This window comes from Polynucleobacter sp. AP-Feld-500C-C5, assembly GCF_018882265.1.
Classification (GTDB): domain Bacteria; phylum Pseudomonadota; class Gammaproteobacteria; order Burkholderiales; family Burkholderiaceae; genus Polynucleobacter.
In genome coordinates this window covers 1-57,671 of the sequence record NZ_JACVOW010000026.1, presented here as the reverse complement: position 1 = coordinate 57,671, position 57,671 = coordinate 1, and the positions used below count along the sequence as shown (strand labels likewise).

Below are 57,671 nucleotides of genomic sequence, written 5' to 3'. Positions count from 1 at the left end.
TTTGGGAGCAATTACGGGCACTGTAGCGGCTCAGGTGATCGCTATGGCGATGATCTCTTTGCCGGTGATGATGCGTTACGGATACAACATGCGCTACGCTACGGGTGTTTTAGCGGCTTCTGGAACGATTACCCAACTTGTTCCCCCGTCGCTAGTTCTGATTGTTTTAGCCGATCAACTCAAAACCCAAAGCGGTAGTGCAGATGTGGGCAGTATGTATCTAGGTGCATGGGGGCCTTCGCTTTTACAAATTGCCTTATTTGCTCTTTACACTTTTTTCTTGGCACGCATTCGTCCAGGTGATTTGCCACCCGCCCCTGAGGGTGAGTTGACGCTTAAGGGCTGGTCTCTCTGGAAAAAATGCCTCTTGGGCATCATTCCCTCAGCAGTACTCATCTTCTTAGTGCTTGGCACCATCATGACTGGGATTGCTACTCCTACAGAATCAGGCGCCATGGGTGCGATGGGTGCATTGTTACTCGCCTGGATACGACGCGCAAATATTCCCAATCTCAAAGGGCTCATTCGAGAAGCCTATCAAAACACCATGCGGATTACTGCAATGGTCGTCTTCATTTTGATTGGCTCGACTTGTTTCTCAGTAGTCTTTCAAGGGGTCGATGGGGGTCGCTGGGTTGAGGAACTTTTTTCAAGCCTGCCCGGTGGCTGGATTGGCTTTCTGATTGTTGTAAACCTTTTTGTGTTTTTCTTAGCGTTCTTCCTAGACTTCTTCGAAATCGCCTTTATTGTGGTGCCCTTGCTTGCCCCGGTAGCAGTCAAGTTGCTCTCACCCGTATTGCTCGACTCAATGAATGGGAATCCACAAGCTGCAGCAAGTGCAGCTCTAGTTTGGTTTGGTGTGATGCTGTGCGTGAATATGCAAACTTCTTTTATGCACCCTCCTTTTGGCTTTGCGCTCTTCTATCTCAGAGGTGTAGCACCAAAAGAAGTGAAAAGTGGCGATATTTATTGGGGTGCATTGCCATGGGTAGGACTGCAACTCATAATGGTTGTCGTAGTGATGGCTTTTCCAGCGCTAGTCACTACTCTCTTGGATAAACCTGCCGCAATTGTGCAAAGTCAGGATTTCAATTTCACTGGTGAAGAAAATAAATCAGATAACTCGACGAGCAAAGTCGATGAAGATGGGCCAGTAAGCTTCCAGCTAGATAAGTCAGTTAAATAAGAAGACCTCCCAGAAGCAGGGCATGGCCCTTATCCTGAAGCAGACTTAAAGCGTGATATCTCGCTCTTGCCTGACGCAATCCACGTAGTATTCACTGCGTCCATCTAGATCAGCTTTCACTAAGCCATGGATATCAGTCTCAAAGCCTGGGAACTTTTCATTAAAGTCACGCGCAAAGTAGAGATAGTCCACGATTCGTTTGTTAAAGCGCTCACCTGGAATCAAGAGGGGAATGCCTGGCGGATATGGAGTAACTAACATCGCTGTGACACGACCATCCAATTTATCCAGCGGTACACGATCCACTTCTTTATGCGCCATCTTGGCCCAAGCTTCTGAAGGCATCATCGCTGGCTCCATATCAGAGGTATACATCTCTGTCGTCATGCGTGCTACATTGCGACTCTTATAGAACTCATGAATCTGTTGGCAGATATCTTTCAGACCAACGCGCTCATAGCGTGGGTGTTTTGCTACAAACTCAGGCAAGACTTTCCAGAGAGGTGCATTTTTATCAAAGTGATCTTTGAACTGCTGCAATTCGGTTACAAGCGTATTCCAACGCCCTTTAGTGATACCGATGGTAAACATAATGAAGAAGGAGTAAAGACCACACTTCTCCACGATCACACCATGCTCTGCAAGGTATTTAGTCACGATGCTTGCCGGAATACCCATAGAACCAAAGTTACCTTCGATATCCAAGCCAGGGGTCACAACAGTTGCTTTAATAGGGTCAAGCATATTGAAGCCTTTGGCGAGTTTGCCAAAGTCATGCCAGCTTGCATTGGGCTCTAACACCCAGTCAGAGCGCTCGCCAATACCCTCTTCTGCTAAATGATCTGGGCCCCAAACCTTAAACCACCAATCAGCGCCGAATTTATCATCCACCTCACGCATCGCGCGACGGAAGTCCATGGCTTCTGCAATCGACTCCTCAACTAAGGTAGTGCCGCCAGGAGATTCCATCATGGCAGCAGATACGTCACAAGACGCAATGATTGCGTACTGTGGACTAGTGGAGGTGTGCATCAAGTAGGCTTCGTTGAAGCAATCACGGTCTAACTTCGTATCTTCCGCATCTTGAACCAAGACTTGCGAGGCCTGTGAGAGACCAGCCAATAACTTATGGGTTGATTGGGTGGCAAACATCAAACTCTTCTTGGTGCGCTTTCGATCAGAGCCAATCGCATGCATATCCTTATAAAAGGGATGGAAGGCAGCATGAGGCAACCAAGCTTCATCAAAGTGCAGTGAATCGACTTTACCGTCAAGCATCTCTTTGATCATCTCGACGTTATAGACAATGCCATCATAGGTACTCTGAGTAAGCGTCATCACACGAGGGACAACATTCTTATTCTTAATGAATGGATTGGCATCAATTTTTTTCTTGATATTGGCCCACTCAAATTCTTCTTTTGGAATCGGTCCAATAATGCCTAAATGATTCCGCGTCGGCATTAAAAAGATCGGGATCGCGCCCATCATCGTGATGGAGTGAATCACAGACTTATGGCAGTTACGGTCTACTAAGACGACATCGCCAGGAGCTACTGTCGAATGCCAAACAATCTTGTTAGATGTAGAGGTGCCATTAGTGACAAAGAACAAATGGTCAGCATTGAAAATGCGGGCTGCATTGCGCTCACTCTGCAAGACTGGTCCGGTATGGTCTAAGAGCTGACCTAATTCTTCTACGGCATTGCAAACGTCCGCACGCAGCATGTTCTCACCAAAGAATTGATGAAACATCCGGCCTACTGGGCTCTTGAGGAAAGCTACGCCACCTGAGTGCCCTGGGCAATGCCAAGAATAGGAACCTTCTGATGCGTAGTTAGTGAGCGCGCGGAAGAAAGGGGGTGCTAAAGAATCAAGATAAACCTTAGCTTCACGAATAATGTGACGCGCCACGAATTCTGGGGTGTCTTCATTCATATGAATGAAACCATGAAGCTCACGCAGAATATCGTTAGGCATATGGCGTGAGGTACGAGTCTCGCCATATAAGAAGATCGGAATATCTTCATTACGTTTACGGACCTCAGTAATAAATGCGCGGAGATTATTGAGCGCTGGAAGATCATGGTCTTCAGAATCAGAAACAAACTCTTCATCATCGATCGAGACGATAAATGAAGAAGCGCGAGAGGCTTGCTGAGCAAATGAAGTCAGGTCACCATAACTGGTTAAGCCAATAACCTCCATACCTTCGCTTTCGATTGCCTCAGCAAGATCGCGAATACCAGAACCCGAAATATTTTCGGAACGAAAATCCTCATCAATAATGATGATTGGGAAACGAAATTTCATGGCAACCCTTTAGGTTTACGAACTCGAATTTATGACAGAAAAATTTAAGTCTTAGGCAGGGTCACGCCCCGCTGACCTTGATACTTACCACCGCGATCTTTATAAGATGTGCCACACACTTCATCACTCTCAAAGAAGAGCACTTGTGCACAACCTTCGCCTGCATAAATTTTGGCAGGTAATGGGGTGGTATTTGAAAACTCTAAAGTGACATAACCTTCCCACTCGGGTTCAAATGGCGTGACATTCACGATGATGCCGCAACGTGCATAGGTGCTCTTACCTACGCAAACAGTTAAGACGCTACGCGGAATCTTGAAGTACTCCACCGTTCTTGCCAAAGCAAATGAATTGGGAGGAATGATGCAAACCTCGCCCTTGAAATCTACGAAGGATTGCTCATCGAAATTTTTGGGATCAACAATCGTGCTGTTGATGTTGGTAAAGATCTTAAATTCGTCTGCGCAACGAATGTCATAGCCATAACTTGATGTGCCATAACTAACGATTTTGTTGCCTGCAGCGTCTTGGCGGATCTGCCCAGGTTCAAATGGGCTGATCATGCCTTGCTCGCCCATGCGGCGGATCCAGTGGTCAGATTTAATAGTCATGGGCGAATTGTAAAACCTTCACCTCACCCGCCCAGCAATTTATTGGGGTTTTTGGGTAAAAACCACCCGCTCTGGAGCGTTGTAGATCTCGAAGTGTTTACCGGAACAGCGGGATAGGATGGTCAGATTGGTTTTGCGGGCCAGATCTAAGCCCATGAGGGTGACTCCCGACCGTGTGAGCAAGAAAGGAACGCCCATTTGAGCGCCTTTAATCACCATTTCTGAGGTGAGGCGCCCCGTTGTAAAGAAGATCAAATCTTTACCAGGTTTATTGGCCAACCACATTAAGCCAGAAATGGAGTCGACCGCATTATGACGACCAACATCCTCAATAAAGTGGAGGAGTTTGACGCCCCCATCTTCCGCCCTCTCAAACACTGCACAGGCGTGGACTGAGCCTGATTTTTTATAGATGGAATCATGTACTCGGATGTGATCCACCAATGCAACAATTACCTCTTGGGACAAGTTGGGTCCATCGGGCAAGCGAATCTCTGACATCTCCTCCATAAGACCCCCAAACATAGTGCCCTGGCCACAACCCGTGGTCACTACGCGCTTGCTGGTGAGAGCATCAATATCCACCGTGCTTCGGCGTGTCTTGACTGCGGCAGAGTCTGTCTCCCAATCAACTTGGATGCTTTCGATGTCATCAGGTGACTCTACTAGGCGCTGGTTTCGTAGATAACCTAAAACTAGAGCCTCAGGGGCGCTACCCAAGGTCATCAAGGTGACCACCTCGCGTTTGTCTAAGTAGATAGTCAGTGGGCGCTCCCCAGGGATATGAGCAAGCTTAGCCCGCCCCGCCTCATCCATGATCTCTACCTCGTGCACCAAAGGCACGGAGGCATTAGACATCTGAATGTTCGGTTTTGCTGACACTACTGACATTGGGCGCCTTCTAAATAGGGTACAAACGTATTTTATCGAGACTAATCGGGGTTTTACTTTAACCGCAGACTAAAATTACTGCTCAAGCCCGCATAATTGTGGATTGAGCCCTAATTTAACCTTGTTACTTCTTATTTAAGACCGCTTTACATGAGCAGCCCCCAGCGTCGCCTTCTTGTCACTTCCGCCTTACCGTATGCCAATGGTCAGATCCATATCGGCCATTTGGTGGAATATATACAGACTGATATCTGGGTTCGCTTTCAACGGATGCGTGGTCACGAGGTTCATTACGTAGGGGCCGATGATACCCACGGCACCCCGATCATGTTGCGCGCTGAAAAAGAAGGTATCACGCCAAAAGAACTCATCGCCAATGTTTGGAAAGAACATAAACGTGATTTCGATGACTTTTTAATTTCATTCGACAACTACTACACCACTGATAGCCCTGAGAATGAAAAGTTAGCGCAAAGCATTTATCTCAAGTTACGCGATGCAGGCTTCATTGAAAAGCGCGCCATTGAGCAAGCTTACGATCCTGTGAAAGAGATGTTTTTACCAGATCGCTTTATTAAGGGCGAGTGCCCCAAGTGCGGCGCCAAAGATCAGTATGGTGACAACTGTGAAAAATGTGGTGCCACCTATTCACCAACGGATTTAAAAAATCCGTTCTCAGTAGTGAGTGGTGCAACCCCAATCAAAAAGATTTCCGATCACTACTTCTTTAAGTTATCTGATCCACGTTGCGAAGCATTCTTACGCGAGTGGACCCAAGTTAAAACCCCGCTCCAAACTGAAGCTCGCAACAAGATGAAGGAATGGGTGGGTGAGCCTGGAGATAGCAAGTTGGGTGACTGGGATATCTCCCGAGACGCCCCGTATTTCGGCTTTGAAATCCCTGATGCGCCTGGCAAATACTTCTATGTCTGGTTGGATGCCCCCATTGGCTACTACGCCAGCTTCCTCAATTACTGCCAAGCTAAAGGCCTCAATTTTGATGAATGGGTGAAGCCAGACACAACGACAGAGCAATACCATTTCATCGGCAAAGATATTCTGTATTTCCACACTTTATTTTGGCCAGCTACTTTGCAATTTGCAGGCTATCGCACACCAACTAATGTATTTGCTCACGGCTTCTTAACCGTTGATGGCGAGAAGATGAGTAAGTCACGCGGCACATTGATTTCTGCAAGCAGCGTGATCGAGTGTGGCTTCAATCCTGAGTGGTTCCGCTATTACTTTGCTACTAAATTAAATGACAGCATGGAAGATTTGGATTTAAATCTTCAGGATTTTGTTGCACGTGTGAACAGTGATTTGTTAGGAAAATACATCAATATTGCAAGTCGCAGTGCCGGCTTCTTAGTAAAACGATTTGGCGGCATCGTTTCTGATGAAGCTATGAGCGACCCATTACTGAAAGAAATTGCTGCGGCCAGTGAAAAAATTGCTGCGCTTTATGAAGCACGCGAATATGCAAAAGCCTTACGCACAATCATGGAGCTCGCCGATAAGGTCAACGGTTTCGTGGATGAAAATAAACCATGGGAAATCGCTAAAGCTCCAGAGCGTGAAGCAGATTTACAGCGTGTTTGTAGTGTGACCCTGGAAGCCTTCCGCATGCTGAGTCTTTATCTCAAACCTGTCATTCCGCAGGTAGCTATTGGAGTAGAAGAATTTCTCTCTCTAGCTCCGCAATCCTGGAGCGATATCAATACCCCGCTTTCCAGCAAGAACCCAATCAAGACCTATAAGCACCTCATGACTCGAGTTGAAGCTCCTCAAATTGAGGCTTTGCTGGCAGCAAACTTGTAAAACGGGGGCTAAAAAGCACCTATAATGGTTGTCGAAGTCCCCAGATAACTTTTGGAATTAAATACCACAAGTTATTGAATTTATTGAGTATTTTAGGAAATACGATGGCAAGATATCAATCTGAATTCACCCAGTTCTTAAGTGAACTCAAAACTGAGAAACCACACCTCGAGGCAGATCAGCAAGCTGGACGCGCCCTCTTGTGGGACAAAGAGCCACTTTCCGTTGAAGATCAGCGTCGCGCTAAAGTCGCCAAATTAAAACAACGCGCCTACGTTTACTCGAATGACTAATGCAGGCAATGAGCCAAGTACTCAGCCAATATCCGATTTACTAGATAGCACTCCATCAGTAACCGATGGAATGTCAGAAGCATTCGCCAAGCTTTATGGCGAGCCTCTGTTTAAGCTCCCTACTGATCTTTATATTCCGCCAGATGCACTTGAAGTATTTCTAGAGGCATTTGAAGGGCCACTCGACCTTTTGCTGTATTTAATTCGTAAACAGAACTTCAACGTTCTCGATATTCCGATGGCGCAGGTTACTCAACAGTACCTGAGTTATATAGACCAAATTCGTCACCATAATCTTGAACTTGCTGCTGAGTATTTGTTAATGGCGGCGATGTTGATTGAAATTAAATCCCGCATGTTGCTGCCAATGAAGAAAGCAGATAGCGAAGAAGAGGTAGATGATCCCCGCGCAGAACTAGTACGCCGCCTCTTAGAATACGAGCGCATGAAACTGGCTGCACAAGAACTAGATCAGATTCCCCAGCAAGGTCGTGACTTCCAAGTAGCCCATGGCTTTGTTGACACTACTGTTGCCATCACATGGCCAGAAGTGAATTTAGAAGATTTACAAATGGCTTGGCGTGATGTTCTACACCGCGCAAAACTTAATCAGCATCACACGATTACTCGTGAAGAACTCTCTGTTCGCGACTTCATGACTCGCATTTTACGTCGCTTACAAAATACGAAATTTGTTGAGTTTGGTGAATTATTTGAAGACGCTATCAAATCTGGCAATGGCATTCCAATAGTGATTGTGAACTTTATTGCCATGCTGGAACTCTCTCGTGAAGCCTTAATTGAAATTACCCAAGCTGAGCCATACGCGCCAATCTATGTGCGCCTCGCCTATACGCCTGTTGCATGAAAATTATTAGTGACATTCAAGAGCTGCGCGATCACCTGCGCGGACAAAATCGTGCTTCTTTCGTACCAACCATGGGTAACCTGCATGAAGGCCACCTCTCGCTTATGCGCTTAGCTAGGCAACATGGGGATCCAGTAGTTGCCAGTATCTTTGTAAATCGCTTGCAGTTTGGTCCGAATGAGGATTTTGATAGCTATCCACGCACGATGCAAGCGGATATCGAAAAGCTTGAAAAAGAAGGCGTGTACATCCTATTTGCACCGACTGAGCGTGACCTCTACCCGCAACCTCAAGAGTACCGTGTTGATCCACCTCAACAACTCGGCGATATCCTCGAAGGGGAGTTCCGTCCTGGATTTTTTAAGGGTGTTTGCACGGTCGTACTCAAACTCTTTTCCTGTGTACAGCCTAAAGTAGCCGTCTTTGGAAAAAAAGATTATCAGCAACTGATGATTATTCGGCAAATGGCAAGGCAATTTGCTTTACCAGTTGAAATTGTCGCAGGGGAGACTATTCGTGCTGATGATGATCTTGCTCTCTCCTCTCGTAATGGCTACCTCTCCACAGAAGAACGTGCAGAAGCGCCTGAATTACAAAGAGTACTCAAAGAAGTTCGCGAGCAAGTGCTTCAACTGAAAGAACAGAACACCCATTCACTCTCTGAGATTGAAAAGAAAGCTATTGCCACTCTTACGGGGCGCGGCTGGAAACCAGATTACATCGCCATCCGCCAACAAAGTGATTTAGCACCCGCATCCAATGAAAGTTTGCAAGCTGGTGAGCCACTCGTGATTCTCACGGCTGCTAAGCTTGGTAAAACCCGCTTGATTGATAATCTAGAGGTTTAATCTCTAGACTTGCCCGTGATTTACTCGTCCCAGGGGAATCTTTCGCGAGATAACTCTTCCATGATTTCACGCTTACTAAGACCCGCCCTTCTTGCATTAGCAGATCTCTGATAGATCGAATGTTCATGGTCAGCAAGAATTTCACCTTGCTCTTGCTTAATCACCCCTGACTTAGAGGAAGAAATTTGAGGACTTACCTCTGCTGCAGACTCTATTGTTAATTCTTTGGTCATAACTTGATTAAGCAAGCGCTCAAGAAAAAGATTTAAAGCGTAAAGAACTGCCCTAATTGTAGATTTAACTCTTTAGCCAACTCGGCACCAGTGACTTTCCCTGCCGCACCCTTAGCTTTGAGCACTTCAATTTGTCCGCCATGACAGGCGACGAAGAAAGAATCTAAAGTGATTTGCGTTACTTCGCCAGGTTTTCCTTTGACGGCACTAAAAGTAGCTGCGACATGCTTATGGCAATCGTAGAGCTGTACCTTTTGCTCACCAAACTTGGTCCATGCGCCAGGGGCTGGATTGCATGCCCGAATCAAGTTATAGATTTGACTAATATGTGTCGCCCAATGAATTTGGGCAGCATTGGCATCAAACCAACCTTCGTAGTTAGCTTGCGATTCATCTTGGACTAACTCTTGATGTTTGCCTGCAACCACCAAATCAGCCGTCTCTAGCAATGCCTTCACACCAATCGGGAAAAGATAGTCAAAGTAGATCTTACCTAATGTGTCATCAGGACCGATAGGTACCTCTTTTTGCAGAATGACTTCACCTTCATCTAAACCATCGGATGGACGGAAAATGGTTAGACCAGTTTTTTCTTCGCCCAAAGCAATTGCCCAGTTAATAGCGCTTGGTCCACGATATTTAGGTAGAAGTGAGGGGTGGTATTGAATCGTGCCGTGCTTCGGAATCTTGCAAAGTTCTTGCGGCACAAACTGTAATACATAAGCCATGACACAGATATCGGCTTGACTATCAATCATGGCTTGAGCAGCATCAGGACCTTTGAGAGAGGCGAATTGCAAGGGGTTCAAACCTCTTGCTAAGGCAGCCTCTTTAAGTACCTCTGGTTTAGTTGACTTGGGATTGTCGGGCGGACAAAAAACGGCAACAACCTCATCGCCACGATCTAAAAAAGCCTCTAAGGCAGCTTTACCAAAATCAGCACTCCCAATTAACGCAACCCGCATCTTAGATCACCTTATCGTGGCGTAATGAAATTAATTCATCAGTGGAATAACCTAATTCACTCAGAATCTCATCGGTATGCTCGCCCAATAAAGGTGAACGTGTAACTTCAGTTGGACTGTCCGACATCTTGATTGGGTTACCAACCGTGAGGTATTTGCCACGAATAGGATGATCAACTTCAACCACAGTACCAGTAGCACGTAGTGCAGGCTCTTCAGCGATTTCTTTCATAGACAAGATTGGGCCGCATGGGATGTCGTATTGATTCAATACATCCATGACTTCAAATTTGGTCATAGTCATGGTCCACTTTTCAATCTCACCAAAGATCTCCATCAAATGGGGCAAGCGTGCCATTGGCGAAGCAAATCTCACATCGGTAATCCAATCTTCGCGACCAATAACTTTACAGACCGCCTCCCAAACTGGGGCTTGCACTATAACGTACATATAAGCATTGGGATCAGTTTCCCAACCTTTACATTTCACAATCCAGCCTGGCTGACCACCACCGGAGGCATTACCAGCGCGAGGTACAGCATCGCCAAACTCGCCGTTCGGGAATTGCGGATACTCTTGCATCAAGCCCACTCGCTCGAGGCGCTGTTGATCACGCAACTTCACGCGGCACAGATTCAACACCGCATCTTGCATCGCTGCCAATACTTTTTGACCACGGCCAGAGTGAGTGCGCTGATAAAGGGCAGTCACAATACCTAAAGCTAAATGCAAACCCGTTCCGCTGTCACCAATTTGTGCGCCAGTCACCATAGGAGGGCCATCATCAAAACCGGTTGTCGATGCAGAACCGCCAGCACATTGCGCCACGTTCTCATAGACCTTACAATCTTCATATGGACCAGGGCCAAAGCCTTTTACAGAAGCCATGATCATCATTGGATTGAGCTCTTGAATACGCTCCCAAGAAAAGCCCATGCGATCGAGTGCACCTGGGGCAAAGTTCTCAACTAATACGTCACACTCTTTAATAAGGCGCTCAAGAATTTCTTTGCCCTTTTGGGTTTTTGTATTGACAGTGATCGAACGCTTATTGTGGTTGAGCATTGTGAAATACAAGCTATCCGCATCCGGAATATCACGTAGCTGACCGCGAGTAGCATCCCCTTCGCCTGATTTTTCTACCTTGATTACATCTGCACCAAACCAAGCCAGCAGCTGAGTGCAAGTTGGTCCCGATTGAACGTGCGTAAAGTCGAGGATTTTGACCCCTTCTAGTGCTTTTGCCATGATTTAAGTCCTAATAAGAATGAAAATTTTGAATTGACACAATTTTACCAGCGAGAAATCGGGATGAATAATAGATGCCTAATTTTTAAGCAAATAGCCCAACCAAGCCTTTATTAGGGGCATATGGAGCCATGGCAGTGAGTTTTCAAGCTCAAAAGGCGCTTTAGCGGATCCTGCCTAGGGAATAAAAAAGGCGCTCACGAGGAGCGCCTTCAAATGAACAGCAATTGTGATTGTTATTAAACCGCTTTAGCTGCGTGCAACTTAGCGATGTCATCCGTACTGTAACCAAGGTCAGATAACACTTCATCAGTGTGCTCACCCAACACAGGAGATGGCTTCACTTCAATTTCCAAATCAGAGAACTTGATTGGGCTGCCGATAGTCAAATACTTACCACGTACTTTGTGATCAACTTCAACGATCGAACCGCTCTTACGCAAGTCTGGTGATGCGGCCAATTCTTTCATGGAAAGCACTGGAGCACATGGAATATCGAACTTGCGGAGGATATCCACAGCTTCGTACTTAGTCTTGTCTTTGAGCCAATCTTCAATGGTTGCAAAGATATCAAAAATCTTGTCTTGACGAGCTTCGGCAGTCATGTATGCAGGATCAGTTGCCCACTCTGGTTTGCCCAAAGCTTTAGTAATTGGCTCCCAAGCGTGACCTTGAATGGTGAAGTAGATGTATGCGTTTGGATCAGTCTCCCAGCCCTTACACTTCAACACCCAACCTGGCTGACCGCCACCACCAGCATTACCGCCACGTGGCACTACGTCAGTGAATGAGCCGTGTGGGTACTGTGGATACTCTTCCAAGTAACCCACTTTGTCTAAACGCTGTTGATCGCGCAACTTCACGCGGCATAAGTTCAATACAGCGTCTTGCATTGAGCAAGAAACTTTTTGACCACGGCCTGTTTTTTCACGTTGCATCAAAGCAGTCAAAATACCAATTGCCAAGTGCATACCAGTATTAGAGTCACCTAATGCTGCTGCAGAAACTGTAGGAGGACCATCCCAGAAACCAGTAGTAGAAGCAGCGCCACCAGCACACTGAGCAACGTTCTCATACACTTTTAAGTCTTCGTATGAATGGCCATCGCTAAAGCCTTTTACAGAAGCCATGATCATCTTTGGGTTCAATTCTTGAATACGCTTCCAAGAAAAGCCCATACGATCCAAAGCACCAGGGCCGAAGTTCTCAACCATCACATCAGAAGTCTTGATCATTTTTTCCAACACTTCTTTACCCTCTTGGGTCTTCGTGTCGAGCGTCAAAGAACGCTTGTTACCGTTGAGCATCGTGAAGTACAAAGCATCTGCACCTGGAATGTCACGTAATTGGCTACGCGTTACGTCACCAGAGCCTGGACGCTCTACTTTGATAACGTCTGCACCATACCAAGCCAACAGCTGAGTACATGCAGGACCCGCTTGAACGTGGGTGAAGTCAATGATGCGAATACCGTCTAATGGTTTAGTCATGTTTGTTTCTCCTTAAATGTTTCTTGTTTGCTTCTAAATTTAATCTCGAAATATTAACTTTTTATTACCGTGTTGAATTCCCAATCGAAGCTTATTTCTTAGCACTTGCTGTGGATGGGTTCAAGTTCGTTAAACGTCCACTCTCAGTACCTGCAGTTTCATCAATAACAGCATTGATGAGGGCTGGTTTACCGGCAGCAATCGCTTCCGTTAACGCTGCTTCTAATTCTGCTGGGGTAGTGACGTAGTAACCAACGCCACCAAATGCTTCAATCATCTTGTCGTAACGGGCATCTTTCACGAACACAGTTGGCGCCACATCAGCTCCGCCTGTTGGGTTTACGTCAGTTCCACGGTAAACACCGTTGTTATTAAATACAACCGTTGTGATTGGCAGGTTGTAACGGCAAACCGTTTCCAATTCCATACCGCTAAAACCAAACGCGCTATCGCCTTCAACTGCAACCGTTGGCAAACCACTAGTAACTGCAGCGCCAATCGCATAGCCCATACCAATACCCATAATGCCCCAAGTACCAGAGTCAAAACGTTTACGAGGTTTATACATGTCCACAATCGCGCGGCAATAGTCGAGTGTGTTGGCACCTTCGTTTACCAAGTTCACATCTGGATTCTTCTTGATCACATCACGAATCACTCGCAATGCGCCGTGGAAGTTCATCGGCGTAGCTTCTTTGGCCAAAGTTTCAGCCATCTTTGCCATGTTCTTATCTTTTTTCTCATTGATGGCATTGGTCCACTCAGCACTTGGCTTAGGTACTGAAGCAATACCCTTCAAGATTTCACTGACGCATGAACCAATATCACCAATTAATGGCGCAGCGATTTGTACGTTGCTATCCACTTCGTTCGCCTGAATATCGATTTGAATAAATTTCTTAGGATCTTTACCCCATGTCTTGCCTTTACCGTGGGCAAGCAACCAGTTCAAGCGTGCACCAACCAACATTACTGCATCAGCTTCAGCCAATACAAATGAACGTGCTGCAGATGCTGATTGTGGATGGTTATCTGGCAACAAGCCTTTCGCCATGGACATTGGCAAATAAGGGATGCCCGATTTTTCGATTAAGTCACGAATTTCTTTGTCAGCTTGTGCATATGCAGCGCCTTTGCCCAAGAGAATCAATGGACGCTTGGCACCTTTAAGAACATCTAATGCGCGCGCAACTGCATCAGCAGCTGGGATCTGACGGGGAACCGGATCGATTACTTTGAAGATCGATTTTTTAGCTTCTTCAACCGGCATGGTTTGAGCAAGCAACTGAGCTGGCAAATCTAAATACACGCCACCTGGACGACCAGAAACTGCTGCACGAATCGCGCGAGCAAAACCGATGCCGATATCTTCAATGTGATTGATACGATAAGCAGCCTTGCAATAAGGCTTAGCAGCATTGAGCTGATCCATCTCTTCGTAATCGCCTTGTTGCAAGTCAACGATTTCACGTTCGCTTGAACCAGAAATCAGAATCATTGGGAAGCAGTTCACAGTAGCGTTAGCCAATGCTGTTAAACCGTTCAAGAAACCTGGCGCAGAAACAGTCATGCAGATACCCGGCTTTTGCGTCATGTAACCTGCAATCGCTGCAGCATTACCAGCATGTTGCTCATGACGGAAGCCAATAAAACGTAAACCTTCAGCTTGGGCCAAACGACATAAGTCAGTAATTGGAATACCAACAAGACCAAAAATCGTATCGAGGTCGTTTGCTTTCAGTGCATCGATCACGAGGTGAAAGCCATCAGTTAATTGGGTGTTTTGGTTATCTGTTGTCATAGAATTTTTATGTGAATTACGGATAGCCCCGAATGAGAGCTAATGCAATCTAGCTTGCGCTACTGTCTCCAATAAAGTTATTAATCGCACCACGGGTATTGCCCCCGCTTAGGCTGAGGTGAATATTAGGCTTGGGGCGGGGGTTCATCATTGACTTCGGTCAATTTCCCCCTAAATCCTCAATATCCAAATAGATATGAGGCTTCAGAAGACTTATATAAAAAGCTCTTTATGCTTAGTTTTGAGGCGACTCAAAGTCTCCGGGGAGAGATTCAGGTAGGCGGCCAGCTCTTTTTTGGGGAGAAGCTCAAAGAGATCTTCATATTTGCGTAAAAAGCGCTCTACTCGGCCAGGGGCATCGAGCATATGCAAGGTAATGGTATGGGCCATGATCTCACTCATCAAGCGCATGACCTCAAATTCAAAACTTTCCTTCAGCGACTTATGTTCATCTAGAAACTCAGCCCACTTTTTAAGGGGCATCCGAGCCACACGAGCCTTGGTTACACAGGCAATGCTGTAGGGGGCTGCGGTCTTTAGACGCCATGCCGCATAGCTCGTTTCAATATCTTTTTCAATCGCAAAACGCAAAATCATTTCCTTAGCATCTGCACTGGAAACAATCCGCTTGAGAATGCCATCCAGAACAAAATACTGCTCCATCTGGTGATCGCCTTGATGCAAGAGTATTTCTGATTTTTTGAGATCCGAGACCTCTAAATGGCGCTCTAATTCGGCCATCACAGTTTCATTGAGGCTTTTGAGAACTGAGTTTTGCCTCAACTGAAGCCGAATCAAGTTTTTTTCGGGGTGCTTATCTAATACGGTCATGATTCCTTCATCCTTGGTCTCATATTGTAGGCTTTTTTATCCCAATAACTAGATAAAAACCCTAACCCAGCATCTAAGTAGGCTAGAATTGAACAGTCGTGGTGCTTTGTTGCAATGCAATAGAGTTAAACGGGAAACACTAAACGTGTGCTGCCCCCGCAACGGTAAGTAAATGTCTCCGAAATAATCATTTTGGAGGTCAGGAATCTGAAATACGCCACTGTGCGCGTCAATCGCATGGGAAGGCCAGATTCTGAGATTTACTAGCCCGGATACCGGCCAAGACAGGTGGAATTTCGCGGACGGGGACCTTCGCGCGCCGATGACAGCGCTCGGTCCAACCCTGCCGCCAAATTGACGCCAATCTCCTGCACGAGAAATTCTGTTCGACCCAGCTTACGGGGAAGTGAGCTAGGCAGTTGATAACAGAAAGTCAAAAATGACACAGCAGTTCAACAGGAAATATCTTGGCGCATTTCTATGCTTCCCTCTATTTGTCCTTAGCAGCACGGCAATTTCACAAAACAACTCCAGCGTTTCAGTTACTAACTCACTAGATCCAATCAATCCAGTAATTGTTACTGCAACTCGCACACCAAAATCTGGAAATGATGTTTTAGCTGACTTCACCTACATCAGCAGGGAAGAAATTGAAAATTCTGCACAGTCTAGTCTTCCCGACTTGCTGCAACAACAACGAGGCATTCAAATATCAAGCTCTGGTGGTGCAGGCAACCTTTCGAGCGTTTATTTGAGAGGTGCAAGCAATGCACAAAGTCTAGTTTTGATTGATGGCGTCAAAATTGATTCGACTGGCGGTGGGGCAATTTGGAGCGCTATTCCACTATCTCTCATAGACCACATTGAAATTATTTATGGACCACAAAGCACTTTTTATGGTTCGGATGCGATGGGCGGTGTTGTGCAAATATTCACCAAAAAAGGTGGTGGTCCCACACAATTTGAAGCATCTGCTGGATATGGGGCCTATAACACCAGCATTACAAATGCAGCAGTATCTGGCTCACTTGGAAAAGAGAGCGCAACCAACTACTCAATAGGCATCAGCCAAGAAAATTCGGTAGGCTTTAATACAGTAGCACCAAATAATCCACACTATAGAGGCGGAGCGAACTACTCGACAACCCTCCCATCACCTTACCCAACCACGCCAACGGGATACACCCGCTTGGGAGCAAGTGGGTCACTCTCCACAGTTTGGTCTGCAGGACAAGAGCTGGGATTAAAGATATTTGGGAGTAAAAACAGCTATCAATATCCAAGTAATGAATATTTAAGTGGCAATGCAGAGGTAGCACAAGGCATCAATCAACTCGCCATTTTTTCAGCGTACTCAAAAAATCAAATTTCCGATATCTGGCAAAGCTACTTTCAGGCATCAAGCTCTACAAACGCTTCTCAAAGTTTGACCTCACAAAGCAATGATCGACTGGTAACTCCATCTTACGATTTTCTGTGGCAAAACGACATCAAAGTTGGTACAGATAAATTACAAGTCCTGCTAGAGCGAAATATTCAATATGCAAATATGAATAACTCTGCATACCAAACTTATTGTGGCTACTCTTCAGATCCAAACGCTTGCAGCAATATTAATATCAATCAACAGCGCACAACTAATTCAATTGCTGGATCTTACGAATTGAAATGGGGTAATAATCTGGCAACGCTAGCCCTTAGAAATGATCAAATCTCTCAATACGGATCAAAGGTCACTTATAGTGCGGCCTATGGTTATTTCATAACCAAGGAATTAAGAACAAATATTAATTACGGTACAGGCTTCAGAGCTCCATCATTTAACGATCTTTATTACCCAGGATATGGGACTGCAAACCTTAAACCAGAGACAAATAAAAACCTTGAAGCAGGTATTCACTATGAGACTCGTAACTATGGGGTCCATTTAACTGCATATCAAAATAGGATTGAAAACTTTATTGTGCCAATCAATTGCTATGACAGTGACTTCAACTGCGGCAATCCAGCCTACTATTCCGGATCACATCCAGTGAACTTTAGCCTAGTCGAAATTAAAGGCGCTTCATTGGGTGTTGATGGAAAAATCAATAATCTTTCTTTAAAAGCATCGGCTGATGCTATGAGCACTGTAGACCAAACTACAGGTTTAGACGTGCCAAATCGAGCAAACTGGGTTGGTAATTTCTTAGCCGATTACAAGATAAATAAATTAAACGTGGGGACCAATATCACTCTTTCAGGACCTCGCTGGGGTGGCGTGAATGGAACACAAACGGCAAATACCTACAACATGCAAAGCTATACATTAGTGGGTTTATACGGCAGCTACCAAATTGAGAAAAATTTGTCCACTTTTATACGCTGGAATAACGTCTTTAATTCTCAGTACCAGACAAATTATGGCTATGCCAACCCAGGATCCAATGTATTTGTAGGCTTGCGCTACGCCATGAAATAACCCTTTAGTTTCAGACTACAATGCCAATATGAACGAGCCTATCTCTCATTTCACTGGCGATGCAAATCTGGGTGCCCTGAGCGCATCCATTCAGCGCCTGTCTGAGAAGATTTCACTAATTCAAGAAGCTGTGCGCAATCTCAATCAGAGTCATGTGCAACTTGAGGGCAAAATCGAGGATGCTCAAAAACGGGTACAACGGATTTTGAGTCGCCTGCCAGAACAAAGTGATGGTCGTCAACTAAACTTACTTGGCGAAGCAATTCCACCAACCAATCCAGAGGACGACAGTGAGCCAACAACGCATTGAAGTAACTCTTGCCGGTCAAAAGATCACTCTAGCAACCAGCACTGAACACGAACCACTGCTTCGTGCCGCCTGTGTTTTGGTCGATGAACAAATTCAACTGGCCATTAGTGGTGGTAACCGCAGCATTGAACGAGCCAGCATGATGGCCGCACTCAAGATTGCAGGTGACTTCATTACATTGCAGAAAAATCAATCGCAACAAAGCTCTTCTTCAAATGTGAGCTCTCATGAAGTAGCTCGTCTTCAAGCGGAAATTCGCGGACTTGAAGAACAAGTAGACACTTTGTTGCAAACTCTTTCCCTGCCTGGTTCGCCAAGGCCAATAGTTCCTTGAACCGATGCGCAAGCATCCGGAACGATCTTTACCTTGTGGGCGTGAGCGTTTTGCAAGTTCACAGTGCCAACTTAGACTTGGTCACTCCCTGAACCTCTTAATGCACCCGAAGCATAGTAGCCGTTCCACCTTGAACCTTTGGGTTCAGGATGACGGCCTAGCGGCCAAGGCGGGGAATTCATGTTACTAAGCGATATCCTGATGCTGATACTGTGTGGCAGTATCTCTGGATTTTTAGCAGGACTTCTCGGAATTGGTGGCGGCATGATTTTGGTGCCGTTCATGATCTTAGTTTTTAATCACCTAGGCTTTAACCAAGAAGTGATTGTGCACATGGCCATCGCCACTGGCATGGCGACCATTCTATTTACCACCACATCAGCTATTTGGGCGCATCACAAACACGGTTCGATTGACTGGAAACTTGTTGCCGCCTTGAGCCCAGGTTTAGTGATTGGCAGTTTGATTGGCGGCAGTGAAATCTTTGAAGCACTCAACACCTCTTGGTTATCACTCTTCTTTGCCATCTTTATTGTGTATAGCTCTATTCAGATGATTCTGAATAAAAAACCAAGCGCAGGACGAGAGTTGCCAGGCAGTCTAGGTTTATTTTCTTTTGGGGCATTTGCGGGTAGCTTAGCCAGCTTAGTTGGTGCAGGAGGTGCATTTATCACCGTGCCATTTATGCTGTGGTGCAATGTTAAACCCCACACCGCTATGGCCACCTCTTCTGGCTTAGGATTTCCAATCGCTGCAGCCGCCACTATTGGCTATATGTATGGCAGCTGGGATCACCCTAACCTGCCCTCAGGATCTCTGGGTTTTGTATATGTCCCAGCAGTGGCCTGTATTGTGGCGATCAGTATTTTCACTGCTCCACTTGGAGCAAAGATGGCGCGTAAGTTGAATGTTGCTCAACTCAAACGCATCTTTGGTGTGATGCTATTAATGCTTGCAGTCTTCATGTTTAATGAAAGCCGCAAGGCATTTGGCTTTTAATTATGCAGTGTATTGCTGACGCAGAATATTCTTTTGCACTTTACCCATAGCGTTACGTGGCAAGTCAGAAACAATTTCTAAACGCTTTGGTATCTTGAAATTAGCAATTTGGGTTTTCAAGGTGGCAATCATCGCTTCAGCATTTAACTTAGCTCCAGGCTTGGCTACCACCACAGCCATGACAGCTTCACCAAAGTCAGGATGCGGAATACCAATCACTGCGCTCTCATCAACGCCATCCATATCATCTATAAAACTTTCGATCTCCTTTGGATAAACGTTATAGCCACCGGAAATAATCAAATCTTTGCTGCGGCCAACAATACATAAGTAATCCTTAGGTGCTTTACCGCCATTGGCATCACCACCCCAGCGACCAACGTCACCTGTCTTGAACCAGCCATCCTTAGTAAATTCTTCGGCGGTTTTCTCAGGCATGCGCCAGTAACCCTTAAATATATTCGGACCTTTAACTTGAATGCTACCGATCTCATCAACACCACAAGGTTTATTGTCTTCATTCACCACACGTACTTTAACGCCAGGCAATGGCAAACCAACAGAACCCCCTACGCGGGCACCTTTATATGGATTAGAAACCAACATCACGGTCTCACTCATGCCATAGCGCTCTAAAATAGGCTGGCCAATGACATCCTTGAAGGTATTAAATGTCTCTGTAAGCAATGGGGCGGAACCAGAAATAAATAAGCGCATATTGCGCGCCACTTTCTTGGTGAAGCCTTTATCAGCAAGCAAACGTACATAGAAAGTCGGTACGCCCATCATCACAGTCGATTGAGGCATATGATGCATTAGCTGCGTAACATCCAAACGTGGCAACCAAATCATCTTGCTGCCATTAATTAATGCGCCATGAGCTGCTACAAACAAACCGTGCACATGGAAGATGGGTAATGCGTGCAAGAGTACGTCGCCTTTTACCCAACCCCAAAACTTTTGCAAGACCTGTGCATTGCTATATAAATTCTGATGGGTTAGCATCGCGCCCTTACTACGACCAGTAGTACCGGAGGTATACAAGATTGCAGCCAAATCATCATCTTTCGTGGCAACCGTCTTGAAGGTGTCGCTTAAGCTACCAGCACGCTCCAACAATGTTCCAGAACGATCTTCATTTAAAGTAAATACTTGTTTGGTTCCAGCCTTAAAAGCAACCTGAGATACCCAAGAGAAATTTTTTCCGCTGCAAACCACTACTGCAGGCTCAGCATTCTCAATGAAGTACTGCATCTCAGCAGCTTGATAAGCTGTATTCAGAGGCAAATACACATAACCGGCACGAATCGTAGCCAAATATAGAAAAAGTGCTTCAGGAGATTTTTCAACCTGAACTGCTATGCGCGAACCGGCTGGTAACTGCAAACTCTTCAGCAGATTGGCCATCTTCGCAGTAGCGCGCTCTAGGTCCCCCCAAGAGTAATAGAGGCCATCATGCGTTTCGATAGCGCAGGCTTTTTTATCTTTTGGAAAACCTTTTTCCAATACTGAATACAAATTCATTAGAACCTCTGATCAAACAAACATTTTAGGGAAGCGATCTTAATCCAACTTAGCGCCAGAAGCTTTAGCAACCGCAGCCCAACGCTTTATATCTGCATTAATAAATTTTGCAAATGCATCGCCGGATAAATTAGGCGTATCAGAACCATTGTTAGTCCAGATCGTCTTCATGTCCGGTGTATTAATAGCCTTTTGTACTTCTGCAATCATTTTGTCAACGATCGGCTGTGGCGTTCCCTTGGGAGCAAACAAACCATACCAAGTAGAAACCTCATAGCCCACTAAGCCAGCCTCAGCAGCAGTAGGGACGTTTGGAAAGCCAGGTGCGCGCTTTTGTGATGCTACTGCTAAGGCCACAATTGAACCATTCTTGATCTGTGCAGCAGAAGAACCCAAGCCATCAAATTCAATATCTACTTGACCAGCAATCAGGTCTTGCATTGCTGGTCCTGCGCCACGATAAGGAATATGGGTAATAAAAGTCTTGGTTAGCATTTTAAATTGCTCGCCAGCCAGGTGGTGTGAAGAGCCATTACCAGCACTCGCATAGTTAAACTTGCCAGGATTCTTTTTAAGAAGTGCAATGAACTCTTTAAGATCTTTCACTTGCACGTTCTTTGGGTTCACCACAATCACTTGCGGTGGATTTGCAACCATCGCTACTGGAATAAAACTCTTTTCAATGTCGTAGTCTAGGTTGGGATACATTGCTGGGGCGATGGCGTGATGAGCAGCGCCCATAAAAAATGTGTAGCCATCTGGTGCCGCTTTTGCTGCAATAGATGCGCCCAATGTACCACCTGCGCCACCACGGTTATCAATCACGATTTGCTTGCCCAACTGCTTAGTAAGCTGAGCAGCCAAAGGTCTTGCAAATGCATCTGTTCCACCGCCGGCTGGAAATGGAACCACAAATGTAATGGGTTTATTAGGCCACTCTTGAGCCATTACAGCTAATGGTGCAAAACAAACGACAAATAGAGCTTTTCTGAAAAAACCCTTTAATGTTTGCTGAATCATGATGTCTCCTCCACAAGCCTATTTGGCTATTGTTTGTAAGTTATTTACGTCAATTATTCACTACTGAATGCTTTGCTGAGCCTTACTACTGTCCAGTTTCTTCCCATTCTAAAGGGAATGCTCTCTAAATTCTGCTTTAGAGCTTCTACTCCAAAATCCTGCATTTATGGCTATCTAAGGCTGCATTAAACGACCTACCGCACGGGAGTAATCAATCTCACCCTGCGTAAATCGCTCATGATTCTCCTCAACTGAGGATAAATCGTACAAATAATTCACCATCAGGGCTGCTGACTGTCGTAATCCCTTGCGAGAAAGATCAGCCGCCCAGTTAATTTGATGCAACTTCGCACCATTTCCCAAATGAAACTTGGCTACTGGGTTGCCATTTCTGCCAGCAGACCCTAGGCCAAGATAAATACTTGCCAGACAAAGCAAGGCTGATTTTTCTTTTTCACTCGCATTATCGGGATGCCATCCCGCACCTAGTCGTTCAGTCCAAGACTGATTAGAAAGACCCATCGTATTCAGGGCTTGCTCCCGAGCAGTACGAATAGCTGGCTTTAATTGCACTCCTGTTTTGTCGCCACCGATATCTGCACCCGCAGCAACCCAATCAATAAATCCAGGAATGGGAGAGAGAGTCACAAAAGTCTTCAGACCAGGGAACTCTGCATGCAACTGCTCAGCAACACGCTTGATCAAAAAGTTACCCATCGAAACGCCACGCAGGCCAGGCTCGCAGTTACTAATAGAATAAAACGCAGCGACTTTGTATTGGGAGTTTTGATGAACAGTCTCCGCCTTCTTATCAACTAGGGGAGTAATCACTGCGGGAATCTCAGGCAGCAAAGCTACTTCAACAAAAATCAGTGGCTCATTAGGCAATTGCGGATGAAAAAAGGCAAAGCAACGGCGATCAGGCTGCAAACGTCTGCGTAGATCATCCCAACCATCAATGGCATGCACTGCTTCATGTTGAATTAATTTCTCCAAGACTTCAGCAGGGGATTTCCAATCCACTCGATGCATCTTCAAAAAGCCAGGATTGAACCAGGAAGACAGTAAGTGGCGTAAATCGAAATCAACTGCTGTGAGTTCAGGTTGCTTTTCTAGTAGCTGCAATAAATCACGCCGCATGCTTACCAATGCTGCAGTGCCATTGCTTGCGCGATTGAGGCGACGAAATAATTCTTGCCTTGGAGGCTCAGTAACACGCTGCAGTTTGATGTAATTACGCGCGCTAGCTTCAGCAGAAAAGTTTTGCGCTGCACTCATCACCGCAGCAGGATCTGGGTTGAGTTTTTCAAATAAGAAAGTGAAAAACTTCAAATGCTGATCTTTGGAAAGCTTTCGATAGTTATTGATGACATCATCCGCCATGCTTACAGCATTAGACTCGCCTCTCTCAGAAATGAGGCGGTTTACTGCGCCAGTGACACGCGAAAAATAACGCGCTTTTGCTAACTTTTCCAGCATGGGAGCCTATCTATTAAAACAGTGAATAAATCCAATAAACCATGTAGTACTACTTACTGGATGAATCAATTAAATCAACTGCATTTTCATTAACTTTATATTAATGATAAAGGGATTCTCAATATGATGAAGCCTTTAAGAAATAAGGGGGGTCGAATGACGACGCATGAGATAAATACCGAAGAGGATCATCGGCACACAAAGCCACTGACCCATCGATAGGCCAAGGCCCAAGAGCCCCAAGAAAGCATCGGGCTCACGAGCATACTCAGTCAAGAAACGACAGACTCCATAGCCTAGTAAAAATAATCCGGATATCCGTCCAATCCGGCGAGGCTTACTTGCATACATCCAAAGAATAATTCCGAGTAAAACACCTTCACCCAGCAATTGATAAATTTGTGATGGATGACGTGGAATGGAATCCACCAAGGGAAAAACCATTGCCCAAGGAAGATCGGTTGGCCTACCCCACAACTCGCCATTAATAAAATTACCTAAGCGCCCAAATGCCAATCCAAAGGGAACCAAAGGTGCCACCAAATCACTCACTACAAAAAAAGTCGTCTGACGTTTCTTTGCAAACCACCATAAGGCCACCAGAACACCCAAGAGACCGCCATGGAAAGACATGCCACCTTCCCAGATTTTCAAAATACTCAATGGGTTGGCAAGGTAAAAACTCGGCATGTAAAAAAGGGTATAACCCAAGCGACCTCCAAGCACTACACCCAATACACCTGCGAATAATAAATCTTCTAGATCTTTATAGGTCCAGCCCAAAGCCTGATAACGAGGAGTACGAATGCGTAGACGACCTAGCAACAGAAATTGCGCAAAGGCCATGAGATACATCAAGCCATACCAGTGAATCGCAAAGGATCCAATACGTAATGCTGCCGGATCAAACTGTGGATGGATCAACATGAAAAATGGAAATTAACTCTTGGATTGATCAAAGTTATGGAGCTCATGACCTAATTCACGATAGGCCTTGAAGCGCTCGCGCCCTGCTAAGCGCTCCGCTTCATTCACTGTTACGACTTCCACAATCCGCGGAAAGCGCTCTACTAAAGCCGGCACATCTTGCGGCATGCGCATACCCAAATGAATCATCACGTCAGCATGCGGAATAGTGCTTAGATAAGGTGAAGCAAAGTTATCTGTGAGAATGATGGGTGTCTCTGCAGCGGCTTCATCGTCAATATAACAATGCGGCATAAAGTCAGTACTACTGAAAGTCCAAAGCAAATCATCCAACTTCTGTAGATCCCCTTTTTCACCGACAATCACAATCTGTCGAACCGGCTGACCCTCTGGTGTGGCGCTCCAGATTTTGCGGGTCAAGCGACAGGCATATTCCAGCTTGTCACTTACATTGCTATGAAAATCAATGCGCGCCATATAAATTGGCTAGCTTACTTTTGCTCAAGCAAGAAATTCACCAAGAGAGGAACTGGACGACCGGTTGAACCTTTGGCAGCACCACTCTTCCATGCGGTTCCGGCGATATCCAAGTGAGCCCATTTGTACTTCTCAGTAAAGCGCGATAAGAAGCAGGCTGCGGTGACACTTCCTGCAGGGCGTCCACCTATATTGGCAACATCCGCAAAATTGGATTTGAGTTGCTCATGATAAGCAGCATCTAAAGGTAAGCGCCATACCGTATCTAAGGAATCTTTACCCGCTTTAGTCAGAGCATCTACCAAGACTTCATCATCAGAAAACACGCCACTATGCACATGTCCTAATGCAATGACGCAGGCGCCTGTTAAGGTTGCTACATCAATTACAGCCTTAGGTTTAAAACGCTCCACATAAGTTAGTGCGTCACACAATATCAAACGGCCTTCAGCATCAGTATTGAGAATCTCAATGGTTTGACCTGACATGCTCTTCACAATATCTCCTGGACGTGTCGCTCTACCGGATGGCATATTTTCACAGGTAGGCACTACGCCAATCACATTCTTCTTGAGCTTCATCAGTGCGGCGGAATACAAGGTGCCAATAACCGATGCGGCACCACACATGTCGTACTTCATCTCATCCATCGCTTCGCCAGGCTTCAGAGAAATGCCGCCCGTATCAAAGGTAATGCCTTTACCAACCAAGACAATTGGAGCCTCTCCAGCTTTACCACCTTGGTGACGCATCACGATAAATTGCGGCGGGGTTTCAGAACCCTTGGCAACAGACAAAAATGAGCCCATACCCAAAGCTTCAATTTGTTTGAGTCCTAACACTTCAACCTTCAGGGCAGTCTTTTTAGCCAAGCCCTGCGCAGTCTTACCTAAATAAGTTGGGGTGCAAATATTAGGAGGAAGATTGCCCAAGTCCTTGGCGAGGTTCATCCCCTCAACCATCGCACCACCCTGCTCAATCGCTAGTTTTAATTCTTTGGCGCAAGCATTGTTGCCTGCAAAGATCAAATGCTTAAAAGTATCAGCCTTATCTTTCGCCTTAAATTTCATCGCCGGTTGGCGCGCACCAAAACGATAAGCCTGATCGCCAGCATATTGAATAGTGAGCCGCACTTCTTGCGCAATCTTCTCAGATGTTTTAGATAGCGTAAAACTCGGAGCAAACCAAATTGCATTTTCAATTGAGCCACCGCTCAATGCCTTTAATCCTGCACGTGCCACTTTGGAATAAGCCGTCAAACTTTGATCGGCGGTTAAGCGCAGATCACCCATGCTGAGTAATAGCACCCGCTTAGCTTTGACTGCATTCGCAGACCAAGATTTATCCGCTCTCAATAAACAAACTGAGGCTTGTTTGCTATCTAAATCGCCCAAAACGTTGGCGTGACTAACTGAACCGCCCAAGAACAGATCTAACTCCGCCAAAACGCCGACCTTAGCCTTGGTACCTTTACTACCCGCAAATCCTTCAAAGTCAGCTTTGGAATAACCCAAAACGAGGCAATCTGTAGTTTGAGCCAGCATTGTTTTGAGGCTCGGTTTGAGCAGTTTTGCACTCTGCAGGTCAGCTTGGGGGAAAATTTTGGTGCTAAATTGAATTGTCATAATCTATTGCAGTATTTTTAGGTCGATTCAAGGGCGAAAGATAGAAATCTAGGATGTTTATCCATTATCCTCCGACATGAGATTAACCTATTTTTCCCACACCAAAATAAGTCCTTTTGGCTTTCCATATACCTCCAGAACTGCGTTCAGCCCCATCCATCACCATTCATGATTTTTAAAGAAGCCCTTCGCCGCGAACTTAGCTTTACCACAGGCGGAGTCTTTTTGGTCTTGGTCACCATCATGGTCACCACTTTGGTGATTCGAATTTTGGGATATGCAGCCAATGGTTCCGTTAACCCTGAAGATGCCATCGTTCTCATTTCTTTGGCTACCCTAGGCTATCTTGCCGTTTTATTAACCGTATCACTCTTTGTTGCCATACTGATTGTTTTAGTGCGCTGGTACAAAGATTCTGAAATGATCGTTTGGTTTGCTAGTGGATTAAGCATCAGTAACTTGATCCGCCCTATTTTGCAATTTGCTACTCCACTCATCATCATTATTGCCTTGCTGGCTCTTTTTGTGTGGCCTTGGGCTAATCGAGAAACCACCCTCATTAGCCAGCGCTTTCAGCAACGTGATGATGTATCGATGGTGACTTCTGGCCAATTTAAAGAATCTGCCAGAGCAGAACGCGTCTTTTTTATTGAAGAGCTTGATGTTGATAAAAGTGAAGTGAAAAATATATTCGTAGCTGACCATAAAAATGGGCGCCTCAGTATTGCAGTCGCTTCCACTGGCTATATTCAAAACGCCGAAGGCGGAGAAAAATCCATTGTTTTGCATAATGGGCGGCGCTATGAAGGGCAGCCTACTGCACCAGATTTTAGAATCCTAGAGTTCAATGATTACACCACTAAGATCCGAAGCAAAGAAGCATTGGCGCCAGCCCCACGTGATCGAGAAAAAACGGTTTCCGAGTTACTGAACGACAATAATCCAACAGCATTTAATGCCAATCGCGCAGAGCTCCTTTGGCGCCTAGGTTTGCCACTGATGGCTCTGGGCTTGGTTCTGATTGCCATCCCACTAGCGTATGTCAATCCCCGCTTAGGCAATTACACTGCGATGTTTTATGCGGTCCTTATTTATTTGATTTATAGCAACCTACTGAATCTCACGCAAAACTTTGTTGCACAAGGGAAGTTCAGTGTGTTTGTCGGAATTTGGCCTTTTCATCTTTTGGCATTTTTGATTGCATATGTACTGATACGCAATCGCATCAATCCATCCATTCGGTGGTGGCGTCGTCAACTTCCCGCATCCTTTTCTCACAAATGAAACTGCTCTTTCCGTATATTTATGAGCGTTATTTAGCTAAGCAGATCTATGCGGCCTTTGGCTTCATCTTGTTTGCCTTAGTTGCCCTCTTCTTATTCTTTGACATCTTGAGCGAGCTAGGCTCAGTGCAAGGTGGCTACACCCTACCAATCGCATTACTCCATGTATTGCTGAAGGCGCCGAGCCGTATTTCTGAAATTATTCCAATTGCAGGTTTGATTGGCAGCATTTATGTATTTGCCATGTTAGCCAGTCAATCTGAGTTCACCATCTTGCGTATCGCAGGACTTGATGTCAAGCGTGGCCTCATTACGCTTACCAAAATTTCATTGCCCCTGGTACTCCTAACCCTCATCATGAGTGAGTGGGCCGGCCCTTATGCAGAAAGCAAGTCAGAACAAATTCGCATGAAGGCCTTAGGCACTAGCTACTCAGCGCAATTTAAGACTGGCGTTTGGGTGAAAGATCGCCTCAGAGATGAGGACGGTAGCGGTCCCGTTCGACCAGGTGTACGCTATGTGAATGTGGGTAAGGTCGATAAAGACAATGAGATTCGTGATATTCGGATGTATGAATTTAACGATAACTACAATCTGCTATCGATTCGGAGCGCCCCATCAGGTCATTTCGATGAAGCTGGAATTTGGGCATTAAAAGATGTGACCGAAACACGCTTCAAAGAAATCAAACAGACCGATCCACTCAACCCCGTTTTTTCTTCGAGGACATTAACCCATCCTACCCTGACCTTAGAGTCTGAAGTCACGCCACAAATTTTGAACGTACTCTTGATCAGCCCTGAAAAAATGTCGATTGTTAGTTTAGGTCGTTTCATTATTCACCTGCAAGATAACAAGCAAGATATACAACGTCACGCCATTGCCTTTTGGAAAAAAGTGGTTTACCCATTCACCATTTTTGTGATGCTGGCTCTAGCTCTCCCGTTTGCTTACTTAAAAGTACGTGCAGGCAGTGTTGGTATTAAAGTGTTTGGCGGAATCATGCTAGGGATGAGCTTCCAGCTATTTAATTCTCTTTTCTCCAACGTCGGTTTGTTAAGCGCATGGCCGACCTTCTTGACGGCCTTAGTCCCACCGATGTTCTACTTTCTTTTAGCGCTCCTTGCTTTACGTTGGGTTTCTAAAGCCTAAGACCAAAAATTCATATAGAATCAGATTCCTATATCTCTTTAGATATATAGATAGGAGTCTTATATGAACCTTCATCAATTTCGTTTTGTCCGCGAAGCGGTTAGGCAAAACTTCAATCTCACCACTGCCGCCAAAGCACTCTTCACTTCTCAGCCTGGCGTATCGAAGGCCATCATCGAACTAGAAGATGAATTGGGTGTGGAGATCTTTCGTCGCCACGGCAAGCGCATTCGCTCACTCACTGAGCCTGGCAAGCGTATTCTAAGCTCGGTAGAACGAATCCTCGATGAAGTGGAAACACTAAAGCGAGTTGGCGAGGATTTTGCCAGTCAAGACCAAGGCAACTTTGTGATTGCCACCACCCACACCCAGGCTCGTTATGCACTCCCTAAAGTGCTGACTGAATTTACTAAGCGCTTTCCAAAAGTGCGCGTCAGTATTCAACAAGGTAGCCCTGGGCAGATTGCAGAGCTACTAAGTCATGACCGTGCTGATATCGCAATTGCTACTGAAGGAATAGCCAATACACCTGGCGTCCTCGCTCTACCGGGTTATCAATGGCAGCACGTCGTCATGGTGCCATTGAGTCACCCGCTACTAAATCAAGCAACAGTAACGCTCGAAGAAATTGCAAAGTACCCCATCATTACTTACGACAAAGCATTTGCAGGCCGCAGCAAAATTGATGCGGCCTTTGCTCAACGCAGTATTACACCCGACATCATCTTAGAAGCAATTGATGCTGACGTGATTAAAACTTATGTTGAAGCCGGTATGGGTATTGGCATTGTTGCTGGTCATGCCTACGACTCTGAAAGAGATCGCAACCTCAAAGTGATTCCCGTAGGTCATTTGTTTGGTAACAACGTCACGCACATTGGAGTTAAACAAGGTGCCTACCTAAGATCTTTTGTGTACACCTTCATTGAACTCTTCTCGCCCACGCTCACCAAGAAAATTGTTGAGCAAGCAATGAGCGAGAAAGCCGAAACTTACGAAATATAGTATTTGGAGAAATTTGACGGCTTGATTGACCGTTAAATGGTGCCTCGGGGCGGACTCGAACCGCCACGCCTTGCGGCACCGGATTTTGAGTCCGGCACGTCTACCAATTCCATCACCGAGGCAGGTGTTTGCAGTGGAAATTCTGCGCAATTTGATACTTTGTTACTGCTAAGACATGAGAGTGTAACAAAAATTGCCTAGTTGCCGCCTACCTTGGGCATAGAACCCCTTAAAATAGAGACTTATAGCCAAATTATTAAAAGGAATTACCCGTATGGCCGGCCACTCGAAGTGGGCCAATATTCAGCACCGCAAAGGTCGTCAAGACGAAAAACGCGGCAAGATTTGGACCAAACTCATCAAGGAAATTACTGTTGCTGCCAAATTAGGCGGCGGCGATCTGACAGCTAACCCTCGCTTACGTTTAGCGATTGACAAGGCTAAAGATTCCAACATGCCGAATGACAATGTGCAACGAGCTATTCAGCGCGGCACCGGCTCTTTAGAGGGAGTGAGCTACGAAGAGATTCGTTATGAAGGTTACGGCATGAATGGTGCAGCAGTGATTGTTGATTGCCTCACCGATAACCGCACTCGCACCGTTGCAGAAGTGCGCCATGCTTTCAATAAAAATGGTGGCAATATGGGAACTGAAGGTTCAGTTGCCTTTCTATTTAAGCACTGCGGTCAAATGTTATTTGCCCCCGGCACTAGCGAAGATCAACTGATGGAAGTTGCCTTAGATGCGGGTGCTGATGATGTGATCACTCACGATGATGGATCACTTGAGGTATTAACTCCCGTGCCAGATTTTCCTAAAGTGCAAGATGCGCTTTCTCAAGCAGGATTAAAAGCCGAATTAGCGACTGTTGCCATGAGACCAGAAACAGAGATTGCACTGGAAGGTGATCAAGCGGAGAGCATGCAAAAATTGCTGGATGCACTTGAAAACTTAGATGACGTACAAGAAGTCTTTACCAACGCTGCTCTTTAAACTCTTACTAACTCTTCTATTATGAAAATTCTTCTCGTTGGATCTGGTGGACGCGAACACGCCTTAGCCTGGAAACTGGCGCAATCTCCTCGAGTGCAAAAAGTGTATGTGGCGCCAGGTAACGGTGGTACTGCGACCGCCAAGCAAACCGCTGTTGGCATTGAGAATTTACCGATTACCGGATTAGAAGAGCTGGCTGATTTTGCGAAACGTGAAAAGATTCACCTGACGGTTGTTGGTCCTGAAGCCCCATTAGCCGCAGGAATTGTGGATGTCTTCCGTAATCATGGCTTACGTATTTTTGGACCAACTCAACTGGCTGCTCAATTAGAATCCTCTAAAGACTTTTCTAAAGCATTCATGAAACGTCACGGCATTCCTACGGCTGATTACCAAACATTTTCTAGCGCTCTAGAAGCTCATGCTTATATTGACGCTAAGGGTGCACCGATTGTGATTAAAGCTGATGGCTTGGCTGCTGGCAAAGGTGTTGTAGTAGCCATGAGCTTAGAAGAGGCACATGCTGCAGTGGACATGATGCTCGCCGATAACAAACTCGGCAATGCTGGTGCCCGCGTTGTCATTGAAGAATTCCTCACCGGTGAAGAAGCCAGCTTTATCGTTCTCGTAGATGGCAAACATGTTCTTGCGCTGGCAACCAGTCAAGATCACAAGCGCTTATTAGATGGTGACCAAGGCCCCAATACTGGCGGCATGGGCGCTTACTCTCCTGCGCCTGTTGTGACCCCAGAAATTCATGCACGGGCATTGCGTGAAGTGATCATGCCCACTGTTAAAGGTATGGAGGCAGATGGCTTGCCTTACACCGGCTTTCTTTATGCAGGCCTGATGATTACTCCAGACGGCAAAATCAAAACACTGGAATTCAATTGCCGCATGGGTGATCCAGAAACCCAACCCATCATGGCGCGCTTACGCAGTAATCTCGTAAATGCTCTTGATCACGCAGTAGATGGCAAGTTGAATGAAGTCGAACTTGAGTGGGATCGGCGCACTGCTTTGGGCGTAGTACTTGCTGCCCATAACTATCCAGACACGCCTCGTAACGGCGATGTCATTACCGGCATTCCGGTCGACACTGAAGATCAAATCACCTTCCACGCTGGTACCAAACTAGAAGATGGCGAAGTAGTGACGTCTGGTGGACGGGTGCTCTGCGTGGTCGGCTTGGCGGATACTGTTCGCGGCGCCCAACAAAAAGCTTACGATGCAATTAATCAAATCGAATTTGATGGCATGCAATATCGCAAAGATATTGGCTATCGCGCACTTAAATGAAAGTAAGAGCACCTTTGTCAACTCAACATACTCAAATTGATATCGCAGTCTTAAAAGATTATTTCTTAGGGCTACAAGATCGCATCACCAATGCCATGAGTGCATTAGATGGCAAGGCCTTTGCTGCAGACGAATGGCATAAACCTGAAGATAGCAAGCTCAAAGGTTATGGTCGCACCTGCACTCTAGATGGTGGCAGTATCCTCGAAAAGGGTGGGGTTGGCTTCTCTCATGTTCGAGGTGATCAAATGCCACCCTCAGCTTCACATCACCGTCCCGAAGTAGCCGGTCGCAGCTTTGAAGCGATGGGAGTATCAGTAGTCTTCCACCCTAATAATCCCAAAGTTCCGACTACCCATATGAATGTGCGCTGCTTTATTGCGCAAGCCCCAGATCAAGAACCCGTCTGGTGGTTTGGTGGCGGTTTTGATCTCACACCCTACTACGGCGTTGATGAGGATTGCAAACACTTTCATCAAACTGCAAAAGATGCTCTTGATCCATTTGGAGCAGAGCTCTACCCTCGCCTTAAAAACTGGTGTGACGAGTATTTTTACTTGAAACATCGTGAAGAACCCCGTGGCATTGGTGGCGTTTTCTTTGATGATTTCAACGAACTGGGCTTTGAGAAAAGTTTTGCAATGACCCGTGCAGTAGGGGATGCCTTTATTAATGCTTACCTGCCAATCGTTGAACGCCGCTATCAAGATACCTTTACCGCTGAAGAAAAAGCATTCCAAGAGTACCGACGTGGTCGCTATGTGGAATACAACCTCATCTTTGATCGCGGTACGATCTTTGGCTTGCACTCAGGTGGTCGCACCGAATCCATCTTAATGTCCATGCCCCCAGTAGTGCAGTGGTGGTACAACTATCAGCCCAAGCCCGGGACACCAGAAGCTAAGCTGTATGACTATTACCTCAAACCACGTGATTGGTTAGCTTGAGCGCTCGTAAAAAAATTGGCATCCTGGGTGGTACCTTTGATCCGCCCCATATAGGGCATCTCAGATTAGCGAGTCATTTTGCAAAAAAGTTGCACTTAGACGAGCTACTTCTCATACCCAGTGGTGAACCATGGCAGAAGGGCTCGAACATTACAGCCGCTGAAATTCGTTATCAACTCACTGAGGCTGCCGGTATTGATTTAGCCAAGGCACTTTCATATTTAAAGATACCCACAAAAGTCGGTATTGATCGCATAGAGATTGAGCGTGCTAGTCCGAGTTACAGTATTGATACTGCCAAATCCTTACGTGAACGCTTTGGCTCCCAAGCTAGCTTAATTTGGTTGACTGGAGTGGACTCGTTGATTCACCTACCAACTTGGGTTGCTTGGCGCGAGTTGTTTCAGTACATGCATTTCGCAGTAGCCAGCCGACCAAACTATGATCTCATGGCTGAGATGAGCCCTGAAATTCAAGAATTGCTCGATACCCGCCAAACTTTTGATCCAGCAGCTCTTGAAAATCAAGCGGCTGGCCTCATCTACATTGATGAAGGTCTTGCAGTAGACCTCTCCTCTACCGACCTCAGAAGTCGCCTTCAGTCACCTGCTCGAAGCTCTATTGAGTCTGAGCAAATTCCATCACAAACACTAGAAATCATTACAAATCTGGGCTTGTACCAGTAATCAAGCTAAGATCAAGCTCAACACTAAAAGATATTGCATAGACACCATGGACTTACGTAAATTACAACGCGTCATTATTGATGCCCTAGAAGATGTTAAGGCGCAGGATATTCGCGTTTATGACACCACCAAACTCAGCGAGTTATTTGATCGCGTCATCATTGCTACAGGGTCCAGCAATCGCCAAACACGGTCTTTAGCGATGTCTGTCAAAGAAGAGGTCAATGCCAAAGGTGGTGAAGTGATCTCTATCGAAGGCTTAGAGACTGGTGAATGGGTGCTCGTAGACTGCGGTGATATTGTGGTTCATATTTTGCAGCCGATGTTGCGCTCTTACTATCAACTGGAAGGTATGTGGGGCGCCAAACCGGTGCGCGTCAAATTGGCTAGTGCCAAAGGCCTAGCTAAAGCAAGCGAATCCGAAGATGACGAGTAATTTTTTTATTCACGCCACTTAGCCAATGCGCTTAACCATTGTTTCAGTTGGTCACAAGATGCCCGATTGGGTTGCAACGGCAACTCAAGACTACATCAAACGCATGCCAGCGGATTGTAGTATTGAGATTAAAGAAATCAAACCTGATCTCACCCCAGCAAAAGAAGCAGTCAAAATCTTAGCAGCTGTTCCAAAGGGCTCACGCGTCATTGCCCTAGATGAGCGCGGTAAAGATCAAACCACCCAGAATCTAGCTACTCAGTTAGCAAGCTGGCGTCAAGAAGGTTTTGATATTACCTTTTTAATTGGTGGAGCTGATGGTCTAGATGCCAAGCTCAAAACGCATGCACAAGCGATGTGGCGTCTCTCTAGCCTCACACTGCCACATGCGATGGCTAGAGTGTTGCTGGTTGAGCAACTCTATCGTGCCTGGACTATTCTTCAAGGTCATCCCTATCACCGTGAGTAATGCTGTGTATTCTTTTGTTTATCTCGCCTCTCAAAGTCCACGTCGTCAAGAGCTCTTAAAACAAATAGGGGTGCACTTTGAAATGCTCCTTCCTCAAGTGGGTGAAGATGTTGAAAGCATTGAAATACCCCTCCCCCATGAAAAAGCACCTGCTTATGTAGAGCGAGTGACCTTAGCGAAAAGCGCCGTTGCACTAGAGCGCTGGAAAAAGAGTGGCTTACCTTGGGCGCCAATTTTGTGTGCAGACACCACGGTGAGTCTTCCCAATCATCCCGATGGTGAAATTCTCGGAAAACCCTCTGATGTTGCCGACGCTACTCGTATTCTGGGAATGTTGAGTGGTAAAACCCATGGGGTATTCACTGGGGTGGCACTGACGATCACGCCTGAAGAATCACCGGTATTTTTATTGCAAGTATCTGAGGTTCAGTTTGCCGTCCTGTCGGAATCACAAATCAACACCTATATTGCCAGCGGAGAACCTTTTGGTAAGGCTGGCGCCTACGGTATTCAAGGTGGCGGAAGCGCCTTTATCCCCTCGATCAAGGGTAGCTATAGCGGTATCATGGGACTTCCCCTTTATGAAACTGCTCAACTACTCAAACGCGCTCAAATTAACTGCATATGAATGAAGAGATACTCATCAATATCACTCCGCAAGAGACGCGGGTTGCTTTAATACAGCAAGGTGCGGTTCAGGAACTGCAAATTGAGAGAACTCGTCAACGTGGAATTGTTGGAAATATTTACCTTGCAAAAGTTGTGCGCGTATTACCAGGTATGCAGTCTGCTTTTATTGAAATTGGTTTGGAGCGTACTGCGTTTATGCACGTTGCTGACATCACCCAAAGCAATCCGCAGCCCCAGATTGAAAAATTACTATTTGAAGGTCAGACTTTATTAGTCCAAGTCTTGAAGGACCCCTTAGGCACTAAGGGCGCACGTCTGACGACCCAACTCAGTATTGCAGGGCGTAACTTAGTTTACTTACCTCCCGCAGGAACCGATACCGCTACCGAAAAATATATCGGCGTCTCCCAACGAATTGATCAACCAGAAGAGCGTGAAGCAATTAAAACTCGTCTGGCTGGACTCATGGCTGAAGATGAAAAAGGCGGCATCATCGTGCGTACCAGCGCCCAAGATGCTTCAGATACCGAATTGCAACATGACATGCGCTATCTCAGAACCACTTGGGAAAGTATTCGTGAAGCAATGAAGCATAAAGCTGCGCCTAGCCTACTCTACCAAGACCTAAGCTTGGCTGAGCGGGTATTACGCGATGTTGCTGGCGAAGAAACAATTCAAATTCGGGTCGACTCGGCAGAGAATTTTGAGAAGCTCAAAGGCTTCGCCAATCTATATATGCCTAACTTATTAGGCAAGCTCACTTTGCATCGTGGCGAACGCGCCCTATTTGATTTATTTGATGTCGATGCCGAAATTAATAAAGCCTTAGGTCGACGTGTTGATCTGAAATCCGGTGGCTACCTGATGATCGATCAAACAGAGTCAATGACAACGATTGATGTCAACACTGGTAGCTATGTAGGCGCCCGTAATTTGGATGACACGGTATTTAAAACTAATCTTGAGGCAGCTCAGGCCATTGCTCGGCAACTGCGCTTACGCAACCTAGGCGGCATCATCATTATTGATTTTATCGACATGATAGGCAAAGATCATCAAGAATCGGTATTGCATGAACTGAAGCGGAATTTGGAGCGTGATCACGCTCGTACATCTGTAAGTGAATTTTCAGCATTAGGCTTGGTAGAAATGACTCGCAAGCGCACTCGTGAATCGCTGGCTCATATTACTTGTGAGCCATGTACTACCTGTATGGGTAAAGGTGAAATCAAAACGGCACAAACGATTTGCTATGAGATCTTGCGTGAGATTGTGCGTGAGCATCGTCAATTTAATCCGCGAGAATTTCGGATCGTAGCGGCACCAGACGTGATTGACCTCTTTCTTGAGGAAGAAAATCAATTCTTGGCGCAGTTGGGCGATTTCATTGGAAAACCGATTACGCTCCAGGCAGAAGGTAGCTTCCGCCAAGAACAATACGATATCGTTCTGAGCTAAGGATCCAGACTATTGAAGCAAGCTTACGCATTAGAGAATTGAATGCGATGTAAGTTGGCATACAGTCCATCTTGCTTGATCAATTCTTCATGTGAGCCGTTTTCCACAATCTTACCGTGCTCTAAAACGACAATTCGGTCTGCATGCTCAATCGTGGAGAGGCGGTGCGCAATCACCAAGGTAGTTCTACCAGCCATTAATCTTTCTAAAGCATCTTGCACTTGACGCTCTGATTCAGAATCCAAGGCGGAAGTAGCCTCGTCCAAAATCAGAATCGGCGCATTTTTATAGATAGCTCGAGCAATTGCCAAACGCTGACGTTGGCCGCCAGATAAACGGTTGCCGTTATCACCCACCATCGAATCAATCCCCTCGGGAAGCTCACGAATCATGGCGCTCAAGTTGGCCCCCTCTAAAGCCTCGATCACCCGACCACGATCAACACCCTCTTCACTGGCCGCGCCATACGCTACATTGGCAGCAATCGTGTCATTAAATAAAATGACATCCTGACTTACAAAGGCAAGTTGCTTGCGAACATCCGCCAGCACAATATCCTCTAAGGGCAAGTCGTCTAAGTAAATATGGCCACTGGTTGGCTTAAAGAATCGAGGCAGTAAGTTGACTAAGGTTGACTTGCCCCCACCAGAAGGTCCAACAAACGCAACAATTTCGCCAGGCTTGATCGTGAGATCAATATTGGTCAATGCATCTTTACGCCCCGCCTCTTGCTGGTATGAGAAACCCACCTTCTCAAATCGGATTGCACCTTTGGCTTTATCCAAAGGCTTCATATTCAACTTACGATCTTCAGCCTCTTCAAAAGGCTCATCCATTAAAGAAAAAACCATTTCTGCGGCAGTAAGGCCGCGTTGCAGTGGTTGATTAATATCAGCAAGGTGCTTTAAAGGAGAGATCACTAACATCATTGCGGTAATAAAAGCTGCAAAACCGCCAACTGTAGTACCTTCAGTGGCAGACTGCATCAAGGCAATTACCAATACGATAGACAGCGCCATAGAGGCAACTAATTGTGTGATGGGCTGGTTAAGACCCCCCGCTACAGCTGACTTCAAAGCAAACTGGCGTAAGCGCTCTGCTTTTTGTTTAAAACGTCCCATTTCATATTCTTGTGCACCATGAACTTTGACCATCTTATAACCAGCCGCCACTTCCTCAACAATATATGCCAGAGAGCTGGTAAGTTTTTGTTGTTCGCGGTTAAGCGATCTTAAGCGACGGTTAACTCGATTCATAATAAATGCAATGATCGGGAAAATAATGAGTACAACCAGCGTGAGTTTCCAATTGAGATAAATCAAATAGCCCATTAAACCAATAACAGTCAGCGAGTCACGCACTAAGGTAATCAACATTCCACCCATCACAGATAGAACACCATTAACTTCAAACACAATCCCGTTAATTAATGTAGAAGCAGAATTTTTTTGAAAGAAAGCGGTACCCGAGTTCAGCATGGAATGAAACATTTGAACTCGCAACTTAAGCAAGACGGCATTAATAACACGCGTGAGTAAATAATTGGATAAAAATTGAGCCAAGCTGCGTACTAAAGCCAGGCCAACCAAAAAGACTGGGATTTGCCATAATTTGCTATTGAACTGCCCAGTAAATCCCTCGTCTAACAAAGGCTTCATTAATGCTGGGATTGATGTCTCAGCTCCAGCGACGAGCGCCATAGCGCACAAAGAGCCGATAATCAGCCCAATATGGGGCTTAAGATAGGTAATTAAGCGATTTAGAGCGGTCCGGTCTTTTGCATTCATATAATCAATTATGCCCACCTTATCAGTCATACTCATCACCCGCAATGAAGAGGCCAATTTAGACGACTGTCTAGCCTCCCTGGAAGGCATTGCCCAGCAGATTGTGGTGGTCGACACCAACAGCGCTGACCACACCCTAGAAATCGCCCAAAAGTATGGCGCGACGATTGCTCAGCCCTCGGATTGGCCCGGTTTTGGTCCCCAAAAGAACCGCGCTTTGGACTTGGCTACGGGTGACTGGGTTTTGTCCCTAGATGCCGATGAAAGACTCACCCCTGCACTCAGGTCAGAAATTGTGACAGCAGTTCACCATAGCCCCCAGATCAATTGTTTTGCCATTCCCAGACTGTCTTGGTACTGCGGCCGCTTCATTCGCCACTCTGGGTGGAGCCCAGATTACGTAGACCGGCTCTTTAAGCGAGGCACTGCCCGCTTCTCAGATGATTTAGTTCATGAGCGACTCATTCCCAATGGCGCTGTCGCAAAGCTAGAAAACCCCATGCTGCACTACAGTTTCATGAACTACTCTCAGGTGCTGCAAAAACTGGATCGTTATTCCACAGCCTCTGCTGAGCAAGCGTTTGCCCAAGGCAAAACAAGTAGCCCCTTAAAAGCAGTCATACACGGCATCTGGGCATTTATACGTACTTATATTATTCGCGCTGGATTTTTGGATGGGGGTCAAGGATTTGCCTTAGCCATCTCCAATGGTCAGGGAACATATTACCGCTACATCAAGCTCTGGCATCTCCATCAGGAAGCGCGTAAATGATTTCGATTTTGCTGGCTACATATAACTGGCCGCAAGCCCTGAAGCTCTGCCTAGAATCGCTAGCTACTCAAACAGACCATCATTTTGAAATCATCATCGCCGATGATGGGTCAACTGAGAGCACTAAACAAATCATTGATGCCTTTCAATCAACGCATTCACTTTCAATAACGCACCTTTGGCAAGAAGATCAAGGTTTTCGAAAAACCAAAATTCTCAACCAAGCGATTGAAGCAGCTAAAGGTGATTACCTCATCTTTTTAGACGGAGACTGCCTGGTTCAGCCGGATTTTGTTGCTCGTCATCGCGAGCTTGCACAAAAGGGTTTTCTCGTTACTGGTAGCCGAGTCCTGCTCAATGAAAAACTAACACAAGAGTTACTAGCCACTTCCCGCTGGGACTTTAAGCTATTTATCTCCAAGCTTTTGGAGTACCGTCTAAATGCTGGTATTAATAAATACTGGCCGCTCAAAATCAAACTCGGCAATGGTTCTTGGCGTGACTATAAAAAATTTGTTTGGCGTCGTATTAAGGGTTGCAACATGGCTTGCTGGAAAACTGATGCGCAAGCAATTGATGGCTTTGACGAGACCATGACCGGCTGGGGTCACGAGGATGCTGACTTTGTATTTCGTTTACAGCGGCATCATATCAAGCGCAAATCAGGATCATGGTCTACCGAAGTATTGCATCTCTTTCATCAAATTCATGATCAGAGCAATGCTGCTGAAAATGCGCGACGTGTGCGTGAAAAGATTTTGGCAAAGGCAATGTAAGCGATCCATATGACCAACTTCTCCACCCTAAAGCCCAAAAAAGTATTATTCATTGCGACTCGGCAAATTGGCGATGTACTGGTCACAACACCATTAATTAGCAAAGCGCGTGAACTGTGGCCCGATGCTGAATTTCATTTTCTGGGATACAAGGGCAAGCTCGATATGCTCAAGGGTAATCCAGATATTGACCAGATTATTGAAACCTCTGACCGACCTGGGTTTGGCGAATACCTCTCATTGTTTAACCAACTCTTTCAGCGTTATGACCTCGCCTTTGTGACTCAGCCAAGCGATCGTGCTTACTTATATGGCTTGGTTGCTGCATTTCGTAGAGTAGGCGTTTTGGGTGGACATCCTCAAGGCAAGCAAAGTAATGCAAATAAGCAAAATGCTTGGAAAAAATTCATTTCAATGCATACCGTTGAGGTAGATTACTTTACACAGCATGTCATTGCTGAAAAGCTGCGCCTACTGGAAGTGTTCTTCAGAAACCCTAGCGATTTATTTGCAAACCCGATTAATGTCACACCGCCTATTGGCGAGCCTTTGACACCAGTCATTGCCAGCAAACTGACTCAAGCCTATGTCGTGATTCATCCAGGCCCTCTGACAGCCTACAAACGCTGGCCTCTTGGCTATTGGCAGAAGCTCATTACTCATATAGTCAATAGTGGCTTTCAGGTGGTGCTAAGCGCTTCACCAGCAAAACAAGACTTGCAACTAAACCATGACATCCTATCCTTGTTAGAACTCAACGTTCGCCAAAAGGTGATTGATACTGCGGGCAAACTATCTATCCCTCAAGCAGGATCTTTATTGCGTGCAGCTAGTTTGTATATTGGAGTAGATACTTCCATCACCCATTTAGCAGCAGCCTGCAATACGCCAATCATTACTTTATTTGGCGCTACACCACCCACCAATTTTGGCCCATGGCCCAATGGCTTTATTGGCGTGCAACCTTATCAATTACGCGCTCGCACACAAACAGTTGGTAACATCACCATCTTGCAAGGCCCCGGGGAATGTGTACCGTGTCGTAAGGCTGGTTGTTTAGATCGCGCAGATAGTAATAGCGAATGCTTGGACCTACTAGAACCCACTCAAGTCATTGAGGCAGTAGAAAAGATCTTAGAAAGAAAATAAAGGCTAGTGATACTGAACTTGCACAGGGTCTTTTTGTTTTGAAGTCAGCAATTGATTGAGACTATGCAAGCAGGCGTCATCCGGATAAATGCGCATCTCTTCTGGGAACTGCATTAAGCAAGCACCGCCACTTGTAGTCACAGCTGCCGTCAACATCAAACCTTTTACTCCATCATTTGTATTGGGGCTTGGCACAGGCGCACCAAGCTTCGGGTCTCGGGTGCGATTGGCCATGAGGTAAGGTCCAATTTGACTACGCAGCATTCTGATGTCTACCGCTGAATCCAGGTTTACATGCACATTGCGCGCAAAGCGCATCCGCGCCCCAGTAATATCCATGACCGCCTCAGACACAATTCGCATGCCACCAGAGAACTTATCTGGCGTCACATTTACTTTAGCAATCAGGAGCTCATCTTCTTTTAGCCAGGAACGATTGGGCTCATAGACCTCGCTATACAAAGTGACCTCTAGCGCGGCAGTACCATCGTCAATCGTCGCAATCATCATGCGGCCGCGTTGGCCTGTCAACATACGTGCCGATGTCACAATACCGGCAATCAGTTGATCTTTGCCTTCGGTAATTTTCGCTAATGGCTGGCGAATGAAATGAGAGGTCTCTTCGCGGTAGGCATCAAACATATGACCAGTCAAACACAGTCCTAAAGCCGTTTTTTCTTCTTGGAGACGTTTTTTCTCAGACCAAATAGGCTCGCGTACCAGCTCAGGCTGATGTTGATGATCCTCGCCAGCAACCTCAAATAAGCTTACCTGATGAATCGAGGCTTCTGCCTGTTCAGCCGCTTCAATCGCTCTTGCCAAAGAAGCCAGCAAGGTAGAGCGAATGTCATAGAGATTGCCGCCAGCTACTAGGGAATCCTTGTAGAGGCTATCAAACGCACCTGCACGCATCAGTGCTTCTATGGCACGCCGATTCACTTGTCTGCGATCTACACGAGCGCAGAAATCAAACAGGTCCTTGAATGGTCCATCGGCTTCGCGTGCTTTGACAATGGCTTCAATCGCTGACTCACCAGTACCCCTAACCGCTCCTAAACCATAGCGAATATGACTGATCGGCGCATCAGGCGCAGCATCGGGTGCCCGCAAGGGCGTGAACTCATAGACACCCGTATTGATGTCGGGCGAGAACACCCGAATTTGGTTTGTCAAACAATCGTCATACAAAATCTTCACCTTATCGGTGTCATCCATCGCGAGCGATAAGTTGGCTGCCATGAATTCAGCAGGGTAATAGGCTTTGAGCCAAGCAGTTTGATAAGCTAAGAGAGCATAGGCAGCAGCATGAGATTTATTAAATCCATACCCCGCAAAACGCTCCATCAAGTCATAGATCTCGTTAGCCTTTCCTTCGGAGATACCACCTGCTTTTGCACCATCACTAAAGATCTTGCGATGCTGTGCCATCTCTTCTGGCTTTTTCTTGCCCATAGCACGGCGGAGCATATCGGCACCACCAAGTGAGTAGCCACCGATCATCTGTGCCATCTGCATCACCTGCTCTTGATACACCATGATGCCGTAGGTTTCACGCAGAACGGGTTCAATACGCGGATCTGGATACTCTACTTTTTGACGACCGTGCTTACGCTCAATAAAGTCTGGAATCAAATCCATCGGACCAGGACGATACAGGGCCACTAACGCAATAATGTCTTCAAAGCGGTCAGGCTTAGCATCGCGCAGCATGCCTTGCATGCCGCGACTTTCTAGCTGGAATACCGCAACCGTATTCGCCCGTTTCAATACGTCGAAAGCTCGCTCATCGTCGAGTTGAATATCGCTAATACTCCAATCCTTACGGTCAGCATGCAGCGCTTTAATCCAGCGCTCTGCTGCCGCCAAGATAGTGAGCGTCGTAAGACCTAAGAAGTCAAACTTCACTAGGCCAATAGCTTCAACATCATCCTTATCAAATTGGCTAATGACAGAGCTACTATCTTGATCTTTGCTCTCTTGGGTATACAGCGGACAAAAATCTGTCAGTCGACCTGGGGCAATCAAAACACCACCAGCATGCATGCCAACGTTACGCGTCATGCCCTCGAGTTGCTGCGCCAATGAGAGTAATTGACGGACCTCGTCTTCATTCTTTTCACGCTCGGCTAATTGCTTCTCTTCCTTTTTCGCTATTTCAATGGTCATGTATTGACCTGGCTTATTGGGGACAAGCTTCGCAATCCCGTCAACAAAGTTATAGCCCTGCTCTAAAACCCGGCCCACGTCCCGAATCGCTGCTCTGGCAGCCATCGTGCCAAAAGTCGCAATTTGACTGACAGCATCCTTACCGTATTTATCTTTCACGTACTGAATCACACGGTCACGACCGTGCTGACAAAAGTCGATATCAAAGTCGGGCATTGATACCCGCTCTGGATTCAAGAAACGCTCAAAGAGTAAGTTGTAACGGAGTGGATCGAGATCGGTAATGCCGAGAGAGTAAGCCACTAAAGAACCTGCGCCTGAGCCACGACCCGGACCGACAGGGACGCCATTGTTTTTAGCCCAGTTAATAAAGTCTGCAACGATCAAGAAGTAACCAGGAAAGCCCATTTGAGAAATCGTCTTAACCTCAAACACTAAGCGCTCGTGATAACGAGACATCTCCTTAGCCCGCTCTTCTGGGTCTGGAAAGTTGCGCTCCATATGACGCTTGAGACCAACTTCAGATTGCGCTAAAAGATACTCATCCAACGTGATGCCTGGTGGCGTCGGAAAATCTGGCAAGCGTGGCTGACCTAGAACCAGAGATAAGTTGCAACGCTTCGCAATCTCAACTGAGTTCGCCAAAGCTGCTGGTAAATCTGCAAAGCGCTTTTCCATCTCTGCTTGCGTTAAGAAATACTGCTGATCGTTAAATTTCTTTTGACGACGCGGGTTGCCCAGCAGTTCACCCTCAGCAATACAAACGCGTGCCTCATGCGCTGTAAAGTCACTCTTTTGCATAAACTGCACTGGGTGTGTCGCTACTACCGGTAGATCTAACTCATTGGCTAAATGGCATACCAGCTGAAGTTGCTTTTCATCTTGCGGATGACCACCGCGTTGCACTTCAATGTAAAACGATTTGGGGAAGAGTTTTTCATAACGTCTCACCACGCTTTTAGCTTGATCTTCTTGACCTGCTAACAATGCGACACCAAGCTCACCCATACGCGCACCTGACAGTGCAATTAATCCGTAAGAGAGTGTTCTATTGGCTTTCTTATCTTCCGCTTTTGCAGCAGGTTCACTAAACCAAGCTGAATCTACTTCGGCACGACCACGTGATTGATTATCCAAAGAGGCTCTACTGAGTAACTCACAAAGATTGAGGTAGCCAGAATGGTTTTGTACTAGCAATAACAGTCGATGAGGTTGATCGGGATCTTGGGAATTACTGACCCAAACATCTGCACCGGCAATCGGCTTAATACCACCAGAGCGAGCGGCTGTATAAAACCGCACTAGGCCAAATAAATTACTTAAATCGGTGAGAGCCAAGGCACCCATTTCATCTTTGGCAGCTGCAGCTACTGCATCATCAATGCGCACAACTCCATCCGTAATCGAAAACTCGGAATGAATGCGGAGATGTACAAAACGGGGTAAAGCCATGAGATGATTTTAGCTGTGTCCAAGCTCAAAAACCCTTCATCCCCAGCCGACGGCTATCGCGGGCGATTTGCCCCCTCGCCTACCGGACCACTCCATGCGGGATCGCTGGTCGCTGCCCTAGGAAGCTGGTTAGATGCCCGTAAAAATGGTGGTAAATGGCTGCTCAGAATAGAAGATCTGGATACCCCTAGATGCATCCTTGGGGCTGATCAGCTCATTCAGTCCCAATTGCTCGCATGTGGCCTTTTCTGGGATGAAGCCCCCACCTTTCAGTCAAAACATCAGGATCGCTACCAAAAGGCTTTAGAACGCCTCAATGAGCTCAAATGCCTCTATTCCTGCACCTGTTCTCGGCAAACAATTACCAACACCCTAGCGGAGCTTGGAATTCAAACACCGCGCAATCAAGAGATGGTTTATCCAGGAACGTGCAGACCAAGTCAACTAGAGAGCCATACAAGTTCTGAAATTTCAGACCTAAAGGCTGCTTGGCGAGTTGCGCTGCCCCCAAATTGCCAGATTGATTTTGAGGATTTGGCCCTCGGCACTCAAAGTCAGAATCTCAATCAACAAGTCGGGGATTTTATCCTGCGCAGAAGTGATGGTCTCTTTACTTACCAACTCGCCGTAGTCGTAGACGATGCAGAGCAAGGTATTACCCATATCGTACGTGGCGAAGATTTGCTAAGCAACACCGCTAGGCAAATATATTTACAAACTCTTTTGGGATACACAACGCCTCATTACAAACATCTCCCCTTGGTATTAGATGAACACGGCGAAAAATTGAGTAAGCAAACCTTAGCAACCCAAATTAATACACAAGATCAAACACATTCTCTTGTAGAGCTTCGCAAGGCTGCAACACATTTAGGATTGGTTGGGTTACCTGATGGTGAGAGGATCACCATTGCAGAGTGGCTCTTGGCAGCCACTCATGCCTGGAGCTAATTACTTCTTTTTGAAACCGCCCAATAAGGCGCCAACTGCTGGCTTAGCGGCCACAATACCCACTTTTTTCACTTCTGGCTTTACTACATCGGATGACTGTGGTGCGGCGCTAGGCTCATAAGGTTTATAGAAAAATGGGTCTGACATTTTTGCTGGGGCATTACTACTAGTAGATGGCTTGGCATAAGCAGGAGCACCCTCAGGCAAAGGCTGGATATCCAACTTACGTTTCATTAGCTTTTCAATATCGTCTAATAAACGCTTTTCACTGGCATCTACTAAAGCAATCGCATCCCCTGTACTACCAGCACGACCTGTTCGACCGATGCGGTGAATAAAGTCTTCAGCGTTATAAGGCAACTCATGATTAATCACGCAAGGCATATCTGGAATATCCAAACCCCGCGCTGCCACATCTGTCGCCACCAACACTTCAATCGCGCCAGACTTGAATGCATCCAAAGTTAAGGTACGCTCACCCTGACTCTTATCGCCATGAATCGCACCTGCTTTAATACCATCACGCTCTAAGGCCCGTGCTAACTTGGCACAACCTAAACGACTATTGGTGAAGATGATGCACTGACGCGATAAACCTTGACGCGTACGGTTTTCTAAGACTTGGACAATTGCACGCTGCTTATCACTTGCTGACACCATATGAATGACTTGCTTAACCGTGTCGGCCGCAGCATTTTGACGAGCTACTTCTACCGTCACCGGTGTACGCAAATAACTCTGCGCGAGCTTCTTAATTTCTGGTGAGAAGGTTGCCGAAAACAACAGGGTCTGTCTTTGCGCAGGAATCAAATTAATGATGCGTTGTAGATCAGGCAAGAAACCCATATCGAGCATACGATCGGCTTCATCTAGCACCAGAATCTCTACCTGGGACAAATTAGCCACTTTAGACCCAATGTGATCAAGTAAGCGACCTGGTGTGGCAATCAAGATCTCAATACCATTACGCAAGATAGCAACTTGCTCTTTCATATCCACGCCACCATAGACCACAGCTGCGCGCAGATCCGTATGCTTCGAGTAGTTAGCAGCGTTCTCTGCTACCTGCACCGCCAACTCTCTGGTTGGAGTTAAGACTAAGGCGCGAATCGGATGGCGTGCGGGTGAGGCGCTGTTGCTAGCATGACGCAAAATCTTTTGAATGATTGGCAATACAAAGGCTGCTGTTTTGCCAGTACCAGTTTGTGCAGCACCCATTAAATCGCTCCCCGCTAAAACATGCGGAATAGATTGCGCTTGAATCGGAGTGGGAGTGTTATAGCCTTGTTCAGCAACCGCTTTTTGAATCAGCGGGTCTAAACCAAAATCAGCAAAAGTAATTGTTGCTGGAGGGGTAACACTAGGGTCGGCGCTAGGAACGACTAAGTCGCCAAGCCCTGTAGATGAATTTATTTCAGTAGCAGTATTGATCAAGGTAACTTACAGGATGGCCGCAATGCCGGCCTTAGCGGTTTCGGCATCCTCGGTCGATTTAACGCCGGAAACGCCGACTGCGCCGATGGTAAACCCATTTACCTCGATATTGACCCCACCCTCTAACATGCCCGAAATATGTGGGACAGATAAAAAAGAGGTGCGACCATTATTAATAATTTCTTCATATACGCGGCTTTCACGTTTACCCATGGCAGCAGTGCGTGCTTTTTCTTGAGCAATGTAAGCAGATACTGGTGCGCATCCGTCACGACGGGTCAAACCTAGTACATGTCCACCATCATCACAAACAGCGATCGTGACTGCCCAATTATTTTCAGCGGCATGCTTGTTGGCTGCATCCAGAATCTTTTGAGCATCCGCTTGAGTTAAATAAGGTTTAGTTGCCAACATGTTGAATCCTTTTTAAATACTATTGTCTCGAATATGTTTTATGTGATGAAAGTACCATCAATACAAGTGCCTGAATTATAATGGCTGCAGCCAGGCTCAGCCCTTTAAGTCTGACCCCGGACGATCTGCACCCTGCCTTTGCCCTATACGCAACCGAAAGGGTCTAAATGGTGGTTATTTGAGGAATTCTTGAGCAGCCACTACACCGCTAGCCTTAGGCGTAAAGCCCATAGCACCCAAGCTCATTTCAACCCCACTTAAAGCAGCCATCAAATTGAGCTCATTACAGTCACCCAAATGACCAATCCGGAATGCTTTGCCCTTAATTTTTCCAAGGCCTGTTCCTAAGGAGAGATTAAATTTCTCCAAAGCATGTTTGCGTAATTTGTCGGCATCCATACCTTCAGGTGTAGCGATACAAGTTAACACTGGAGAGTAGCAATCCTTATCCTGACATTGAATTTCGAGCCCCCAAGCATGAACAGCTTCACGACAAGCGGCAGCCAAACGCTGATGACGCGCAAAGATTGTGTCCAAACCCTCAGCCATCATCATGTCCATCGCTTCATGCAAACCGTACATTAAATTCGTACTGGGTGTAGTTGGCCAGTAACCGTTTTTATTGGACTCCAATATTTCATCCCATGCCCAATACGCTTTATGCATTTTGTTTTGCTTGCTCACTTCAATGGCTCTTGCTGACAAGGCATTAAAGCCAATACCTGGAGGCAACATCAAACCTTTTTGCGAACCAGAAATAGTCACGTCCGCGCCCCACTTGTCATGCTCGTAGTCTGCAGATCCAAGGCCAGAGACGCTATCAACCAACAACAAAGCGGGGTGCTTTAAGGAGTCGATCGCTTTTCGTACTGCGGCGATGTTTGAAGTAACGCCAGTCGATGTTTCGTTATGCACTACGCATACAGCTTTGATTTCATGCTGAGTGTCTTTACGCAAACGCTCTTCAATCACTGCAGCATCTACACCCCAACGCCAAGAGTCTTGTCCAGATTTACCAACGACCTCGACCTTCAGACCGAGGCGTTGTCCAAGTGCGCGCCATAAATTGGCGAACTGACCAGTTTCATAAAACAAGACTGTATCGCCAGGATTGAGAACATTCACTAAAGCGCCTTCCCATGATCCCGTTCCGGAAGCGGAATAAATGATCACCGGCTGCTCTGTTTTGAAAATCTTCTTGATACCATCCAAAACCTTTAAGCCAAACGCACCAAACTCGGGGCCACGATGATCAATGGTTTGATAGCTAATGGCGCGTAATACGCGTGGAGGCACTGGGCTTGGACCAGGTATATGTAAAAAATGGCGTCCTGATGCGTGGTTATCAAGTTTCAACATGCTTTGTCTCGCTATGGATGGGTTTAGGTATTTAAAAGGGGGTGAATTCTAGGAACTCGTTTCAGCCGCTAGTGTATGACAAATTTTGGCAATTTTCCATTTTGTATACAATTTATTTTCATTTAATCTAAAAATAAACCTTAATTTAAGCATTTAAAGCCATAATTTATGCTTTATCATGACTTATTGATATTTTTGTATACAAATTATAGGTTCTCAATATGACGGTCACAGAGCAGCCAAATTCCCAGAATCTGCATGAGGCAATCTTCCAAAAACTCAGATTACTCTTAGTAGAGGGAAAGATTGCACCAGGCAGCAAACTGAATGAGCGTGAATTAGCTGAAAGCCTGAACGTTTCTCGCACACCGATTCGGGAAGCGATTCGTCGCTTGGCTGCCGATGGCCTAGTAGAGTTGATCGCCAATCGTGGAGCGATTGCTGTGCAATTGAGTTTGGAAGATGTCATTCACACCTTTGATGTGATTGCCGACTTAGAGGGCTTCTCTGGAGAGCTGGCTGCAAATCATATTACTGATGCCAGCCTCTCTGAATTAGAGGCGCTCCAGTATGAAATGATGGCTTCGTATGCGCGCCGTGATTTATCGAGTTATTACAAACTCAATCTACGTATCCATCATTTAATTAATCAAGCAGCGAACAACCCTGTACTCTCTCGTCTCTTTACTCAAGTAAATACTCGTATCGAGGCGCTACGCTTTCGCTCCAACCAAGACGGCGTCAAATGGGAAAAGGCAGTTGAAGAACATCAAGAGATGCTCGATGCCTTAAAAGCACGTGATAGCCAGAGAATGCGCAAGATCATGATTCAGCACGTACAGAACAAGCGCGATGTTGTCGTGCAACTTCTGAAAGCAGAAACAAGCAGCCTGGAGATGGCTAAATGAATAAGCCCTTAGACCTCAAAGAAGTCATGATTGATCAAGCGACCTTAGCAAAGCGCCTACGCCAAGAAACGTCTGGCGAAGTGATGACCGATAGCGCAAGTCGTGGTCGCTACGCTACCGATGCCTCTATTTATCAAGCCATGCCAGTGGCAGTGTTTGTCCCCAAGACCGCAGAAGATATTGCTACAGCCATTCAGATTGCGGCTGAGCTTGGTGTACCAGTATTACCAAGGGGTGGTGGCACCAGTCAGTGTGGCCAGACTACTGGCGCTGCACTGGTGATTGATAACAGCAAATACTTCAGAAATGTTCTTGATCTCAATCTCAATCAAGGCTACGTGGAAGTTGAGCCAGGTATTGTGCTGGACCATCTCAATGGCTCCCTCAAGCAACATGGTCTTTGGTATCCAGTAGATGTATCCACTGCTGGGCAGGCCACGATTGGAGGCATGGCAGGTAATAACTCTTGTGGAAGCCGCTCTATTGCTTACGGCAATATGGTGCATAACGTCTTGGGTATCAATGCTTGGCTGGCGAATGGTCAAATTGCCGAGTTTGGTAATTACGCCAATAGCTCTGGTGTTGCTAAGCAGTTAGGTTACTTTGTAAAAGGTTTAGCAAACACACTTCAACCAGAGATCGAAGCTCACTTTCCGAAAGTACTCAGACGAGTCGCTGGTTACAACCTCGATATCTTTCACCCTCAAAGTGAACTACCTTATACGCAAGATGGCAGCGTGAATCTCTCACATCTTTTAGTGGGTAGCGAAGGTACGCTGGCTTACTTTAAATCTCTCAAACTCAAACTTGCACCACTACCGAAACATAAGGTGCTTGGCATTGTGAACTTTGCGAGCTTTTACAAAGCCATGGATAGTGCTCAACACATTGTGAAACTTGGACCTACTGCAGTAGAGTTAGTCGATCGCACCATGATTGATCTAGCACGCAGTAATCCCAGTTTTAAGAAGACGATTGAGACTGCACTGATTGACCATACTGCGCAAACTCCAGAAGCGATTCTGTTGGTAGAGTTTTCAGGGGAAGCGCATGCTCCCTTGCTTGAAAAAATCATGGCATTACAAGAGCTCATGGGTGACTTAGGCTTACCCGGTTCAGTGGTATCTATGCCAGACGCTTCCTTGCAAAAGAATTTATGGGAGGTGCGTAAAGCGGGGCTAAATATCATGATGAGCTTAAAAGGTGATGGCAAGCCAGTGAGCTTTATTGAGGACTGCGCAGTTCCGCTAGAGAGTCTGGCAGATTACACCCAAGCCTTAACGGATGTCTTTTCTAAATACGGTTCACGCGGCACTTGGTATGCCCATGCTTCAGTTGGTACTTTGCATGTCCGACCCATTCTTGATATGCGCAGAGATGGCGCCCAAAAGATGCGTGCTGTTGCCGAAGAAGCATCTGCCTTGGTACGTAAATACAAAGGTGCTTACAGTGGTGAACATGGTGATGGCCTGTGTCGTGGTGAATGGATCTCATGGCAATTTGGCCCCAAGATCACTGAAGCCCTTGCAGAAATCAAGCATGCCTTTGATCCTCAGGGACTATTTAATCCAGGCAAGATTATTAATCCACCAAAGATGGATGATGCGAGTAACTTTCGATTTTCGCCAAGTTATCAAGTGATTCCATTACAGCCTGCATTAGATTGGTCAGCCTGGAACGTACAAAATAATCCTGTTACTGAAGAAACTACCGCGCCCGGCACGGGTGGTGATCCCGCAATGGGTTTAGCTAAAGCAGTTGAGATGTGCAATAACAATGGCCACTGCCGTAAGTTTGATGCGGAGGTGATGTGTCCCAGTTATCGTGTGACTCGGGATGAGAAACACCTGACCCGCGGCAGAGCAAATACCTTACGCTTAGCACTCTCCAATCAACTCGATATCAAAGACGAGACTTCACCACTTGGCAGCGATGCCATTAAAGAGGTGATGGAATTGTGTGTGAGTTGCAAAGCCTGTCGGCGTGAATGTCCTACTGGCGTTGATATGGCCAAGATGAAAATTGAGTTTCTATCAGCCTATAAGAAACGGGTTGGTCATTCTTTACGTGATCTAGCAGTGGCGTATCTTCCCAAGTATGCCGGCACGATTAGCAGTATTCCACTCTTGCCAGTGATCCTCAATCTGCGCAATCACATTGCACCAATTGCCAAGCTACAAGAATGGATCATGGGTATCTCCGCCCAAAGAAGTTTGCCAATTTGGAAAGGTAATACTTTCTGGAGTAAGCCAAAAGCAATCGCACCCTATCAATTTAGTCCTGAGGCCTTATCAAATCAACCAGGGGTAGTGCTATTAGCCGATACCTTTAATGCTTACTTCGAAGATGAAAATTTGCAGGCGGCAATAACCGTTCTTACTGCTGCTGGCTATCGTATTCATATTCCGCACAAGAGTCAGAACAAGGCTAAAAATAAAGAACAAAACACTTGCTCCAAAGAATTTTGCTGCGGCAGAACTTACCTTGCAGCTGGCATGGTGGATAAAACCAAGGAAACACTCGGTGAGCTCATCGATCATCTCGCGCCCTACGCGCAAAAGAATATTCCAATTATTGGTCTTGAGCCCTCTTGCCTCTTTACCTTAAAAGATGAGGCTTTAGTGATGGGTTTTGGTGAGCGAGCAGTGACCGTATCGCAGCATGCGCAACTCTTAGAAGAGTTTTTAGCCAGCAAAGCGAAAGCAGGCAAACTCAACCTGCAACTCAAAGCCGCCAGTAAGCCGGTCCTTTTTCATGGGCATTGCCATCAGAAGTCTTTTGCAGCTGTGACACCTGCCATGGAACTACTCAAACTCATTCCTAACGCAGAGCCTCAATTAATTGAATCGTCTTGCTGCGGCATGGCCGGTAGCTTTGGCTATGAAGCCGAGCATATCGAGGTATCTAAGCAAATGGCTGAAGCGAGCCTATTACCGAGCATTCGTAAATCACCCGATAGTTGGGTAGTAGCGGATGGCACTAGTTGCCGTCATCAAATTGCAGACGGCACGCAACGTGAAGCGGTACATATCGCCAGAATATTAGCGGCACATCTTTCAGATGAATGAAAAGCTTAGCGAATCACGCCATAACCCACCATCAGCAAGGTTCCAGTCAATAAGGCTGGAACCAAACGCTTAGAAGGTTTAGAAACCATCACGCCAATCGCTAAGGCGCAAATCAAAATCCGAATCCACAAAGGCACGGTAGCCATTAAACCCAAAGGCATGACGATCAGGCGAATCGTCAAGGCAGCAACCATGGTGTAGGTCACCGCCGCTAACCAACGAAAGATTTCGCTTTCTTGATTAATGCTTTGAGAAAGCATGACACCAATCGCTCTGCAGAAATAAGTGCCAATACAGGCGCCTACTAGAGCAATCCACAAACCCCATCCCGAGAGCGCGTTTGTCATCGTATCCATTGGACTCATTACCCTACTACTCCGGCTTTCTTACGCAAGAACTTGCGATCAATAAAATAAGCCAAAGTCCCACCTACAAGACCTGCTGTCAGTAAGCTGGTATCGCGATCAATTAAAAAGAAGATAGGGCCAAAAATACAACCCATGCAAAGAGCAATGCGATTAATCCAAGGTTTGACTTCAGTAAACGTTAATAAGAAAAAGAGTGGATTAATAAAGACTAGACCCAGCGTTACAGCAGGCGGCACCATGCCAGCTAAATAGAAACCTAAGATCGTCCCAGGAATCGAAATTAACCAACAGAGTAAACCAAGGCCTACAAAATAGGCCAAGCGGTGCTTAGTCTCTATCGCATGAAACTCACGCATCGAAATTGCCCATGCCGTCATAGCCAATAAATGAACGGAAGCATATAAGCTCCGATTGCGATCCTTCTGATGAAACTGCGGAAAGAGTGTCAACGTCATCGTGATGAAGCGGGTCGAAGTTAAGGTTACTGCCAAAGCAATTGCAATGACGGATGAACCAGTGATTGCCATTTCCAGTAAGACCACCTGCCCTGGCAAGGCAAACATAAAAAATGAGGTAGAGGTGGTGAACCAAACATCAAAGCCATTGGTTTTGCCCATGGCTCCAAAACCCACCATGCCAGCAAAGAGCACCATGGCAGGTGCTCCAGCTGCATCACGCATTCCCACCCAAAATGCATCGCGAGGACTTTTAAAGCGCTCCGCTGCCGAACCCTCTAATGCAATTTCGCTAGGATCAATATAAGGTTGGTCGGCTGATGACATAGGCTAATTGTAAGAGCTAGGCTCCATTATTGTCTAAGCTTGCCTAAGGAATGGGATTGAGAGCCCACTCAATATGTTCCGCAACGAGTGTATCTGCTGATGAGAGACCTTCACTCAAGGCTTTTCGAATAGCTTCCTTATCTGCATTAGCTACTACTGGATTGGCTAGGGCATTACCCATTGCGACCGCGAGATTACGGCGCCATCGGCTATAACCAATGCGTCGAATTGCACTGCCTTCATGACGCTCTTCAAACTCTGCTTCAGTCCATGACCACAAATGTAAAAGAGTGGCCTGTCCCAAACCATGACGCTGTGCAAAGTCTGGCAACTGTGTGCGCTTAGCAAACTTATTCCATGGACAAATCAACTGACAATCATCGCAGCCATAAACCCGATTACCCATTGCTCTGCGAAACTCCATTGGAATGGCCTGAGGGTTCTCAATGGTGAGATAGGAGATACAGCGGCGTGCATCTAATTGATATGGCGCAGTAATGGCTTGTGTTGGACAAACATCGATACACGACTGACAAGTACCACAATGTTCGTCTTGCGCTTCATCGATTGGGAGTGGTACATCGACCAAGATCTCACCCAAGAAAAAGGTAGAGCCAGATTCACGATTGAGTAAGAGCGTATGTTTTCCACGCCAACCTAAACCCGCTTTACGAGCAAGCTCAACTTCCATTAAAGGGGCTGAATCCGTAAATACACGATGTCCAAAAGCGCCAATTTTTTCTTCGATAGCTTTGGCAAATTCTTGCAAGCGATGACGCAAAACCTTGTGATAGTCGCGACCTCTGGCATACATTGAGACCACCGCTTGAGAGGGATCCTCTATGCGTTGCCACTCAGTATCAAGATTGATGTCGGGTGGCAGATAGTTCATGGTGACGCAAATGACGCGTACAGTACCTGGCACTAATCGCTGTGGATCAGCACGCAGATCTGCATGGCGTTGCATGTATTCCATCTGGCCATGACGCCCATCTGCCAACCACTCCTGCAAACGCTCGCTTGCCAAGCCCAGGTGGGTATCCGTAATGCGCAAACCATCGAACCCCAACTCCATGGCCTTTTCTCCAAGCCAAGCACGTAACTTGGACTCGTCTAGAGCAGAGGAATGGGCAGATAAAGGCATATGAATAGAGAATGTAGCGCAATAATTGAATAAACTAGAACAATGGCTCAAACCCCAGAAACACCATTAGCAATAATTAAGCAACATTGTAGGCAGGAAGCGGATACCGCCAGCCTTGCCAAACAACTTGCCGCCAGCATTACTGGTTTTATGGAGCAAAATCCACAGGGACATCTCAATATCTCCCTAGTTGGCAATTTAGGGGCAGGCAAGACCACCTTCGCACGATATTTGATTCAATCAATGGCTTATGCGGGCAAGGTCAAAAGTCCAACCTATACCTTGTGCGAGCCTTACACACTCAAAACCAATAGTGGTGAATTTACCGCGCATCATTTTGACCTCTACCGAATGCGTGATCCTCTGGAGTGGCAAGAAGCTGGTTTTGGAGAATATTTTGATATCCCTGGCTTTTGTTTAATTGAGTGGCCAGAAAAAGCTGTAGGCACTCTTCCACCATTCGATCTACAAATTGAATTACTCCCGGGCGTAGATGAGAATGAGAGATCAGTGACGATAACAGCACTCCTGAATGATGGCCACCATGTTCTGAATCATGTAATACAGAATTTAAGCAAGTAAATGGGTATTAAAAAAACTATTCGACAAACGAATCTTGCGCGAAGGCAGCATCTCAAAACTTCAGCCAAGTTCTTGAGCTTTGCACTGCTTTTTACAGAAGTGGAGATTGCTTGGGGCGCCAAGATATTGGGTGTACGTGTCTGGCCATCAGAGGACTACACCCGCATCACTCTGGAATCCGATACACCATTGCCTATTAGCCAGCAGATCCTCACCAATCCTGATCGCCTGGTAGTTGATGTGCAAGGCTTGGAGCTCAACCCCACTTTGAGAGATTTAGTAGCCAAGGTCAAGCCTAATGATCCTTATATTGCGCAAGTAAGAGTAGGTCAGTTTCAGCCAGGAGTAGTGCGCTTGGTATTCGACTTAAAAGAACCGATCAAACCTCAACTCTTCACATTAGACCCCGTTGGTGAATACAACTACCGCATGGTCTTTGATTTGTACCCTACCACTCCACCTGATCCCTTGATGGAGTTAGTAAAAAGCAGCGCTCGTAAAGAAAGTGCTCTAGCTAAATCAAATGAAGAAGTGGATTTTATTGCGCAGTTTGCTACTAAAAAAGAAGCGCCAAAGTCGCCAGTAGCACAAGCCATACCAGAGGCTAAAGAAGCTCCGGCAGTTGCTAAGTACAAACGCCTGATCACCATTGCCATTGATCCTGGTCATGGTGGCGAAGATCCGGGTGCAATCGGCTCATTAGGTTCTAGAGAAAAGCACGTAGTACTCTCGATTGCAAAACGACTCAAAGACAAGATAGAGGGTGAAGCCTATATGCGCCCTTTTTTAACTAGAGATGGTGATTATTTTGTACCTCTGCATGTGAGAGTACAAAAAGCCAGACGAGTTGAGGCGGATCTTTTTGTTTCTATCCATGCGGATGCATTTATTCAGCCACACGCCAAAGGTGCTTCCGTATTTGCGCTTTCGCAAATGGGTGCTAGTAGTTCAATGGCACGCTGGATGGCTAATAAAGAAAATGCTTCAGACTTGATTGGTGGCATCAATATCAAGACCCAAGATCGACAGGTAGCTAATCTACTCCTAGATATGTCAACCACTGCTCAGATTAAAGACTCGCTGCAGGTTGGAAACTCTATTCTGAAGCAAATTAGTGGTTTTGCGCCCTTACATAAAGGAAAGGTAGAGCAAGCCAGCTTTGCTGTTTTAAAGGCACCAGACATCCCTTCTATCTTGGTAGAAACTGCCTTTATTAGTAATCCTCAAGAAGAAGTCAGACTGAATGATGATGGCTACCAGGACCGCATTGCTGAGGCTATTCTGAAGGGGATTAAGGATTATTTTTCCAAAAATCCACCAGTCGCCAGAAGAGCGAACACATAAGCTACTTGTAACTACAAGGGCTTACGGGCAGACGCCGCAGACCATGGGATCGCCTACAAACTTCTTGCTATAATTTATGGCTTAACTGGGTCGGTAGCTCAGTCGGTAGAGCAGCGGACTTTTAATCCGTTGGTCGCGAGTTCGAATCTCGCCCGACCCACCAAGATGTGTAAGGTCCGTACCGGACACATGGTTTACATCCGGTACCGACCACATAGTTTACAGTTGCCGTTCACCCCAATACTTTGGGACCAAATGGATTCTCTAGGGCACTAACTTTATGAGATTCCATATCAAAGT

Annotated in this window: 49 protein-coding genes, 2 tRNA genes, 1 other RNA gene, 2 pseudogenes and 1 riboswitch (1 of these 55 running past the window's edge); of the genes and pseudogenes, 30 read left to right on the top strand and 24 right to left on the bottom strand. The window is 46.2% G+C overall.

Annotated features, from left to right (window positions below):
* A protein-coding gene (locus tag ICN21_RS10765) for a TRAP transporter large permease subunit (RefSeq protein WP_216178411.1) crosses the window boundary here: on the top strand, positions 1 to 1,186 show its 3' portion. Its footprint begins 344 nt before the window's first position; the window shows 1,186 of its 1,530 coding nt (coding positions 345-1,530); its start codon lies off the left edge, out of view; the stop codon is at positions 1,184 to 1,186.
* A gap of 45 nt (positions 1,187 to 1,231) precedes the next feature.
* Here the strand turns inward: ICN21_RS10765 and ICN21_RS10760 are convergent, their stop codons facing one another.
* From ICN21_RS10760 to ICN21_RS10750, 3 genes are read right to left on the bottom strand one after another with little or no spacing between them, the layout of a single operon-like run.
* Positions 1,232 to 3,499, bottom strand: a complete 2,268-nt coding sequence (locus ICN21_RS10760; protein ID WP_216178410.1) for an arginine/lysine/ornithine decarboxylase — start codon at positions 3,497 to 3,499, stop codon at positions 1,232 to 1,234.
* A 44-nt stretch (positions 3,500 to 3,543) separates the two neighbouring features.
* Positions 3,544 to 4,110: a dCTP deaminase gene (gene dcd, locus ICN21_RS10755; RefSeq protein WP_215296622.1), complete on the bottom strand. Its 567-nt coding sequence runs from the start codon at positions 4,108 to 4,110 to the stop codon at positions 3,544 to 3,546.
* 39 nt (positions 4,111 to 4,149) lie between these two features.
* Entirely contained in the window at positions 4,150 to 5,001 is an 852-nt protein-coding gene (locus ICN21_RS10750) for a formate dehydrogenase accessory sulfurtransferase FdhD (protein WP_216861695.1), read from the bottom strand.
* 150 nt (positions 5,002 to 5,151) lie between these two features.
* Here ICN21_RS10750 and metG point away from each other — a divergent pair, with 150 nt between their 5' ends.
* The 4 genes from metG to panC all read left to right on the top strand — a co-directional run bounded on the left by metG (position 5,152) and on the right by panC (position 8,831).
* Positions 5,152 to 6,822, top strand: a complete 1,671-nt coding sequence (gene metG / locus ICN21_RS10745) for a methionine--tRNA ligase (protein WP_216178408.1) — start codon at positions 5,152 to 5,154, stop codon at positions 6,820 to 6,822.
* Between the two features lie 104 nt (positions 6,823 to 6,926).
* Positions 6,927 to 7,115, top strand: coding sequence for a DUF3460 family protein (locus ICN21_RS10740; RefSeq protein ID WP_215296619.1), 189 nt, complete (start codon positions 6,927 to 6,929; stop codon positions 7,113 to 7,115).
* Positions 7,108 to 7,983 (top strand): ScpA family protein, encoded by an 876-nt coding sequence (locus tag ICN21_RS10735; RefSeq protein ID WP_215296618.1) that lies wholly within the window; start codon positions 7,108 to 7,110, stop codon positions 7,981 to 7,983. The genes ICN21_RS10740 and ICN21_RS10735 overlap by 8 nt, the downstream gene beginning before the upstream one ends.
* Positions 7,980 to 8,831 (top strand): pantoate--beta-alanine ligase, encoded by an 852-nt coding sequence (panC, locus tag ICN21_RS10730; protein ID WP_216178407.1) that lies wholly within the window; start codon positions 7,980 to 7,982, stop codon positions 8,829 to 8,831. Before ICN21_RS10735 ends, panC begins: the two co-directional genes overlap by 4 nt.
* A 20-nt stretch (positions 8,832 to 8,851) precedes the next feature.
* Here panC and ICN21_RS10725 read toward each other — a convergent pair whose 3' ends face one another.
* The 6 genes from ICN21_RS10725 to ICN21_RS10700 all read right to left on the bottom strand — a co-directional run bounded on the left by ICN21_RS10725 (position 8,852) and on the right by ICN21_RS10700 (position 15,400).
* The gene (locus ICN21_RS10725) at positions 8,852 to 9,064 is read right to left on the bottom strand and encodes a hypothetical protein (RefSeq protein WP_216178405.1); all 213 of its coding nucleotides are present in this window, start codon (positions 9,062 to 9,064) and stop codon (positions 8,852 to 8,854) included.
* A gap of 32 nt (positions 9,065 to 9,096) precedes the next feature.
* Positions 9,097 to 10,029 (bottom strand): methionyl-tRNA formyltransferase, encoded by a 933-nt coding sequence (locus ICN21_RS10720; RefSeq protein WP_216178404.1) that lies wholly within the window; start codon positions 10,027 to 10,029, stop codon positions 9,097 to 9,099.
* 1 nt (position 10,030) lies between these two features.
* Entirely contained in the window at positions 10,031 to 11,278 is a 1,248-nt protein-coding gene (gene frc, locus ICN21_RS10715; RefSeq protein WP_215319978.1) for a formyl-CoA transferase, read from the bottom strand.
* Positions 11,279 to 11,517: 239 nt separating this feature from the next.
* Positions 11,518 to 12,768, bottom strand: coding sequence for a formyl-CoA transferase (frc, locus tag ICN21_RS10710; protein ID WP_215296613.1), 1,251 nt, complete (start codon positions 12,766 to 12,768; stop codon positions 11,518 to 11,520).
* 91 nt (positions 12,769 to 12,859) lie between these two features.
* Positions 12,860 to 14,569, bottom strand: a complete 1,710-nt coding sequence (gene oxc / locus ICN21_RS10705; protein WP_216178403.1) for an oxalyl-CoA decarboxylase — start codon at positions 14,567 to 14,569, stop codon at positions 12,860 to 12,862.
* Between the two features lie 213 nt (positions 14,570 to 14,782).
* Positions 14,783 to 15,400 (bottom strand): Crp/Fnr family transcriptional regulator, encoded by a 618-nt coding sequence (locus ICN21_RS10700; protein ID WP_215296611.1) that lies wholly within the window; start codon positions 15,398 to 15,400, stop codon positions 14,783 to 14,785.
* An 82-nt stretch (positions 15,401 to 15,482) separates the two neighbouring features.
* A riboswitch (cobalamin riboswitch) is annotated at positions 15,483 to 15,699 on the top strand.
* A 140-nt stretch (positions 15,700 to 15,839) separates the two neighbouring features.
* Between ICN21_RS10700 and ICN21_RS10695 the strand changes: the two genes are divergently transcribed.
* The 5 genes and pseudogenes from ICN21_RS10695 (at position 15,840) to ICN21_RS10675 (ending at position 19,504) form a co-directional block, all read left to right on the top strand.
* Positions 15,840 to 17,861 carry a TonB-dependent receptor domain-containing protein gene (locus ICN21_RS10695; protein ID WP_216178402.1) on the top strand — a complete coding sequence of 674 codons (2,022 nt, stop codon included), beginning with the start codon at positions 15,840 to 15,842 and terminating at the stop codon, positions 17,859 to 17,861.
* Positions 17,862 to 17,889: 28 nt separating this feature from the next.
* A complete protein-coding gene (locus ICN21_RS10690; RefSeq protein WP_216178401.1) occupies positions 17,890 to 18,171 on the top strand; it encodes a hypothetical protein in 282 nt (93 codons plus the stop codon).
* Positions 18,152 to 18,367, top strand: a pseudogene (locus ICN21_RS11175) (cell division protein ZapA); the annotation flags it as partial. The gene ICN21_RS10690 and the pseudogene ICN21_RS11175, both read left to right, overlap by 20 nt.
* Before the next feature lie 99 nt (positions 18,368 to 18,466).
* Positions 18,467 to 18,685: non-coding RNA, 6S RNA (gene ssrS, locus ICN21_RS10680), on the top strand.
* Positions 18,686 to 19,504, top strand: coding sequence for a sulfite exporter TauE/SafE family protein (locus ICN21_RS10675; protein ID WP_215296608.1), 819 nt, complete (start codon positions 18,686 to 18,688; stop codon positions 19,502 to 19,504).
* Here the strand turns inward: ICN21_RS10675 and ICN21_RS10670 are convergent, their stop codons facing one another.
* From ICN21_RS10670 to ICN21_RS10645, 6 genes are all read right to left on the bottom strand, one after another.
* Complete coding sequence (locus tag ICN21_RS10670) at positions 19,505 to 21,028, bottom strand: malonyl-CoA synthase (RefSeq protein ID WP_216123960.1); 1,524 nt, start codon at positions 21,026 to 21,028, stop codon at positions 19,505 to 19,507.
* A gap of 39 nt (positions 21,029 to 21,067) precedes the next feature.
* Entirely contained in the window at positions 21,068 to 22,048 is a 981-nt protein-coding gene (locus ICN21_RS10665) for a tripartite tricarboxylate transporter substrate binding protein (protein ID WP_216123958.1), read from the bottom strand.
* A 174-nt stretch (positions 22,049 to 22,222) separates the two neighbouring features.
* Positions 22,223 to 23,527, bottom strand: a complete 1,305-nt coding sequence (locus ICN21_RS10660) for a malonyl-CoA decarboxylase domain-containing protein (RefSeq protein ID WP_216178400.1) — start codon at positions 23,525 to 23,527, stop codon at positions 22,223 to 22,225.
* Positions 23,528 to 23,662: 135 nt separating this feature from the next.
* Positions 23,663 to 24,454, bottom strand: coding sequence for a prolipoprotein diacylglyceryl transferase (lgt, locus tag ICN21_RS10655; protein ID WP_216178399.1), 792 nt, complete (start codon positions 24,452 to 24,454; stop codon positions 23,663 to 23,665).
* A 12-nt stretch (positions 24,455 to 24,466) separates the two neighbouring features.
* Positions 24,467 to 24,931, bottom strand: a complete 465-nt coding sequence (locus ICN21_RS10650) for a DNA polymerase III subunit chi (protein ID WP_215296604.1) — start codon at positions 24,929 to 24,931, stop codon at positions 24,467 to 24,469.
* Positions 24,932 to 24,945: 14 nt separating this feature from the next.
* Entirely contained in the window at positions 24,946 to 26,550 is a 1,605-nt protein-coding gene (locus tag ICN21_RS10645; RefSeq protein ID WP_370624093.1) for a leucyl aminopeptidase, read from the bottom strand.
* Positions 26,551 to 26,724: 174 nt separating this feature from the next.
* On the opposite strand from ICN21_RS10645, the gene lptF reads away from it, so the two are divergent.
* The 3 genes from lptF to ICN21_RS10630 all read left to right on the top strand — a co-directional run bounded on the left by lptF (position 26,725) and on the right by ICN21_RS10630 (position 29,996).
* Positions 26,725 to 27,840 (top strand): LPS export ABC transporter permease LptF, encoded by a 1,116-nt coding sequence (lptF, locus tag ICN21_RS10640; RefSeq protein WP_216178398.1) that lies wholly within the window; start codon positions 26,725 to 26,727, stop codon positions 27,838 to 27,840.
* Positions 27,837 to 28,991, top strand: a complete 1,155-nt coding sequence (lptG, locus tag ICN21_RS10635) for an LPS export ABC transporter permease LptG (RefSeq protein ID WP_216178397.1) — start codon at positions 27,837 to 27,839, stop codon at positions 28,989 to 28,991. The genes lptF and lptG overlap by 4 nt, the downstream gene beginning before the upstream one ends.
* Before the next feature lie 63 nt (positions 28,992 to 29,054).
* Positions 29,055 to 29,996, top strand: a complete 942-nt coding sequence (locus ICN21_RS10630) for a CysB family HTH-type transcriptional regulator (RefSeq protein WP_215296601.1) — start codon at positions 29,055 to 29,057, stop codon at positions 29,994 to 29,996.
* A gap of 37 nt (positions 29,997 to 30,033) precedes the next feature.
* On the opposite strand, the gene ICN21_RS10625 is transcribed toward ICN21_RS10630, so the two are convergent.
* Positions 30,034 to 30,118 (bottom strand) — tRNA-Leu (locus ICN21_RS10625).
* Positions 30,119 to 30,270: 152 nt separating this feature from the next.
* On the opposite strand from ICN21_RS10625, the gene ICN21_RS10620 reads away from it, so the two are divergent.
* The 8 genes and pseudogenes from ICN21_RS10620 (at position 30,271) to rng (ending at position 36,915) form a co-directional block, all read left to right on the top strand.
* Positions 30,271 to 30,990: a YebC/PmpR family DNA-binding transcriptional regulator gene (locus ICN21_RS10620; RefSeq protein WP_215296600.1), complete on the top strand. Its 720-nt coding sequence runs from the start codon at positions 30,271 to 30,273 to the stop codon at positions 30,988 to 30,990.
* A 21-nt stretch (positions 30,991 to 31,011) separates the two neighbouring features.
* The gene (gene purD, locus ICN21_RS10615) at positions 31,012 to 32,289 is read left to right on the top strand and encodes a phosphoribosylamine--glycine ligase (protein ID WP_216178396.1); all 1,278 of its coding nucleotides are present in this window, start codon (positions 31,012 to 31,014) and stop codon (positions 32,287 to 32,289) included.
* A gap of 35 nt (positions 32,290 to 32,324) precedes the next feature.
* Positions 32,325 to 33,236: an oxygen-dependent coproporphyrinogen oxidase gene (gene hemF, locus ICN21_RS10610; RefSeq protein ID WP_216178465.1), complete on the top strand. Its 912-nt coding sequence runs from the start codon at positions 32,325 to 32,327 to the stop codon at positions 33,234 to 33,236.
* Positions 33,233 to 33,922 (top strand): nicotinate-nucleotide adenylyltransferase, encoded by a 690-nt coding sequence (locus ICN21_RS10605; RefSeq protein ID WP_216178395.1) that lies wholly within the window; start codon positions 33,233 to 33,235, stop codon positions 33,920 to 33,922. The genes hemF and ICN21_RS10605 overlap by 4 nt, the downstream gene beginning before the upstream one ends.
* Positions 33,923 to 33,968: 46 nt before the next feature.
* Positions 33,969 to 34,355: pseudogene (gene rsfS, locus ICN21_RS10600) on the top strand (ribosome silencing factor); the annotation flags it as partial.
* 28 nt (positions 34,356 to 34,383) lie between these two features.
* Positions 34,384 to 34,827 (top strand): 23S rRNA (pseudouridine(1915)-N(3))-methyltransferase RlmH, encoded by a 444-nt coding sequence (gene rlmH, locus ICN21_RS10595; RefSeq protein WP_216123937.1) that lies wholly within the window; start codon positions 34,384 to 34,386, stop codon positions 34,825 to 34,827.
* Positions 34,784 to 35,455, top strand: coding sequence for a nucleoside triphosphate pyrophosphatase (locus ICN21_RS10590; protein ID WP_370624091.1), 672 nt, complete (start codon positions 34,784 to 34,786; stop codon positions 35,453 to 35,455). The genes rlmH and ICN21_RS10590 overlap by 44 nt, the downstream gene beginning before the upstream one ends.
* The gene (gene rng, locus ICN21_RS10585) at positions 35,452 to 36,915 is read left to right on the top strand and encodes a ribonuclease G (protein WP_215296593.1); all 1,464 of its coding nucleotides are present in this window, start codon (positions 35,452 to 35,454) and stop codon (positions 36,913 to 36,915) included. Before ICN21_RS10590 ends, rng begins: the two co-directional genes overlap by 4 nt.
* A gap of 23 nt (positions 36,916 to 36,938) precedes the next feature.
* On the opposite strand, the gene msbA is transcribed toward rng, so the two are convergent.
* The gene (gene msbA / locus ICN21_RS10580; RefSeq protein ID WP_216178393.1) at positions 36,939 to 38,702 is read right to left on the bottom strand and encodes a lipid A export permease/ATP-binding protein MsbA; all 1,764 of its coding nucleotides are present in this window, start codon (positions 38,700 to 38,702) and stop codon (positions 36,939 to 36,941) included.
* 10 nt (positions 38,703 to 38,712) lie between these two features.
* Between msbA and ICN21_RS10575 the strand changes: the two genes are divergently transcribed.
* The 3 genes from ICN21_RS10575 to ICN21_RS10565 are packed head-to-tail and all read left to right on the top strand — an operon-like array spanning position 38,713 to position 41,399.
* A complete protein-coding gene (locus tag ICN21_RS10575; protein WP_216178392.1) occupies positions 38,713 to 39,474 on the top strand; it encodes a glycosyltransferase family 2 protein in 762 nt (253 codons plus the stop codon).
* Complete coding sequence (locus ICN21_RS10570) at positions 39,471 to 40,250, top strand: glycosyltransferase family 2 protein (RefSeq protein WP_215319928.1); 780 nt, start codon at positions 39,471 to 39,473, stop codon at positions 40,248 to 40,250. The genes ICN21_RS10575 and ICN21_RS10570 overlap by 4 nt, the downstream gene beginning before the upstream one ends.
* 9 nt (positions 40,251 to 40,259) lie before the next feature.
* Positions 40,260 to 41,399, top strand: a complete 1,140-nt coding sequence (locus ICN21_RS10565) for a glycosyltransferase family 9 protein (protein ID WP_216178391.1) — start codon at positions 40,260 to 40,262, stop codon at positions 41,397 to 41,399.
* Between the two features lie 3 nt (positions 41,400 to 41,402).
* Here ICN21_RS10565 and dnaE read toward each other — a convergent pair whose 3' ends face one another.
* Entirely contained in the window at positions 41,403 to 45,017 is a 3,615-nt protein-coding gene (gene dnaE, locus ICN21_RS10560; protein ID WP_216178390.1) for a DNA polymerase III subunit alpha, read from the bottom strand.
* Between the two features lie 3 nt (positions 45,018 to 45,020).
* On the opposite strand from dnaE, the gene gluQRS reads away from it, so the two are divergent.
* Positions 45,021 to 45,968 carry a tRNA glutamyl-Q(34) synthetase GluQRS gene (gene gluQRS / locus ICN21_RS10555; protein ID WP_216178389.1) on the top strand — a complete coding sequence of 316 codons (948 nt, stop codon included), beginning with the start codon at positions 45,021 to 45,023 and terminating at the stop codon, positions 45,966 to 45,968.
* Here the strand turns inward: gluQRS and ICN21_RS10550 are convergent, their stop codons facing one another.
* The 3 genes from ICN21_RS10550 to ICN21_RS10540 form a co-directional block, all read right to left on the bottom strand.
* The gene (locus tag ICN21_RS10550) at positions 45,969 to 47,402 is read right to left on the bottom strand and encodes a DEAD/DEAH box helicase (protein WP_216178388.1); all 1,434 of its coding nucleotides are present in this window, start codon (positions 47,400 to 47,402) and stop codon (positions 45,969 to 45,971) included.
* 6 nt (positions 47,403 to 47,408) lie between these two features.
* Positions 47,409 to 47,813 (bottom strand): heme-binding protein, encoded by a 405-nt coding sequence (locus tag ICN21_RS10545; RefSeq protein WP_215320789.1) that lies wholly within the window; start codon positions 47,811 to 47,813, stop codon positions 47,409 to 47,411.
* Positions 47,814 to 47,990: 177 nt separating this feature from the next.
* On the bottom strand, positions 47,991 to 49,175 hold the full coding sequence (locus ICN21_RS10540) for an alanine--glyoxylate aminotransferase family protein (protein WP_216178387.1): 1,185 nt from the start codon (positions 49,173 to 49,175) through the stop codon (positions 47,991 to 47,993).
* Between the two features lie 221 nt (positions 49,176 to 49,396).
* On the opposite strand from ICN21_RS10540, the gene ICN21_RS10535 reads away from it, so the two are divergent.
* Both ICN21_RS10535 and ICN21_RS10530 read left to right on the top strand, forming a co-directional pair.
* A complete protein-coding gene (locus tag ICN21_RS10535; RefSeq protein WP_216178386.1) occupies positions 49,397 to 50,083 on the top strand; it encodes a GntR family transcriptional regulator in 687 nt (228 codons plus the stop codon).
* Positions 50,080 to 53,151 (top strand): FAD-binding and (Fe-S)-binding domain-containing protein, encoded by a 3,072-nt coding sequence (locus ICN21_RS10530; protein ID WP_216178385.1) that lies wholly within the window; start codon positions 50,080 to 50,082, stop codon positions 53,149 to 53,151. Before ICN21_RS10535 ends, ICN21_RS10530 begins: the two co-directional genes overlap by 4 nt.
* Before the next feature lie 5 nt (positions 53,152 to 53,156).
* Here ICN21_RS10530 and ICN21_RS10525 read toward each other — a convergent pair whose 3' ends face one another.
* From ICN21_RS10525 to queG, 3 genes are read right to left on the bottom strand one after another with little or no spacing between them, the layout of a single operon-like run.
* Complete coding sequence (locus tag ICN21_RS10525) at positions 53,157 to 53,516, bottom strand: AzlD domain-containing protein (protein ID WP_215296582.1); 360 nt, start codon at positions 53,514 to 53,516, stop codon at positions 53,157 to 53,159.
* A complete protein-coding gene (locus ICN21_RS10520) occupies positions 53,516 to 54,301 on the bottom strand; it encodes an AzlC family ABC transporter permease (RefSeq protein WP_216178384.1) in 786 nt (261 codons plus the stop codon). The genes ICN21_RS10525 and ICN21_RS10520 overlap by 1 nt, the downstream gene beginning before the upstream one ends.
* Before the next feature lie 43 nt (positions 54,302 to 54,344).
* Positions 54,345 to 55,445 carry a tRNA epoxyqueuosine(34) reductase QueG gene (gene queG, locus ICN21_RS10515; RefSeq protein WP_216178383.1) on the bottom strand — a complete coding sequence of 367 codons (1,101 nt, stop codon included), beginning with the start codon at positions 55,443 to 55,445 and terminating at the stop codon, positions 54,345 to 54,347.
* A 42-nt stretch (positions 55,446 to 55,487) separates the two neighbouring features.
* On the opposite strand from queG, the gene tsaE reads away from it, so the two are divergent.
* The 3 genes from tsaE (at position 55,488) to ICN21_RS10500 (ending at position 57,534) form a co-directional block, all read left to right on the top strand.
* Positions 55,488 to 56,027 (top strand): tRNA (adenosine(37)-N6)-threonylcarbamoyltransferase complex ATPase subunit type 1 TsaE, encoded by a 540-nt coding sequence (gene tsaE, locus ICN21_RS10510; protein WP_216178382.1) that lies wholly within the window; start codon positions 55,488 to 55,490, stop codon positions 56,025 to 56,027.
* Positions 56,028 to 57,371 (top strand): N-acetylmuramoyl-L-alanine amidase, encoded by a 1,344-nt coding sequence (locus ICN21_RS10505; RefSeq protein ID WP_216178381.1) that lies wholly within the window; start codon positions 56,028 to 56,030, stop codon positions 57,369 to 57,371. It begins immediately after the preceding gene.
* Between the two features lie 87 nt (positions 57,372 to 57,458).
* Positions 57,459 to 57,534 (top strand) — tRNA-Lys (locus ICN21_RS10500).
* The last annotated feature ends 137 nt before the right edge of the window (positions 57,535 to 57,671 follow it).

Excerpts from the sequence above, each read along its gene's own strand:
- rlmH (WP_216123937.1), top strand. The coding sequence starts at position 34,384 with ATGCGCTTAACCATTGTTTCAGTTGGTCACAAGATGCCCGATTGGGTT.
- ICN21_RS10620 (WP_215296600.1), top strand. The coding sequence starts at position 30,271 with ATGGCCGGCCACTCGAAGTGGGCCAATATTCAGCACCGCAAAGGTCGT.
- ICN21_RS10660 (WP_216178400.1), bottom strand. The coding sequence starts at position 23,527 with ATGCTGGAAAAGTTAGCAAAAGCGCGTTATTTTTCGCGTGTCACTGGC.
- ICN21_RS10665 (WP_216123958.1), bottom strand. The coding sequence starts at position 22,048 with ATGATTCAGCAAACATTAAAGGGTTTTTTCAGAAAAGCTCTATTTGTC.
- ICN21_RS10735 (WP_215296618.1), top strand. The coding sequence starts at position 7,108 with ATGACTAATGCAGGCAATGAGCCAAGTACTCAGCCAATATCCGATTTA.
- dcd (WP_215296622.1), bottom strand. The coding sequence starts at position 4,110 with ATGACTATTAAATCTGACCACTGGATCCGCCGCATGGGCGAGCAAGGC.
- lptF (WP_216178398.1), top strand. The coding sequence starts at position 26,725 with ATGATTTTTAAAGAAGCCCTTCGCCGCGAACTTAGCTTTACCACAGGC.
- panC (WP_216178407.1), top strand. The coding sequence starts at position 7,980 with ATGAAAATTATTAGTGACATTCAAGAGCTGCGCGATCACCTGCGCGGA.
- ICN21_RS10695 (WP_216178402.1), top strand. The coding sequence starts at position 15,840 with ATGACACAGCAGTTCAACAGGAAATATCTTGGCGCATTTCTATGCTTC.
- tsaE (WP_216178382.1), top strand. The coding sequence starts at position 55,488 with ATGGCTCAAACCCCAGAAACACCATTAGCAATAATTAAGCAACATTGT.
- ICN21_RS10675 (WP_215296608.1), top strand. The coding sequence starts at position 18,686 with ATGTTACTAAGCGATATCCTGATGCTGATACTGTGTGGCAGTATCTCT.
- ICN21_RS10700 (WP_215296611.1), bottom strand. The coding sequence starts at position 15,400 with ATGACCGTATTAGATAAGCACCCCGAAAAAAACTTGATTCGGCTTCAG.
- ICN21_RS10690 (WP_216178401.1), top strand. The coding sequence starts at position 17,890 with ATGAACGAGCCTATCTCTCATTTCACTGGCGATGCAAATCTGGGTGCC.
- ICN21_RS10540 (WP_216178387.1), bottom strand. The coding sequence starts at position 49,175 with ATGTTGAAACTTGATAACCACGCATCAGGACGCCATTTTTTACATATA.
- ICN21_RS10530 (WP_216178385.1), top strand. The coding sequence starts at position 50,080 with ATGAATAAGCCCTTAGACCTCAAAGAAGTCATGATTGATCAAGCGACC.
- frc (WP_215319978.1), bottom strand. The coding sequence starts at position 11,278 with ATGGCAAAAGCACTAGAAGGGGTCAAAATCCTCGACTTTACGCACGTT.
- msbA (WP_216178393.1), bottom strand. The coding sequence starts at position 38,702 with ATGAATGCAAAAGACCGGACCGCTCTAAATCGCTTAATTACCTATCTT.
- ICN21_RS10570 (WP_215319928.1), top strand. The coding sequence starts at position 39,471 with ATGATTTCGATTTTGCTGGCTACATATAACTGGCCGCAAGCCCTGAAG.
- ICN21_RS10670 (WP_216123960.1), bottom strand. The coding sequence starts at position 21,028 with ATGAATTTGTATTCAGTATTGGAAAAAGGTTTTCCAAAAGATAAAAAA.
- ICN21_RS10725 (WP_216178405.1), bottom strand. The coding sequence starts at position 9,064 with ATGACCAAAGAATTAACAATAGAGTCTGCAGCAGAGGTAAGTCCTCAA.
- ICN21_RS10520 (WP_216178384.1), bottom strand. The coding sequence starts at position 54,301 with ATGTCATCAGCCGACCAACCTTATATTGATCCTAGCGAAATTGCATTA.
- dnaE (WP_216178390.1), bottom strand. The coding sequence starts at position 45,017 with ATGGCTTTACCCCGTTTTGTACATCTCCGCATTCATTCCGAGTTTTCG.
- purD (WP_216178396.1), top strand. The coding sequence starts at position 31,012 with ATGAAAATTCTTCTCGTTGGATCTGGTGGACGCGAACACGCCTTAGCC.
- ICN21_RS10535 (WP_216178386.1), top strand. The coding sequence starts at position 49,397 with ATGACGGTCACAGAGCAGCCAAATTCCCAGAATCTGCATGAGGCAATC.
- ICN21_RS10750 (WP_216861695.1), bottom strand. The coding sequence starts at position 5,001 with ATGTCAGTAGTGTCAGCAAAACCGAACATTCAGATGTCTAATGCCTCC.
- ICN21_RS10760 (WP_216178410.1), bottom strand. The coding sequence starts at position 3,499 with ATGAAATTTCGTTTCCCAATCATCATTATTGATGAGGATTTTCGTTCC.
- queG (WP_216178383.1), bottom strand. The coding sequence starts at position 55,445 with ATGCCTTTATCTGCCCATTCCTCTGCTCTAGACGAGTCCAAGTTACGT.
- oxc (WP_216178403.1), bottom strand. The coding sequence starts at position 14,569 with ATGACAACAGATAACCAAAACACCCAATTAACTGATGGCTTTCACCTC.
- ICN21_RS10525 (WP_215296582.1), bottom strand. The coding sequence starts at position 53,516 with ATGAGTCCAATGGATACGATGACAAACGCGCTCTCGGGATGGGGTTTG.
- ICN21_RS10720 (WP_216178404.1), bottom strand. The coding sequence starts at position 10,029 with ATGCGGGTTGCGTTAATTGGGAGTGCTGATTTTGGTAAAGCTGCCTTA.
- ICN21_RS10565 (WP_216178391.1), top strand. The coding sequence starts at position 40,260 with ATGACCAACTTCTCCACCCTAAAGCCCAAAAAAGTATTATTCATTGCG.
- ICN21_RS10650 (WP_215296604.1), bottom strand. The coding sequence starts at position 24,931 with ATGGCGCGCATTGATTTTCATAGCAATGTAAGTGACAAGCTGGAATAT.
- ICN21_RS10630 (WP_215296601.1), top strand. The coding sequence starts at position 29,055 with ATGAACCTTCATCAATTTCGTTTTGTCCGCGAAGCGGTTAGGCAAAAC.
- gluQRS (WP_216178389.1), top strand. The coding sequence starts at position 45,021 with ATGATTTTAGCTGTGTCCAAGCTCAAAAACCCTTCATCCCCAGCCGAC.
- metG (WP_216178408.1), top strand. The coding sequence starts at position 5,152 with ATGAGCAGCCCCCAGCGTCGCCTTCTTGTCACTTCCGCCTTACCGTAT.
- ICN21_RS10575 (WP_216178392.1), top strand. The coding sequence starts at position 38,713 with ATGCCCACCTTATCAGTCATACTCATCACCCGCAATGAAGAGGCCAAT.
- lptG (WP_216178397.1), top strand. The coding sequence starts at position 27,837 with ATGAAACTGCTCTTTCCGTATATTTATGAGCGTTATTTAGCTAAGCAG.
- ICN21_RS10740 (WP_215296619.1), top strand. The coding sequence starts at position 6,927 with ATGGCAAGATATCAATCTGAATTCACCCAGTTCTTAAGTGAACTCAAA.
- ICN21_RS10505 (WP_216178381.1), top strand. The coding sequence starts at position 56,028 with ATGGGTATTAAAAAAACTATTCGACAAACGAATCTTGCGCGAAGGCAG.
- frc (WP_215296613.1), bottom strand. The coding sequence starts at position 12,768 with ATGACTAAACCATTAGACGGTATTCGCATCATTGACTTCACCCACGTT.
- rng (WP_215296593.1), top strand. The coding sequence starts at position 35,452 with ATGAATGAAGAGATACTCATCAATATCACTCCGCAAGAGACGCGGGTT.
- lgt (WP_216178399.1), bottom strand. The coding sequence starts at position 24,454 with ATGTTGATCCATCCACAGTTTGATCCGGCAGCATTACGTATTGGATCC.